At 70.1% G+C, this 57,671-nt stretch carries 50 protein-coding genes and 5 pseudogenes (1 of these 55 only partly in view); 28 read left to right on the plus strand and 27 right to left on the minus strand.

The features are described 5' to 3' along the window. Positions 1–845 carry the 5' portion of a MupA/Atu3671 family FMN-dependent luciferase-like monooxygenase gene (locus tag CC117_RS13990; RefSeq protein ID WP_071084239.1) on the minus strand. The gene continues 211 nt to the left of window position 1, outside the view, so only the first 845 of its 1,056 coding nucleotides appear in the window; its start codon is at positions 843–845; its stop codon lies beyond the left edge, outside the window. A gap of 22 nt (positions 846–867) precedes the next feature. After that, on the minus strand, positions 868–1,095 hold the full coding sequence (locus tag CC117_RS13995) for a phosphopantetheine-binding protein (RefSeq protein ID WP_157905404.1): 228 nt from the start codon (positions 1,093–1,095) through the stop codon (positions 868–870). 439 nt (positions 1,096–1,534) lie between these two features. Here CC117_RS13995 and CC117_RS36305 point away from each other — a divergent pair, with 439 nt between their 5' ends. The 12 genes and pseudogenes from CC117_RS36305 to CC117_RS40520 all read left to right on the plus strand — a co-directional run bounded on the left by CC117_RS36305 (position 1,535) and on the right by CC117_RS40520 (position 17,940). Then, a complete protein-coding gene (locus tag CC117_RS36305; RefSeq protein ID WP_198541836.1) occupies positions 1,535–1,684 on the plus strand; it encodes an LLM class flavin-dependent oxidoreductase in 150 nt (49 codons plus the stop codon). 101 nt (positions 1,685–1,785) lie between these two features. Further along, positions 1,786–2,082, plus strand: coding sequence for a hypothetical protein (locus tag CC117_RS14000; protein ID WP_131803067.1), 297 nt, complete (start codon positions 1,786–1,788; stop codon positions 2,080–2,082). A gap of 44 nt (positions 2,083–2,126) precedes the next feature. After that, on the plus strand, positions 2,127–3,248 hold the full coding sequence (locus CC117_RS14005) for an LLM class flavin-dependent oxidoreductase (RefSeq protein ID WP_157905405.1): 1,122 nt from the start codon (positions 2,127–2,129) through the stop codon (positions 3,246–3,248). Positions 3,249–3,282: 34 nt separating this feature from the next. After that, complete coding sequence (locus CC117_RS14010; protein ID WP_071084243.1) at positions 3,283–4,521, plus strand: cytochrome P450; 1,239 nt, start codon at positions 3,283–3,285, stop codon at positions 4,519–4,521. 94 nt (positions 4,522–4,615) lie between these two features. Continuing rightward, positions 4,616–6,559: an amino acid adenylation domain-containing protein gene (locus tag CC117_RS14015; protein ID WP_131803068.1), complete on the plus strand. Its 1,944-nt coding sequence runs from the start codon at positions 4,616–4,618 to the stop codon at positions 6,557–6,559. 20 nt (positions 6,560–6,579) lie between these two features. Then, complete coding sequence (locus tag CC117_RS14020) at positions 6,580–6,798, plus strand: MbtH family protein (RefSeq protein WP_071084245.1); 219 nt, start codon at positions 6,580–6,582, stop codon at positions 6,796–6,798. Positions 6,799–6,814: 16 nt separating this feature from the next. Continuing rightward, positions 6,815–12,361 (plus strand): non-ribosomal peptide synthetase, encoded by a 5,547-nt coding sequence (locus CC117_RS14025; protein ID WP_198541837.1) that lies wholly within the window; start codon positions 6,815–6,817, stop codon positions 12,359–12,361. 67 nt (positions 12,362–12,428) lie between these two features. Further along, a complete protein-coding gene (locus CC117_RS14030; RefSeq protein WP_071084247.1) occupies positions 12,429–13,754 on the plus strand; it encodes a KamA family radical SAM protein in 1,326 nt (441 codons plus the stop codon). An 8-nt stretch (positions 13,755–13,762) separates the two neighbouring features. Continuing rightward, positions 13,763–15,061, plus strand: a complete 1,299-nt coding sequence (locus CC117_RS14035; RefSeq protein ID WP_407673522.1) for a pyridoxal phosphate-dependent aminotransferase — start codon at positions 13,763–13,765, stop codon at positions 15,059–15,061. A 32-nt stretch (positions 15,062–15,093) separates the two neighbouring features. Then, positions 15,094–16,536 carry an MFS transporter gene (locus CC117_RS14040; RefSeq protein WP_071084249.1) on the plus strand — a complete coding sequence of 481 codons (1,443 nt, stop codon included), beginning with the start codon at positions 15,094–15,096 and terminating at the stop codon, positions 16,534–16,536. Between the two features lie 15 nt (positions 16,537–16,551). Continuing rightward, positions 16,552–17,469, plus strand: a pseudogene (locus CC117_RS14045) (AMP-binding protein); the annotation flags it as partial. A gap of 162 nt (positions 17,470–17,631) precedes the next feature. Beyond that, the gene (locus CC117_RS40520; protein ID WP_407673523.1) at positions 17,632–17,940 is read left to right on the plus strand and encodes an AMP-binding enzyme; all 309 of its coding nucleotides are present in this window, start codon (positions 17,632–17,634) and stop codon (positions 17,938–17,940) included. A 695-nt stretch (positions 17,941–18,635) separates the two neighbouring features. Here the strand turns inward: CC117_RS40520 and nifJ are convergent. Further along, positions 18,636–22,208, minus strand: coding sequence for a pyruvate:ferredoxin (flavodoxin) oxidoreductase (gene nifJ, locus CC117_RS14055; protein WP_071084251.1), 3,573 nt, complete (start codon positions 22,206–22,208; stop codon positions 18,636–18,638). 159 nt (positions 22,209–22,367) lie between these two features. Here nifJ and CC117_RS14060 point away from each other — a divergent pair, with 159 nt between their 5' ends. Continuing rightward, the gene (locus CC117_RS14060; protein ID WP_071084252.1) at positions 22,368–22,796 is read left to right on the plus strand and encodes a VOC family protein; all 429 of its coding nucleotides are present in this window, start codon (positions 22,368–22,370) and stop codon (positions 22,794–22,796) included. 26 nt (positions 22,797–22,822) lie between these two features. Here CC117_RS14060 and CC117_RS14065 read toward each other — a convergent pair whose 3' ends face one another. Continuing rightward, the gene (locus tag CC117_RS14065) at positions 22,823–23,584 is read right to left on the minus strand and encodes an SDR family NAD(P)-dependent oxidoreductase (RefSeq protein ID WP_071084351.1); all 762 of its coding nucleotides are present in this window, start codon (positions 23,582–23,584) and stop codon (positions 22,823–22,825) included. An 87-nt stretch (positions 23,585–23,671) separates the two neighbouring features. Continuing rightward, positions 23,672–25,612, minus strand: a complete 1,941-nt coding sequence (locus tag CC117_RS14070; protein ID WP_071084253.1) for a PhoX family protein — start codon at positions 25,610–25,612, stop codon at positions 23,672–23,674. 275 nt (positions 25,613–25,887) lie between these two features. Here CC117_RS14070 and CC117_RS14075 point away from each other — a divergent pair, with 275 nt between their 5' ends. Together CC117_RS14075 and CC117_RS14080 are read left to right on the plus strand one after the other, a co-directional pair. Next, positions 25,888–27,543: an esterase-like activity of phytase family protein gene (locus CC117_RS14075; RefSeq protein ID WP_071084254.1), complete on the plus strand. Its 1,656-nt coding sequence runs from the start codon at positions 25,888–25,890 to the stop codon at positions 27,541–27,543. Positions 27,544–27,735: 192 nt separating this feature from the next. Further along, positions 27,736–29,229 (plus strand): MFS transporter, encoded by a 1,494-nt coding sequence (locus tag CC117_RS14080; protein ID WP_084132072.1) that lies wholly within the window; start codon positions 27,736–27,738, stop codon positions 29,227–29,229. 48 nt (positions 29,230–29,277) lie between these two features. On the opposite strand, the gene CC117_RS14085 is transcribed toward CC117_RS14080, so the two are convergent. After that, positions 29,278–31,170: a toll/interleukin-1 receptor domain-containing protein gene (locus tag CC117_RS14085; protein ID WP_407673519.1), complete on the minus strand. Its 1,893-nt coding sequence runs from the start codon at positions 31,168–31,170 to the stop codon at positions 29,278–29,280. A gap of 136 nt (positions 31,171–31,306) precedes the next feature. Next, positions 31,307–31,714 (minus strand): PEP-utilizing enzyme, encoded by a 408-nt coding sequence (locus tag CC117_RS40525; protein ID WP_084132097.1) that lies wholly within the window; start codon positions 31,712–31,714, stop codon positions 31,307–31,309. On the opposite strand from CC117_RS40525, the gene CC117_RS14095 reads away from it, so the two are divergent. Beyond that, entirely contained in the window at positions 31,670–32,119 is a 450-nt protein-coding gene (locus CC117_RS14095) for a winged helix-turn-helix transcriptional regulator (protein WP_084132075.1), read from the plus strand. The two genes, CC117_RS40525 and CC117_RS14095, sit on opposite strands and share 45 nt — an antisense overlap. Here the strand turns inward: CC117_RS14095 and CC117_RS14100 are convergent. The 3 genes and pseudogenes from CC117_RS14100 to CC117_RS14110 form a co-directional block, all read right to left on the minus strand. Continuing rightward, a pseudogene (locus CC117_RS14100) lies at positions 32,110–32,758 on the minus strand (3-hydroxyacyl-CoA dehydrogenase family protein); the annotation flags it as partial. The gene CC117_RS14095 and the pseudogene CC117_RS14100 overlap by 10 nt on opposite strands. Before the next feature lie 176 nt (positions 32,759–32,934). Then, positions 32,935–33,696, minus strand: coding sequence for a thioesterase II family protein (locus tag CC117_RS14105; protein ID WP_071084257.1), 762 nt, complete (start codon positions 33,694–33,696; stop codon positions 32,935–32,937). 172 nt (positions 33,697–33,868) lie between these two features. Continuing rightward, complete coding sequence (locus tag CC117_RS14110; protein WP_071084356.1) at positions 33,869–35,131, minus strand: RNA-guided endonuclease InsQ/TnpB family protein; 1,263 nt, start codon at positions 35,129–35,131, stop codon at positions 33,869–33,871. A gap of 18 nt (positions 35,132–35,149) precedes the next feature. Between CC117_RS14110 and tnpA the strand changes: the two genes are divergently transcribed. Further along, complete coding sequence (gene tnpA / locus CC117_RS14115) at positions 35,150–35,566, plus strand: IS200/IS605 family transposase (protein WP_071084258.1); 417 nt, start codon at positions 35,150–35,152, stop codon at positions 35,564–35,566. On the opposite strand, the gene CC117_RS38025 is transcribed toward tnpA, so the two are convergent. Continuing rightward, on the minus strand, positions 35,528–35,908 hold the full coding sequence (locus tag CC117_RS38025; protein WP_206744821.1) for a KR domain-containing protein: 381 nt from the start codon (positions 35,906–35,908) through the stop codon (positions 35,528–35,530). The two genes, tnpA and CC117_RS38025, sit on opposite strands and share 39 nt — an antisense overlap. After that, positions 35,821–36,339: a beta-ketoacyl synthase N-terminal-like domain-containing protein gene (locus CC117_RS40105; RefSeq protein ID WP_321572609.1), complete on the minus strand. Its 519-nt coding sequence runs from the start codon at positions 36,337–36,339 to the stop codon at positions 35,821–35,823. Before CC117_RS40105 ends, CC117_RS38025 begins: the two co-directional genes overlap by 88 nt. A gap of 451 nt (positions 36,340–36,790) precedes the next feature. On the opposite strand from CC117_RS40105, the gene CC117_RS14125 reads away from it, so the two are divergent. The 4 genes from CC117_RS14125 to CC117_RS14140 all read left to right on the plus strand — a co-directional run bounded on the left by CC117_RS14125 (position 36,791) and on the right by CC117_RS14140 (position 40,249). After that, positions 36,791–37,792 (plus strand): heme/hemin ABC transporter substrate-binding protein, encoded by a 1,002-nt coding sequence (locus CC117_RS14125; RefSeq protein WP_241830092.1) that lies wholly within the window; start codon positions 36,791–36,793, stop codon positions 37,790–37,792. Between the two features lie 128 nt (positions 37,793–37,920). Next, the gene (locus CC117_RS14130; RefSeq protein ID WP_084132099.1) at positions 37,921–38,982 is read left to right on the plus strand and encodes a FecCD family ABC transporter permease; all 1,062 of its coding nucleotides are present in this window, start codon (positions 37,921–37,923) and stop codon (positions 38,980–38,982) included. After that, positions 38,979–39,851: a heme ABC transporter ATP-binding protein gene (locus tag CC117_RS14135; RefSeq protein WP_071084260.1), complete on the plus strand. Its 873-nt coding sequence runs from the start codon at positions 38,979–38,981 to the stop codon at positions 39,849–39,851. The genes CC117_RS14130 and CC117_RS14135 overlap by 4 nt, the downstream gene beginning before the upstream one ends. A gap of 242 nt (positions 39,852–40,093) precedes the next feature. Beyond that, positions 40,094–40,249: a hypothetical protein gene (locus CC117_RS14140; protein ID WP_321572610.1), complete on the plus strand. Its 156-nt coding sequence runs from the start codon at positions 40,094–40,096 to the stop codon at positions 40,247–40,249. A gap of 126 nt (positions 40,250–40,375) precedes the next feature. Here CC117_RS14140 and CC117_RS14145 read toward each other — a convergent pair whose 3' ends face one another. Then, positions 40,376–40,684, minus strand: a complete 309-nt coding sequence (locus CC117_RS14145) for a hypothetical protein (protein ID WP_071084262.1) — start codon at positions 40,682–40,684, stop codon at positions 40,376–40,378. A gap of 353 nt (positions 40,685–41,037) precedes the next feature. Between CC117_RS14145 and CC117_RS14150 the strand changes: the two genes are divergently transcribed. Next, the gene (locus CC117_RS14150; RefSeq protein ID WP_071084263.1) at positions 41,038–41,925 is read left to right on the plus strand and encodes an aldo/keto reductase; all 888 of its coding nucleotides are present in this window, start codon (positions 41,038–41,040) and stop codon (positions 41,923–41,925) included. Positions 41,926–41,937: 12 nt separating this feature from the next. Here the strand turns inward: CC117_RS14150 and CC117_RS14155 are convergent, their stop codons facing one another. From CC117_RS14155 to CC117_RS14190, 9 genes and pseudogenes are all read right to left on the minus strand, one after another. Then, positions 41,938–42,258, minus strand: a complete 321-nt coding sequence (locus tag CC117_RS14155; RefSeq protein WP_071084264.1) for a hypothetical protein — start codon at positions 42,256–42,258, stop codon at positions 41,938–41,940. 241 nt (positions 42,259–42,499) lie between these two features. Then, positions 42,500–42,781, minus strand: a pseudogene (locus CC117_RS40530) (cation transporter); the annotation flags it as partial. 54 nt (positions 42,782–42,835) lie between these two features. Then, positions 42,836–43,117: pseudogene (locus CC117_RS14160) on the minus strand (arsenic resistance protein); the annotation flags it as partial. Positions 43,118–43,244: 127 nt separating this feature from the next. Further along, positions 43,245–43,559, minus strand: a complete 315-nt coding sequence (locus CC117_RS14165; protein ID WP_198541843.1) for a hypothetical protein — start codon at positions 43,557–43,559, stop codon at positions 43,245–43,247. Continuing rightward, positions 43,556–44,338 (minus strand): heavy metal-responsive transcriptional regulator, encoded by a 783-nt coding sequence (locus CC117_RS14170; RefSeq protein ID WP_071084266.1) that lies wholly within the window; start codon positions 44,336–44,338, stop codon positions 43,556–43,558. Before CC117_RS14170 ends, CC117_RS14165 begins: the two co-directional genes overlap by 4 nt. Positions 44,339–44,643: 305 nt before the next feature. Beyond that, positions 44,644–45,054 carry an arsenate reductase ArsC gene (locus CC117_RS14175; RefSeq protein ID WP_071084268.1) on the minus strand — a complete coding sequence of 137 codons (411 nt, stop codon included), beginning with the start codon at positions 45,052–45,054 and terminating at the stop codon, positions 44,644–44,646. A 243-nt stretch (positions 45,055–45,297) separates the two neighbouring features. Continuing rightward, the gene (locus tag CC117_RS38985) at positions 45,298–45,996 is read right to left on the minus strand and encodes an arsenate reductase/protein-tyrosine-phosphatase family protein (protein ID WP_116287788.1); all 699 of its coding nucleotides are present in this window, start codon (positions 45,994–45,996) and stop codon (positions 45,298–45,300) included. Further along, a complete protein-coding gene (locus CC117_RS14185; RefSeq protein WP_407673525.1) occupies positions 45,993–46,709 on the minus strand; it encodes an aquaporin in 717 nt (238 codons plus the stop codon). The genes CC117_RS38985 and CC117_RS14185 overlap by 4 nt, the downstream gene beginning before the upstream one ends. A gap of 74 nt (positions 46,710–46,783) precedes the next feature. Continuing rightward, positions 46,784–47,308, minus strand: a complete 525-nt coding sequence (locus CC117_RS14190) for an ArsI/CadI family heavy metal resistance metalloenzyme (protein ID WP_071084365.1) — start codon at positions 47,306–47,308, stop codon at positions 46,784–46,786. 102 nt (positions 47,309–47,410) lie between these two features. On the opposite strand from CC117_RS14190, the gene CC117_RS14195 reads away from it, so the two are divergent. The 3 genes from CC117_RS14195 to CC117_RS40110 all read left to right on the plus strand — a co-directional run bounded on the left by CC117_RS14195 (position 47,411) and on the right by CC117_RS40110 (position 48,930). Continuing rightward, positions 47,411–47,848 (plus strand): ArsR/SmtB family transcription factor, encoded by a 438-nt coding sequence (locus tag CC117_RS14195; RefSeq protein WP_071084367.1) that lies wholly within the window; start codon positions 47,411–47,413, stop codon positions 47,846–47,848. Positions 47,849–47,917: 69 nt separating this feature from the next. Then, positions 47,918–48,487, plus strand: a complete 570-nt coding sequence (locus CC117_RS14200) for a hypothetical protein (RefSeq protein ID WP_071084272.1) — start codon at positions 47,918–47,920, stop codon at positions 48,485–48,487. After that, positions 48,487–48,930: an SDR family NAD(P)-dependent oxidoreductase gene (locus CC117_RS40110; RefSeq protein ID WP_321572612.1), complete on the plus strand. Its 444-nt coding sequence runs from the start codon at positions 48,487–48,489 to the stop codon at positions 48,928–48,930. Before CC117_RS14200 ends, CC117_RS40110 begins: the two co-directional genes overlap by 1 nt. Here the strand turns inward: CC117_RS40110 and CC117_RS40115 are convergent. Together CC117_RS40115 and CC117_RS14210 are read right to left on the minus strand one after the other, a co-directional pair. Beyond that, a pseudogene (locus CC117_RS40115) lies at positions 48,913–50,034 on the minus strand (DF family (seleno)protein); the annotation flags it as partial. The gene CC117_RS40110 and the pseudogene CC117_RS40115 overlap by 18 nt on opposite strands. A 419-nt stretch (positions 50,035–50,453) precedes the next feature. Continuing rightward, positions 50,454–50,894, minus strand: coding sequence for an acyl carrier protein (locus CC117_RS14210; RefSeq protein ID WP_071084276.1), 441 nt, complete (start codon positions 50,892–50,894; stop codon positions 50,454–50,456). A 9-nt stretch (positions 50,895–50,903) separates the two neighbouring features. Between CC117_RS14210 and CC117_RS37440 the strand changes: the two genes are divergently transcribed. Then, positions 50,904–51,065 (plus strand): hypothetical protein, encoded by a 162-nt coding sequence (locus tag CC117_RS37440; RefSeq protein WP_157905407.1) that lies wholly within the window; start codon positions 50,904–50,906, stop codon positions 51,063–51,065. Here CC117_RS37440 and CC117_RS14215 read toward each other — a convergent pair. The 3 genes from CC117_RS14215 to CC117_RS14225 all read right to left on the minus strand — a co-directional run bounded on the left by CC117_RS14215 (position 51,043) and on the right by CC117_RS14225 (position 53,602). Beyond that, complete coding sequence (locus tag CC117_RS14215; RefSeq protein WP_241830094.1) at positions 51,043–51,777, minus strand: DUF4184 family protein; 735 nt, start codon at positions 51,775–51,777, stop codon at positions 51,043–51,045. The two genes, CC117_RS37440 and CC117_RS14215, sit on opposite strands and share 23 nt — an antisense overlap. Positions 51,778–51,857: 80 nt before the next feature. Beyond that, a complete protein-coding gene (locus tag CC117_RS14220; protein WP_198541845.1) occupies positions 51,858–52,694 on the minus strand; it encodes an SMP-30/gluconolactonase/LRE family protein in 837 nt (278 codons plus the stop codon). After that, positions 52,691–53,602 carry a helix-turn-helix domain-containing protein gene (locus CC117_RS14225; protein WP_071084278.1) on the minus strand — a complete coding sequence of 304 codons (912 nt, stop codon included), beginning with the start codon at positions 53,600–53,602 and terminating at the stop codon, positions 52,691–52,693. The genes CC117_RS14220 and CC117_RS14225 overlap by 4 nt, the downstream gene beginning before the upstream one ends. Positions 53,603–53,730: 128 nt before the next feature. Here CC117_RS14225 and CC117_RS14230 point away from each other — a divergent pair, with 128 nt between their 5' ends. Then, positions 53,731–55,347 carry an MFS transporter gene (locus tag CC117_RS14230; protein ID WP_071084280.1) on the plus strand — a complete coding sequence of 539 codons (1,617 nt, stop codon included), beginning with the start codon at positions 53,731–53,733 and terminating at the stop codon, positions 55,345–55,347. Between the two features lie 297 nt (positions 55,348–55,644). Then, positions 55,645–57,591, plus strand: coding sequence for a molecular chaperone HtpG (htpG, locus tag CC117_RS14235; RefSeq protein WP_407673520.1), 1,947 nt, complete (start codon positions 55,645–55,647; stop codon positions 57,589–57,591). The last annotated feature ends 80 nt before the right edge of the window (positions 57,592–57,671 follow it).

Genomic DNA, 57,671 nt, shown 5'->3' on the forward strand with positions numbered 1-57,671 from the left:
TGGACAAGGAAGTCGAGGTCGTCCGGATCCATCTGCTCGAGCTGCTCTCCCGTGGTGAGGTCGCCGGCCGCCCGGGTCGACAGGCCGACCGAGCTGCGGAGGTACTCCGTGAAGGGCTCTTGTACRGCGGACCGTACGGTGGCCCGGTCTGGCCCGAGAAAGGTGTGCAGCATCAGTACCACGTGACCGGGCGCCGCGTGCCGGTCGGCGACCACGGCGCGGTACTCCCGGATCTTGCCGCCCAGCTCATCGAGATCCTGGCCGAGCAGGTGGGTGAGCACGCCGGCACCGAGTTCACCGGCGAGGAGGAAGGTGTCGCGGCTACCCGAGCTGGTGAGCCAGAACGGCAGCTCCGGCTGGATCGGCGCCGGGAAACTGCGCACCTTCGCGGTGCTACCCAGGCCGGTCGGTAGCTCGACCTCCTCCCGGCGCCACAGCCGCCGTACCAGGTTCAGGTTCGCGAGCATGACGTCCTTGCGACGCTTGAATTCGTCCGGCGCCAACGCGAAGTCGCCCGGGTGCCAGCCAGGGGCGAAGGCTATGCCGGCGCGGCCGCCGGACAGGTTGTCCACAATGGACCACTCCTCGGCGATCCGGACCGGATGGTGCAGCGGAGCGACCACGCTACCGGCCCTGATGTTCACCCGGGCGGTCACCGCGGCCACCGCCGCTCCGGTCACTGCCGGATTCGGGTACGGGCCGCCGAACTCATGGAAGTGGCGCTCGGGTGTCCAGACGGTGGCGAATCCGTGGGTGTCGGCAAACCGGGCCCCGTCGAGCAGCAGCCGGTAGCTCTCGACGCCGGACGCATTGTCGTTGGCGAAGTAGAACAATCCAAAGTCCACAATGTCCCCAGAGTACGGTCGGTCAGCGCTCGGCCGACGCCTGATCGATCACGAGCGCCAGATCGGCCGTCATCGGTGCCCGGAAGAGAGTCCGTATCGAGATCTTGACATTGAGCTGTGCCTGGATCTCCCGGACGAGCCGGATGGCCAACAAAGAGTGGCCGCCAACCTGGAAGAAGTCGTCTCCGGCCCGGATATCCGGCCGGTCCAACACCCGGGCCCAGATCTGGATCAGGGCCTCCTCGGTCAAGGTGCCAGCGGCCGGCCCGTCTGGGGTACTTGGCACTGCCCCAGACCGATTCGGGCAGGGCGGCGGCGTGGATTTTTCCGGTCGGTGAGAGTGGGATCGAGGGGATCATCATGAGGACGGTCGGCACAAGGAAGCTCGGTAACCGGTCCTGCGCGAATGCTCGTAGTTCGTCCAGGTCCAGGTCATCCTTCTCCGCGACCAAGTAGGCCACCAGCTCCTGGCTGCCCTGCGGACCGGGTCGGACGACCACCACCGCGGACAGCCGTTCGAACGTCCACGTGACGGCGCCGGGTAAGAACAGAGGGGGCGCCGTTAGGTATGGAAGCATCGCGATCTCTCCGTCGTCAACAGGTTTCCCACTTTTTCGATAGAGATTGACGGGCGGGACACGGCTCCCTAAGGTGGATCTCGGCGTCGAGGGGTCCACCGTGGGCAGTCCATGAGTAGCACCATCACCGGCCTCGCTTTCTTGACGCCAAGCAACATCGTCGACGAAGACCCCTATCCGGGGCTGACCGACACGTTGGAGATCTTCCAGTACGGCGAACGTCTCGGCTACGACGGCGCCTGGATCCGGCAGCGCCGGTAAAGCAGGCCCGGCATCGGGTCTCCAGCAAACGAGGAAGTGTGCAACCGACCAACGTCGGGCCACGCACTGGATGAAGCGATCCAACGAATAGGCGGTGGCAGTTGAGCACGGAAGATACACGCGACGCGTTGCGTCAGGAGATTTTCGTTCTGCTGTCGGGAGTCTCCGGCGGCGCTCTGAATCCTGACAGTATCGAGGCGAACACGGAATTCCCGGGCACCGGGATGAGCTCGATCGAGTACCTCGAATTCGTCGAGAAGGTCGAGACCAGATTCGGGGTGTTCATCGACCTGGAGGCCGACGGGCCTCTGACGAGCATCGACAACTTCCTGGAACTCCTGCTGAAGTCCGGCGCGTCAGTGACGGTGCAGCCCTTGCAGGGAGTCGCCGAGACGTAAAGTCCGCCAGCCCCTCCGCTACAGCATAGTTAGGTCTCGACATCGTGCATTTGAAGGCGTTCGGCTGCTTCCTGCCTCCGCTCCACGATCCGACGATCAACCCCTATCTTGCCCTGCAGCAGGACATCGAACTGTGCGGCCTGGCCGAGGATCTGGGCTTCGACGAAATATGGCTGGGTGAGCACCATTCCAGCGGCTGGAGCATTTTGAGCTCGCCCGACCTGATGATCGCGGCGATGGCTCGCGAGACGCGCCGGATCCGGTTCGCGACAGGTGTGATTCCACTTCCTTACCATCACCCCGTTCATGTCGCCGAACGCATTCTGCTGCTCGACCACCTGACGAATGGTCGGGCGATCCTGGGATGCGGAACCGGAACGTACGTCCACGACATGGAAATGATCGGTGTGGATCCGGGTTCCATACGTGCCCATTTCCGCGCCGCCCTGGACGTCGTGACGGCGCTGATCGCCGGGCAGACGGTCGACACCACCACGCCGTGGTTCACCGCGAAGAGAGCGGTCATGCAGCTCCGGCCCGTGYGGGGCGCCATCGAGACGGTGCTCGCCTCCTCGCTCGGCGACGAGGCGATCGATCTGCTGAGCGACACCGCGACGACGCCGGCGGTCCATGTCGTGCCGCCCTGGGGCACGATTCGACCGGGTATGGATGCCGATCCGATCTCCTCGCTGGTCCAGCGTGTGGAGACGTATCGGAACAAGGCTGGGGATGCCCGCATCCGGTGCAACGTGTTCGTCCACATATCCGACTCCGCGGCCAAGGGTGTGGACGAACTGATGCCCGGATGGTCGGCGCAGCGCCGCGACCTGTACCGGACGGTGTTGGGCATGCCGATCCCGGACTCCGAGGTCGCGCATCGCAAATCGCTCGAGAACCTCGTCGACACCGGTGCATTCATCGTCGGTGACACCGTTACATGCACACGCATGATCAGGGACCTCTTCGACCGCCTCGGCGACCCGGTGTCGGTGAACTTTTTCCTGCCCGGCTGGATGCCGCACCAACAGACCCTCGACCAGCTGACGGCGATCGCCAATGAGGTGATTCCCGCGCTCCACGGCGGATTCGACGGCACCGCCGAATCCATGAGGCTCAATTCAGAACAGGCTGGCCGTCAGATGAAGCGCCGAGCCGAGCTGCGCTGACACCGGACGGGTCGTCGGCCGAGGAAGGTCACACATGAGCATCGCCAACACACCGACCACCTTGAACTTCAGCTCCGACGAGTTTCTCTCCGACCCTTGGCCGATATACAAGGAACTCCGCCGGACCGACCCGATACACTGGGCGGAGACGTTTCGGGCTTTTCTCGTCACGAAGTTCGAAGACGTCGTTGCCCTGCTAGCCGACCGGCAGGTCGTCAGCGGGTTCCCGATGCGCAGCAGTCGCCGGTTGTTCGGCCCGACGCTGTTGGACGTCGACGGACCGAGCCACCGCGCGCTGCGCAAGATGCTGATGCCCTTGTTCGCGGGCTCGTCGGTGGAGCGGCTGCGCACCGAGATACTCGTTCCCGCCGTGGACCAGGTTCTCGACTCCATCGAGGCGAAGATGGTGTCCGCGAACAGCGCGAGCGTCGACTTCATGGACGAGGTTGCCGTCGGGGTGYCCTACGCGATGGTCACCCGCTTGTTCGGGATACCACCGGAGGATGCGGCCTGGCTGCGACCGCGGGTCCTGCCGCTCGCCGGGGCCATCGAATTCCCGGCGACCTCGCTGGATATGGCCCTCGCCGCGAAATCGGAGCTGATCGACTACTTGATCGATGCCCTGGCCAGCCGGCGCGCGGGCGGGCGGGCGACCCTGCTGGACGTCATCTTCCCGGCCGGTGAGCCGGTCGACCGGTCGATGCTGGGCACGGCGACCCTGTTCCTGCTGGCCGGAACCGAAACCAGCGTCGCGACGATCGGCAAAATCATGTACGCCGTGCTCGCCCACGAGGTCGARCTGGCGCGGTTGGCCGACACCGAGTTCCGCAATCAGGTGATCCGCGAGACCCTGCGCTGGGAACCGCCGAGCCACACCGTCCTGCGGTACGCGGCCGCCGACATGACGATCCGCGGTGTGCACGTTCCACGCCGGTCGACGATCTTGTTGTCGCTGGGCAGTGCCAGCCGGGACGAGGAGGTGTTCCCGGACCCTGACACGTGGCGTCCGGAGCGCCCGGCAGGTCGGATGCTGGCGTTCTCCGCCGGCCCGCACACGTGCCTGGGAATCCAGCTCGCCCTGGCCGAGTTCGACACGCTGTTCGAGCGAATGTCCCTCCGGTTCGGCGGCGTCCGGCGCGACGGCTCGCTGGACACCATTCGTTCAGGCTTCTGGCGTCTCCGCGAGCGGGGCCATATCTTCCGTCGACCTGATCACCTGCCCGTGCAGTTCGAGCGCAGGCGCAATTCAGGGGGCAACGAGCGTGTCGTCTGACGCGACAACCGCGCCTCCCGTGGTGCGGGGACGCGACGAACCGGATGTAGCGCAATGGCTGCCCTACGACCTGACGGCTCAGTTCGATGGCCTCGTGCCGGATCGTGCAGAACTGGTCATGGCGGCGTTGATGGTGACCCTGTGCCGTTGGACGGCCGCGAGCGAGGTCGCGCTGGCCGTCGCCGACTGGCGCGCGAACAGTTCCGATGCCCCGCAGGTGATCCGGCTTCACCTCGACGACCGAATGACCATCGGCGACTTCCTCCGGACGGTCGCCACCGCCCGCGGTGCGCAGGCAACCGATGAGGCCGTCGGCGGCCCGGTCGATCTCGTCGTCGTCTCCGACCACTCCGATCTGCGGTCGGCCAAGATCGGCTTCGTGACCGACGTGCCCGACGTCGCGCACGGGTTCGTCGCCGACCTGGCGGCGGCGGTGACCGAGCTCATGTCCGTCGACGGTGCCCTGCGAGACGTGCGCTGTATCGCGCCGGAACGCCGCCGGATCCTCGATTCGCTGGCCGGAGCCGAGGTGCCCGCGGTGGCGATCGACACCATGTTCCTCGACCAGGTGAGCCGTCACCCGCACCTGGTCGCCGTGCGCGACGCGACTGTCGAGCTGACCTACGAGCAGCTCACGCAGGCCGCGGACCAGCATGCCGACTCCCTGTGGCACGCCGGCGTCCGGCCCGGCGCCACGGTGCTCGTGGCCACCAGGCGATCGGTCGGCGAGGTCGTGGCGCTACTGGCGATCATCCGCCTCGGCGCCGCGTACTCGGGATTCGACGACGACGCGCCGCCGACTCGGGCACAACGGATCATCAACAAGCTGGCCCCCGCGGCCGCGGTGGTCGACGCTGCGTCGACCGATCATCCCGGCCTGCGCGGGCTCGCCCGCGTCGAGGTCTGGCGGCCCGGCCCCGACCTCGGCACATGCACTGGGCCGACCCGGCCGCCCGTGCCGACCGATCCAGGCCGAGCGGCGTACGTTGCGTTCACCTCCGGCTCCACCGGCGAACCGAAGGGTGTCGTCGTCCCGCACAAGGCAGTCACCCGACTCGCGCTCACCACGGACCTGCAGATGCGCCCAGGCGACCGTGTGCTGCGGATGGCGCCGCTGGCCTTCGACGCGTCGACGTACGAGATCTGGGTGACACTGCTCGCCGGGGCGACGCTCGAGGTCTACCCCGCGAAGCTTCCGTCGGTCGGCCACCTCGAGGCGTTCCTCGCCGATCGCGAGATCTCGGTGGCATGGATCCCCGCTAGCCTGTTCCGGCTGATCGCCAGGTCCCGGCCGCACGCGTTCGCCGGACTCCGCCAGATCGTGTCCGGCGGGGAGGTCGTTCCGCACGAATCGACCGCACGGATGCTCGACCTGCACCACGGCCTGGTGGTCACCAACGGGTACGGGCCCACTGAGAACACCACGTTCACGACCACCCACACGGTGCGCAGCAGCGCGGAAGTCGACGGACCTCTTCCGATCGGCCGCCCGATCGCCGGTACCCGAGTCTTCGTCCTCGACCGGAACGCCCGACTCGTGCCCCCCGGCGCGGTCGGGGAACTCTACGCGGCCGGTGTGGGTCTCGCCAACGGGTACCTCGGCGACGAGCACGAGACCACTCGCCGATTCGAGCATTTCTCGCCCGACGTGAACGAGCGCCTGTACCGCACAGGCGACCTGGTCCGCCTCGACCCGCACGGGCGCCTGCTGTTCCTGGGGCGCGCGGACGACCAGATCAAGCTGGAYGGCCACCGCATCGAAACCGGGGAGATCAGCGCCGCCCTCGGCCGTCATCCCGATGTGCGCGATGCGGTGATCGTCGTGGCCAAGCGGGAGAGCAAGAGTGTTCAGCTCGTCGCAGCCGTCGCCATGCACCCCGGCGCCGACGCCGACCCGCGGTCGCTGCGTGCGTACCTGTCACAGATCCTGCCGAGCTACATGTTACCCGCTCTGTGGGTGGTGGTCGAGGAAATCCCRCTCACCCGCAACGGAAAGGTCGACGCCCAAATTTTGATTGATTCCGCATTGTCAGCGTGACGCATTGTCAGGAGATAGCAATGTCCTCGCTGCTTGACGACCCGGCCCTCGACTACCTGGTGCTTGTGAACGACGAGCTGCAGCACAGCCTGTGGCCCGCGTCGATCGCCGCGCCCGCCGGGTGGACCATCGCCCACGGCCCGGCGGATCGGATCGCATGCCTCGGCTATGTACGGAAGAACTGGACCGACATCCGTCCAGCCAGCACCCGGACCGCCGGCCACGACGGCCATGTCTGAGGGAGTGGAGCGCAGCGTGGTCGCATATAAGCAGTCCGGGTCCACGACGGTCGACGAATCGATGCGGGTGTGGTTCGGGCAGGAGCGGCTGTGGCTGGTCCAGCAACTCGACCTGACCAGCGCCGCATACAACATTCCGATCTCGCTGCGGTTCCACGACGGCATCGACTTCGAGGTCCTCGACCGGGCGCTGCACGCGCTCGTCGAGCGCCATTCCGTACTCCGCTGGAGGTTCGTCGCGGACGGCGACGGCACGCTGGTCGCCGCGCCGGTGCCGGACTTCCGCATTCCGGTGGCCCGCCGGACCGCCGAGCCGGGCGAGCAGGACTGGCGGGTGCACGCCGACGAACTGGCTGCCGCACCATTCGACCTCGCGGCGGCACCGCCGGTGCGCGCGCTGGTCGTCGAATGCTCCGACGGATCGGCCGTGCTGTGCCTGGTGATCCACCACATCATCGTCGACGGCCGGTCCCTCCAGGTGCTGACGGAGGATCTCACCGCCTTGTACCGGTCGGACACGCTCGCGCCGCTCGCCGCGACATACGAGGACTTCATCGCCTGGCAGCGCTCCACCACCACCGACGAGTCCGTCGCGGAGCACCTCGAGTACTGGCGGCGCGAGCTCGACGGATTCGAACGACTGCGGCTGCTGACCGACCGACCCCGATCCGCAGATCCCGGTTTCATCGGCGACCACGTCGACTTCGAACTGCCGCCCGCGCTCACTGCCGCTCTGCGGGCGTTCGCCCTGCGGCACAAGTGCACGCTCACCAGCGCGGTGACGGCCGTGCTCCAGGCCCTGCTGTCGGTGTACTCCGGGCAGGAGGACATCACGATCGGGGCGGCGCTGGCCGGTCGCGAGGACCGCCGGTTCTCCAACGTCATCGGCTTCTTCGTGCACACGGTCGTGCTGCGTACCCACATCAGCCGGTCGATGTCGTTCCGCGACCTGCTCCAGCTGGCCCACCGCAAGGTGATGTCGGCCCACGCCCATCAGCAGGCACCGTTCGAGCAGGTAGTCACGGCGGTCGAGCCGGAACGGGAGAGCGGCCACAACGCGATCTTCGACGTCATGGTCCTGCACAACGGCGAGGCCGCCGCGCTCGGCGAGGGCGGGATCTCCCGCTCGTCGTGGGCCGCCCGGAACACCAGGTTCGACCTGGAGCTGAGCACCTACCTCGACAAGGACAGGCTGTGCGGCACGCTGACGTATCGGTCGAGCCTGTTCGACCGGTCCACCGCCAGTCGGCTCGTCAGCCGGTACGTCCAGCTCGTCGAGCAGGCCCTCGACCACCCCGACGAGCCGATCTCTCGACTCGAGCTGGTCTCCGCGGACGAGACGGCGCGCAGTGAGGCGAGGTGGCAGACCGCCGCCCGCCCGGTGGCGTCGGACTCCCTCGGTACGCTGTTCGAAGCCCAGGTCGCTCGGACCCCGGACGACCTCGCCGTCGTCGGGACGGATGCACGGCTGACCTACACTCAGCTCGACGCGCGCGCCAACCAGCTCGCCCACAGACTGATCGACGCCGGTGCCGGTGCCGGCGAGGTGATCGGTGTACTGGCCGAGCGTTCACCGGACGTCATCGCGGCGTTCCTCGCGATCGTCAAGATGGGCGCGGTCTATCTGCCCCTGTCGACCGACGACCCGGTCGCCCGCCAGCGGTCTTTCCTGCGCGAGGCGGGCGTCCGCCTGCTGCTGTCGGACCGGACGCCGGAGTTCGACGGCTGCGTCGCGATCGGCTTCGACGCCGACGGATTCCCAGCGCACACGCCCCGCACGGATGTGCTCCCCGACCAGCTGGCCTACATCACCTATACGTCGGGCTCGACCGGTGAGCCGAAGGGTGTGGCGACCACGCACCGGCATGTGGCGGAGCTGGCGCTGGACCGCAGCTGGACCTCGGCGACCAGGAGCGTGCTGCACCACACCCGGCCCACGTTCGACGCGACGACGTTCGAGGTCTGGGTTCCGCTGCTGACCGGTGGCCGGGTCGTGCTCGCTCCACCCGGACGGCTGGAGGTCGCCGACCTCGAACGCCTCGTGCGCGAGGAGTCGGTGACGTTGGCTTGGCTGACCGCCGGGCTGCTCCGCGTGTTCGCCGAGGAACGACCCCAGGCGTTCAACGGGCTGCGCGAGATATGGACCGGGGGAGACGTCGTCCCGCCCGACGTGGTCGCCACCTTGCTCGCACACTGCCCCGGACTGGTCGTCGTCAACGCCTACGGTCCGACCGAGATCACTGCGTTCGCGACCGCGCACCGCGTGCAGGACCTGAGCGAGACCGCGGGGCCGATTCCCATTGGGACGCCGCTGGACAACACTCGCTGCTACGTGCTCAACCGCGACCTGCGCCCGGTGCCCGAAGGTGTGATCGGCGAGCTGTTCATCGGCGGCAGCGGCGTCGCCTGCGGCTACCTCAACAGCGCCGACCTGACCGCGCAACGGTTCGTTGCCGACCCGTTCGGCCCGCCCGGCGGGCGGATGTACAACAGCGGTGACCTCGCGATGTGGCGTGCCGACGGGCTGCTGGAATTCCTCGGCCGGGCCGACAACCAGGTGAAGATCCGGGGATACCGCGTGGAGACCGGCGAGGTCGAGCACGCGCTGACCGGACTTCCCGGCGTCGGCCAGGCCGTCGTGGTGGCGCACGGCAACGGCGACGGAAAGATGCTCGTCGCCTACGTGGTACCTGCGCCGCTCGCCCGGCTCGACGAGGAGGAACTGCGCCGGTCGCTGGCTGAGACCCTGCCCGGCTACATGGTGCCGTCGGCTTTCGTGTTTTTGGACGGGTTGCCGGTCACGGCGAATGGGAAGGTGGATCGGCGGGCGTTGCCGGCGCCGGTGGCGGCGGCTGTTCGGGTGGGTGGTCGGGCGGCGTCATCGGTACAGGAGGAGGTGTTGTGCGCGGTTTTTGCCGAGTTGCTGGGTCGGGCGGCCGTCGGTGTGGATGACGATTTCTTCGAGTTGGGTGGGCATTCGTTGCTGGCGGCTCGGGTGGCTTCTCGGGCTCGGGTCGTGTTCGATGTTGATCTGTCGGTGCGGGATGTGTTCGAGAATCCGACGGCGGCGCGGTTGGCGGCGGTACTGGGTCGGGCGGGGGCGGCGCGTCCGGCATTGGTGGCGGGTGTGCGACCGGCGCGGGTTCCGCTGTCGTCGGCGCAGCGCCGGTTGTGGTTCATCGATCAGGCTTCCGGTGGTCGGGATGCTACTTACAACATTCCGTCGGCGCTGCGGCTTCGCGGGCGGTTGGATGTCGGGGCGTTGCGGTCGGCGTTGGTGGATGTGGTGGGTCGGCACGAGTCGTTGCGGACGTTGTTCCTGTCGGAGGGYGGTGAGCCTTTCCAGGTGGTGGTTCCGGTGGCGGGGGTGGATGTCGACCGGTTGTGGGAGGTGGTCGATGTCGACGAGTCGGGTTTGCAGGCGGCGTTGGACGGGGCGTCGCGGTGGGGTTTCGATCTGGGGGTCGAGCTTCCGGTTCGGGCGTGGTTGTTCCGGGTGGGGCCAGAGGATCATGTTCTGTTGGTGTTGATTCACCACATTGCTGGTGACGGTTGGTCGCTGGGTCCGTTTTACCGTGATTTGGATGCGGCGTATCGGGTGCGGTCGGCGGGTGAGATGCCGGGTTGGGTGCCGTTGCCGGTGCAGTATGCCGATTACAGCTTGTGGGAAGCGCAGGTACTGGCCGGGGAGGAGGTCGTGGACAGTATCGCGGGGGTGCAGGCACGGTATTGGCGTGAGGTCTTGGCGGGGTTGCCGGWCGAGTTGGCGTTGCCGGTCGATCGGAAGCGGGGTGCGGTTGCCGCGGGTGCGGGTGACTGGGTCCCGGTCGATATCGATGCCGGGTTGCATGAGGCGTTGCGTGGTGTGGCGGTGGCGGGCCAGGCAAGTTTGTGGATGGTGTTGCAGGCGGGGTTGGCGACCTGGTTGTCGCGGTTGGGCTGTGGGACCGATATTCCATTGGGCGGGATGGTGGCGGGTCGGTCGGACGAGGCATTGGCTGATCTGGTCGGTTTCTTCGTCAACACTCAGGTGCTGCGGTATGATCTGGGCGGCGAACCGTCTTTCAGTGATGTGATCGGCCGGGTGCGGCGGGCGAATCTGGGGGCTTTTCAGCATCAGGACCTCCCATTCGATCGAGTGGTGGAGATCGTGTCTCCGCCGCGGGCGCTGAACCGGCATCCGTTGTTCCAGGTCGCGATGACGTTCCAGGTGGGTTCGGGCGCCGGGCTGGTATTGGGTGGTCTGGATGTCGAGTCGATGTCGGCCAATACCGGCACGGCGAAGTTCGACCTTCACTTTGGGTTCGCGGAAAACACTTCCGCCGATGGTCGGGCGTTGGGCGTGCAGGGGGTGTTGCAGTACGACACCGGCCTGTTCGACCGGGTGACCGCGGAACGGATCTCGCGCGGCCTGACCGGCCTACTGCGGATCTTGACCGAGAACATGGATGTTCCGGTCGGGTCGGTGAATGTGGTCGACGAGGCCGACGTGCGGCTGCTACAGGCGAGCGTCCAGAAATTCCGCGTGGCGACCCGCGAAACTGAACACGCCCCGGTCTCGGATTCGTCCGTTCGCGGCCCAGCCAGCCCCGTCGAGGAGGTCATCTGCGGCCTGTTCGCGGAGGCGGTCGACGTCGACGCCGTCGGTGTGGATGACGATTTCTTCGAGTTGGGTGGGCATTCGTTGCTGGCGGCTCGGGTGGCTTCTCGGGCTCGGGCTGCGTTCGATGTTCGTCTGTCGGTGCGGGATGTGTTCGCGAATCCGACGGCGGCCCGGTTGGCGGCCCGGCTCAGCGAGCTGATCGAGATCGGCGACCGGCCGACCTCGCAGGACGTGCTCCTGCCGATCCGGGCGAGCGGCGAGCAACCGCCGATGTTCTTCATCCATCCCGGAATCGGACTGAGCTGGTGCTACGCGGGCTTCGCCAGGCACCTGCGCGACCACCCGATCTACGGCATGCAGGCGAGGGCGGTCTCGGACGCGAGCCTGCTCGCGCCGAGCCTGACCGACATGGCTCTGGACTACCTCGAGCGGATCCGCGAGGTGCGCCCCGACGGTCCATACGGGCTGGCCGGATGGTCGTTCGGGGGGAACGTGGCCCACACCATCGCGGCGATGCTGCGCGAGGCCGGCGAGGAGGTCGATCTGCTCGCGCTCATCGACTGCTACCCGTACGCCGGCGTGCCGACGGGCTCGGACGTCCCCCGCGAACCGCGCGAACCGCTGGACGTCGAGACGGTACGCCGCCTGTACATCGACGGCACCGCACTGGCTGACGTCGACGACGAACGGGCCGCCGAGCTGGCCGCCATCCTCACGCACAACGACGGGATCGCCGTGACGCACAAACCTCCGCTGTTCGACGGGAACGTGTTGTTCTTCAGCGCGACCGGTCACCCCGACAACGCCGAACTGAAACCCACCGCCTGGCAGCCGTTCGTCACCGGGTCGGTGCGATCGCTCACTATCGCGGCCGGGCACTACGAGATGTTGCGGCCCGCGCCGCTGGCGGAGATGGCTGAGGTGCTGGTCGCCGAGTGGGGGAGCGCGAGGCGTCGCTGACCTGCTGACGATCGTCGGCACCACCACTCGGGTTCGGTGAACCCGAGTCAGACCGGAGGAAGTCCGCATGTCCTTGCTAGCTGCCAGCTCCCCGGGCACGACGCGCTTCCGTGCCCGGGGACCGAAGGATATCGACGAGATCGCCTCCCGCTACGGGCTGCCCGGTGAGGTGGGCGAGACGGTACGGCTGGTCTCGAAGGTACTTCCCTTCCGGGTCAACGACTACGTCCTGGCCAACCTGGTCGACTGGGACCGGGTACCGGACGACCCGATGTTCCAGCTGTTCTTCCCGCAGCGCGGCATGCTCACCGAGACCGACGAGAAGCTGCTCCGGTCGGTGTACCACGAGGGCGCCTCGCCGGCGGAGATCAAAGCTGCCGTCGCGGACATCCACGCTCGGATGAACCCGCATCCGTCCGGGCAGATGCAGCTCAACGTGCCCAGCCAGGACGGCGAGGACCTGCCTGGCATGCAGCACAAGTACCGCGAGACGGTGTTGTACTTCCCCGGCAGCGGCCAGACCTGCCACGCCTATTGCACCTACTGCTTCCGGTGGGCCCAGTTCGTCGGCGATGCCGACCTGCGCTTCGCCGCGCCTGGACCCGACCGATTGGTCGCCTACCTGGCCCACCACCCGGAGGTCTCCGACGTCCTGGTGACCGGCGGAGATCCCATGATCATGTCGACCGAGCGGATGCGGGCGCACCTGGAGCCGATCCTGGCCGTCGAGTCGGTGCGCACGATCCGCATCGGCACCAAGTCCGTCGCGTACTGGCCCCAGCGGTTTGTCAGCGACGCTGACGCCGACGACCTGCTGCGGCTGATCGAGCAGGTCGTCGCCAGCGGCCGGACGATGGCGATCATGGCGCACTACAGCCACCCGGTCGAGCTGTCCACAGAGATCGCGCAGCGGGCTCTGTCGCGCATCCGGGCCACCGGTGCGGTGGTATATTGTCAGGCTCCGCTGGTCGCCCACGTCAACGACGACGCGCAGGTGTGGGCCCGGCTGTGGCGGGCCGAGCTGGCCGCAGGCGCGGTGCCCTACTACATGTTCGTCGCCCGCGACACGGGACCTCACGAGTACTTCAAGGTGCCGCTGGCCCGCATGGCGGAGATCTTCCGCGCCGGATACCAGACGCTTCCCGGCCTGGCCCGCACCGTGCGCGGCCCGGTCCTTTCCACCAGGCCCGGCAAGGTTGTCGTCGACGGCGTCGAGGAGACCCCGCAGGGCCGGTTCCTTCAGCTCCGCTTCCTGCAGGCGCGGGACGTCTCAATCGTCGGCCGGCCTTTCCGCGCCCGGTACAGCGATACCGCCGCCTGGCTGGACGAGCTGGAACTCGATGCGGCCACGCCCGCCGACATCGCGGCGGCTGTGCGAGGGGCGGCGCAATGAGCTGGTTGATCTCGCCCAACCTAGCGCTCGACGAACTCGTCGCGCAGCGCAGGGCCGCAGGGGAGTCGATCGTTCACCTCGGGTTCGGGGAATCGAGGCTCCCGGTGTTCCCCGGCCTTGTCGAACGGCTCGTCGCCGGGGCGGACCGCAACGCCTACGGACCGGTCGCCGGTGACGCCGCGGTCCGGTCCGCGGTTGCCGGGTACTTCGCCAGGCGTGGCCTGCCGACCGACCCGGAACACGTCGTGGTCGCCCCCGGCAGCAAGGCGTTGCTGCTCGCGTTGCAGGCCGCCATACCCGGCGACGTGCTGGTTCCCGAGCCGTGCTGGGTCACCTACGCGCCCCAGGCCCGGCTGGCCGGAAAGCGGGTGTTCGGCGTGCCCATCCCGGCCGAGTGCGGTGGCGTGCCCGACCCCGACCGCCTGCGCGAAACCATACGTCAGGCCCGCCAGCAGGGGTACGACCCCCGCCTGGTCGTCCTGACGTCGCCGGACAACCCGACAGGCACGCACGCGCCGCCCGACGTGGTCAAGACGCTGGCGATGATCGCTGAGGAGGAGGACCTGATCCTACTCTCCGACGAGATCTACCGCGACCTGGTGCACGACCCGGCAGCGACACCGATACTCAGCCCAGCCGAACTGGCCCGATCCCGCACCGTGGTGATCACCGGTCTGAGCAAGAGCCTCGCACTGGGCGGCTGGCGCATCGGCGCGGCCCGGTTCCCGGACACGGCGTGGGGCGCGCAACTGCGGGCGGACGTCACTGGGTACGCCAGCGAATCCTGGTCCACGCTGGCCGGCCCCATGCAGGAGGTCGCCACCTACGCGTTCGGCGAGCCCCCGGAGCTGCTCGAACGGCTCGCGCGAGACCGCGGGCTGCACCGGGCGGTGGCACGGGCAATGTACGATATCGTGATCCACGGCGGCGCCGAGTGCCGGCCTCCCACCGGCGGCTTCTACGTCTACCCGGACTTCGAGCCGCTGCGCGAGACGCTGGCCGGCAAGTCCGTCGTCGGCGGGGAGTCACTGCAGCGGCACCTGCTGGAGAACTGCGGGGTCGCGGTTCTGGCCGGCGTCCATTTCGGCGACGACGCCCGCGCGCTGCGATTCCGCGCGGCGACCAGCATGCTCTACGGCGCGACGCGGGCCGAGCAGCAGGCCGCCCTGGACGCCCCGGACCCGCTGGCGGTTGGCCACGTGCGCGCCGCGCTCGACGCCGTCGAGGCCGGATTCGCCGAACTCGCGGGCCTTAGCCCATGCCACCCGCCGCCCCGGTCACCCGCCCTGACGGGCACACCACACTGAAGGGTCAACATGTGAAACTGCAAAGAGGCTGGATGAACTTGTCCGCGTACAGAACGCTCGCGTCGATCTGCATCTTGAGCTTCGTGCTCGGGCTCRATGTCACCATCGTCAACGTCGCCCTGCCCCGAATTCAGGACGCCTTCGCCGTGTCGGCCGGGTCACTCGGCTGGGTCRCCGTCGCGTATTCGCTGACCTACGCAACGTTGATGTTGTCCGGCGGCGCCTGGTCGGACAGGTTCGGCCACGCGCGGGTCTTCATGTACGGCATCCTCGTCTTCGGCGCCGGCTCGCTGATCRACGTGGTCGCGCCGAACTTCTGGCTGCTGGTACTGGGCCGCGCGGTACAAGGCGTCGGAGCCGCGATGTGCGCACCGGCGGGCCTCGCAGTGCTGCGTTCCAGCGTTCCGCCGCAGCAACTGGGGCGCGCTATCGCCCTGTGGACCTTCTCCCAGTCGGTGGCCGTGTCCGCCGGGCCGATCCTGAGCGGTACCCTCGTCCAGTTCCTGACCTGGCGCAGCGTGTTCGTGATCAACATCGTGGTCGTTGCGCTGATCATCTGGCTGATGCTGCCAGACGTGCGAAACAAGGCGAGCGAAGCTCCAGCGGCGCAACGGAAGTGGGACGCCTACGGGCAGGCTCTCTACGCGGTGTCGTCGGGCTTGTTCGTCGGCAGCTTCATCTTCCTGCAGCACCCGTCCGGCACGTTCGAGTGGTCGCTTCTCGCCGCCCTCCTGGCGGTTTCCGGAGCTGGCCTGTACGCGTTCTTCCGGCACGAGCGGCGGTTCGTCGACCCAGTACTCCCGACCTCCTTGCTCAAGAACAAGGAATTCCAGGCGGCCGTGATCATCGGAGGCTTCATCGTCTTCGTCAACTTCGGACTGGTCTACTGCCTCGGCCTGTACTACGGAGCCGATCACGGATTCACGCCGCTCGAGGCGGGCGTCATGTTCCTGCCGATGATGCTTGCCTGCGCCGTGTCGACCACCCTCGTGGAGCGGATCCGGCGCGCGATCGGTACCCGCATGACGATCGCCGCCGGAGTCGCGTCGAACCTCGTGGGCTCGGTGTTCATCTGCGTTCGGCCCGACAACGTCGGTTGGGTCGTCGCGAACGCCGCGTTCCTGGGATTCGGAGTCGGTCTCGCGATTCCTCCGCTGGGCGCCCGCCTGCTCGGGTCGGTGGACGTGAAGATATCCGGTGTGGCCGGCGGCATGCTCAACTCCACGCGCAACTTCGCTATCGCCCTCGGGGTCGCTGTCCTGGGGATCATGGTGCAAGGTTCCGAGACATCGGTCCATGTGGAGCTCCGCGCGATCAGCGCGGTATGCGCGCTCATCATGCTCGTCGCGCTCGCCACGTACCTGGCTACCACCAGAACGGAAAGCCGGACCGAGAACCAACCGAAAGACCCCGTCACCGAGAACGAACCGAAAGACGCGGCTACCGAGATGGTGCCCGTCGGCGGCGAGAGGTAGTACGCGGTGGAGAAGGTGCTTGATCGCATCGAGGACCTGGCCGGTGAATTCCCGGACCGTACGGCAGTCCGCGGACGACACACCTGGACCTACGCCGCGCTGATGGCCCGCGTCGAGCAGGTGGCGGAACTGTTGCGGCCGGTCGCCGGCCCCGGTCTCATCGTCGCCGTCGATGTGACGCACGCCGAGCAGGCCATCGTCGCGGCACTCGCCTGCTTCAGGATGGACCTGGTCGTCATGCCGGTCGACCCGCGGATGCCGCAGGCCCGCCGATCGCTCATGACCAACGACGCCCGCCCGGTGGCCCGCCTGGTCGAGGAGGCCGTCGGCGAAGACCTCGTGGTCCACCATGAGTTCGCGCACGGGGGTGTCGCCCCAGCCGACTCGGCCTACGTGATGTACACCTCGGGCTCGACCGGAGTACCCAAGGGCGTCATCGTGTCCCACCGCGCCCTGATCGAACGGCTCGACGGCCTGGCCTCGGTACCGGGCCTGCGGGCCGGAGAGACGATGCTCGCGCTCACCGCGTTCACCTTCGACATCGCCATGGCCGAGCTGCTCCTGCCGCTGACGGTCGGAGGCACGGTGGTCTGCGCCGACCCGGCGGCGAGGTGGGACACGTCCCTGCTCACGTCGGTCGCCGCGAACGTCGACGTCATCCAGGCCACCCCGAGCTACTTCCGGCTGTGCGTCTCCGAGCGCTGGCCCGGCGCGCCGAAGGCCCGGCTGTGGTGCGGCGGCGAGGCGATGACACCGGCGCTCGCCGAGGCCCTGCTGCCCCTGTGCGACCAACTGTGGAACGTCTACGGTCCGACCGAGGCGACCATCTGGGCCACGGCGGCCCACGTGACGCAGCCGGAACAGATCGATCTCGGAATGCCGCTTCCCGGATCTGCCGTGCACCTGATCGGCCGCGATGGCAGCGAGTTGACCCTACCGGGGCGCGTGGGAGAACTGGTGATCAGCGGAGCTGGCATCGCCACCGGCTACCTCGGGCGAGACGAACTGACAGCAGCCAGATTCGGACCCGTCGAGGGCGTGCCCAGCCCCTCCTACCGCACCGGTGATCTCGCCTGCTACCGCGACGGCTCCCTCGTGTTCCGAGGTCGTGTCGACGGCCAGGTCAAGGTCAGAGGACACCGGATCGAGACGGGCGAGATCGAGGCGTTGCTCGAGCAACACCCCGCCGTCACCGAGGCGGCCGTGGTCCTGAGGAACCCTGACGATCCAATCAAGTGCCACCTGAAGGCCTACGTAGCGAGCCAGGCCACCGACCGCGAGCTGCGTCGATGGCTGGTCCAACATCTGCCGGACGTCATGGTGCCGCAGAAGATCGAGGTGGTCCCGGTGCTGCCGCGGACCACGGCGGGGAAGGTCGACCGGGTCGCGCTCGCGGAGCGCTGAGGTGCGCCACTGACGGACGCGAGTAGATGCCTGGGCAGCTCCGACGGCCGGTCGAGGACGAGCGCTCGAACCGACTGATCAGTACCCTGAACCTCCTCGGCAAGATCTGCGTTCGCCGCCGCCCGAAGCGTGTTCTCAAGGCTGTCTGAACCGCCCCGGGGTGTCCGGAGACTCGTGGACGACAACCGCGTGGATCCGTGCCGCCAGCCACCTCATCAAGTCGTAGCTCGGGGCGGTGCGCGCGAACCGGATGCAGCGAACTCGCGTCCGGCGGCGCAGGGCGGTACGCCACCGAAAACTAATACCAGCTGCGGGAAGGTCCGAAGCCGAGTCTGCGCTGCCGTTCGCCTTCGAGCGTCCGCTGTTGAAGCGGGCAGTCACCCGCCGCGATGCTGCTCATCGGCCCAGGTCAGATGCGTGCCCTGGCTCCGCGATCGTCCCAATAGGCGTGCACTGTAGCGACGGGTGTAGCAACGACCCGAATATCGCGGCGGACAGTCAGGTTTCAGCATTCATGCAGGTCAGCGGGGTTACGCGGTAGACGTCCACCGTCTCGCGTTGCTACACCCGTTGCTACATAACGATCTTCAAGGTGCTCGACAGAGCGACAAAACCCCTGGTCAGAGGTGGTGGGCAGGGGCGGGGTCGAACCGCCGACCTTCCGCTTTTCAGGCGGAAGGTCGGTCAGCCGCAGCTCAGTTCTCCGCTCGGCGGGTGGCCTCTCGCTCGTAGGTCTGCCAGCGGCCGTGGATGTCGTCCTGCGCCAGCTCTCCGAGGCGGTCGGCCTCCGCCGGGTTCGCCATGCCGAGCCGGGTGAACCGCGTCTCGGTGGCCGCGAACTCGCTGAACGGGATGGACGGCGCCCGCGAGTCGAGGCTGAACGGCGCCTCGGCGGCCGGGTCGAACCGGTAGAGCGGCCAGTAGCCGGACCGCACCGCCGCCTTCTGGTGGGCCATGCCCGCGGTCATGTCGATGCCGTGGGCGATGCAGTGGCTGTAGGCGACGATGAGGGACGGCCCCGGCCACGCTGCCGCCTCGTTGAACGCCCGTACCGTGTGCTGGTCGTTGGCACCGAGGGCGACCTGTGCGACGTACACGTCTCCGTAGGCTGCGGCGACGAGCCCGAGGTCCTTCTTCCGGGTCCGCTTGCCGCCCATCGCGAACTTCGCGACCGCGGCCCGCGGCGTCGACTTCGACGCCTGCCCGCCGGTGTTCGAGTAGCCCTCGGTGTCGAGGACGAGCACGTTGACGTCGCGCCCGGAGGCGAGCACGTGGTCGAGGCCACCGAAGCCGATGTCGTAGGCCCACCCGTCTCCGCCGACGATCCACACGCTCTTGGCGACGAGGTCGTCGAGGACGGCGTCCAGCCAGGGATCGACCCCGGAACCAGCGAGACCAGCGGCACCAGCGGGGCCGACAGAACCGACAGAACCGGTGGAGCCGGCGGCGTGGCCGAGGCGGCGGCGCAGCTCGGCGATCCGCGCGCGCTGCGCGCCGATCCCGGTCTCCGTCGACTGGTCGGCGTCGAGGATCGCGCCGACCAGGTCGTCGCCGACCACTCCCGCCACCGAGCGCAGCAGGCGGCGGGCCTCCCGGGTGCGGGCGTCGAGCGCGAGCCGCATCCCCAGTCCGAACTCGGCGTTGTCCTCGAACAGCGAGTTGGCCCAGGCCGGGCCGCGGCCTTCGGCGTTGGTCGTCCACGGTGTGGTCGGCAGGTTCCCGCCGTAGATCGACGAGCAGCCGGTGGCGTTGGCGACGACGATCCGGTCACCGAACAGCTGGGTGAGCAGCTTCAGGTAGGGCGATTCGCCGCAGCCCGCGCACGCACCGGAGAACTCGAACAGAGGCTCCCGCAGCTGTGAGCCGCGCACGTTGGTGGCCGGGGCCAGCTCCGGGCTGACCGCCGGCAGGGACTGGTGGAACGCCCAGCTCGTCCGCTCGTCGTCGAACCGGGTCGCGGCGTCGACCATGTCGAGGGCGCGGTGGTCCGGGATCTCGCGGCTTTTCGCCGGGCAGGCCTCGACGCAGATCCCGCAGCCGGTGCAGTCGTCCGGCGCGACCTGGATCGTGAGCCGGTACTGGCCGAGGCGGGCGTCCTTCGGGCGGGTGTGGCGGAACGACTCCGGCGCACCGTCGAGGCGCTCCGGCTCGAACAGTGTCATCCGGATGGCGGCGTGCGGGCAGACGATCGCGCACTTGCCGCAGGTCACGCACAGCTCCGGGTCCCAGACCGGCAGTTCGCGGGCGATGGCACGCTTCTCGTAGCGGGCCGTGCCGACCGGGAAGGTGCCGTCGGCGGGCAGCGCGCTGACCGGGATCAGGTTCCCCTCCCCCGCCGCGATCCGCGCGGTGACCTGCTGGACGAACACGGGCAGGTCGCCGACCAGGCCGCGGCGCGGGCCACCGGTGACCTCCCGGCCGCGCAGGTCGACCTCGCCGAGCGCGCCGAGTGCGGCCTCGATCGCGGCGACGTTGCGGCGCAGGACGTCCTCGCCACGCTTGGCCTGGGCTGCGCGGACCCCGTCGCGCACGGCGTCGACGGCCTCGGCGGCCGGGAACAGGCCGGACAGTGCCAGGAAGCAGGTCTGCAGCACCGGGCTGACGATGCCGGGGATGCCGGCCTCCTTCGCCACCCGGTCGGCGTCCACGACGAACAGCCGCGCGTTCTTCTCGAGCAGGTGCCGCTGGGCCTGGGCCGGCAGGTGGTCCCACACCCGCTCCGCGGGGTGCGGGCTGTTGAGCAGGATGGTGGCGCCGCGGGCGGCCACGGCGAGAACGTCGACCCGGTCGAGCAGCCCGGCCTGGTGGCAGCCCACGTACTGGGCATCGCGGATCAGCCACGGCGCGTCGATCGGCTCCGGGGACAGCCGCAGGTGCGACACCGTCATCGACCCGGACTTCTTGGAGTCGAACACGAAGTACGCCTGGGCGTGCAGGGACGTCCGGTCGTCGACCAGGCCGGCGGTGGTGCGGGTGGCGCCGACGGTGCCGTCGCTGCCCAGGCCGTAGAACACGGCCCGCAGGACGTCGTCGGGCTCCGGGAAGGCGTCGTCGTCGACCGTCAGGGACAGGTTCGTGACGTCGTCGTGGATGCCGACGGTGACCTCGCGGCGCGGCTGCTCGCGGTCCAGCTCGTCGAACACCGCCGCGGCCATCGCGGGGGTGAACTCCTTGGATGCCAGCCCGTAGCGGGCACCGATCACCCGCGGCATCCGCTCGGGACGCTCGGCGAGGGCGGCCAGCACGTCGAGGCGAAGCGGCTCACCGGCGGCGCCGGGCTCCTTCGTCCGGTCGAGGACGGCGACCGAGCGGACCGTCGGCGGCAGGCAGGCGAGGAACGCCGTCGTGTCGAACGGCCGGTACAGCCGGACCTGGACGAAGCCGACCCGTTCGCCGCGCTCGACGAGCCGGTCGACCGCGGCCCGCACCGCGGAGCGCCCCGAGCCCATGATGACCGCGACCCGCTCGGCCTCCGGGTGGCCGTGGTACTCGAACAGCCGGTAGGCGCGGCCCGTCGACGCCGCGAGCTGGTCCATCACCCGCTGCACGATGCCGGGGACGGCCGCGTAGTAGCCGTTGGCCGCCTCACGGGACTGGAAGAACGTGTCCGGGTCCTGGGTGGTGCCGCGGATCACCGGATGGTCCGGCGACAGGGCGCGGCGCCGATGGGCGTCGACGCACTCGGCGGGCAGGAGCGCGGCCAGCGTCGCGTCGTCGAGCAGGGTGACTTCGTTCAGTTCGTGCGAGGTGCGGAATCCGTCGAAGAAGTGCAGGAACGGGATGCGTGAGGCGAGCGTGGCCGCGTGCGCGACGGCCGCCAGGTCGTGTGTCTCCTGCGGCGAGGCAGCGGCGAGCATCGCGAACCCGGTCGTGCGGGCCGCCATCACGTCACTGTGGTCACCGAAGATCGACAGGGCGTGCGTCGCCAGCGTACGCGCGGCGACGTGCAGCACCATCGGCGTCAGCTCGCCGGCGATCTTGAACATGTTGGGCAGCATCAGCAGCAGGCCCTGCGAGGCGGTGAAGGTCGTCGACAGCGCCCCGGCCTGCAGCGCCCCGTGGACCGCGCCCGCGGCGCCGCCCTCGCTCTGCAGCTGCACCACCTCCGGCACCGTGCCCCACAGGTTCGGACGTCCCTTCGCCGACCAGGCGTCGGCGAGCTCGCCCATGCCCGAGGCAGGCGTGATCGGGTAGATGGCGATCACTTCACTCGCGCGGTACGCAACCGAGGTCGCCGCCTCGTTGCCATCGATCGTCTGCTGCCCCATGCACAACAGAGTCCGTGTACGGGAGGCGAACAGAACGGGACCTAGGTCCTTACCCCCACGACGGAGCTCCCCCGGCGCGGAGGGATCGATGAGCCCGTGGCTCGCGCGAAGTCCTTACCGTGACCGTCAACCGACCAGGTGCCGAGGAGGCCCAATCCCATGCCCGCGACCCCTGTCAGCCCTGTCAGCCCTGTCGTCGTCAGCCTGCCGATCGCGGACCGACCGACGTCGCACCGGTTCTACCGCGACGGGTTCGGCTTCGAGCCCGTCGGTGAACCGGCCGACGACGGCGTCCCGGAGCCGTTGCAGTTCGCGCTGAACGACGGCCTGCGCCTGATGCTCGTCCCGTCCGGAGGCTTCGGCTGGGTGATCGGTGGCCGTGGCGTCGCGCAGGCGGGGCACAGCGAGTGTCTGCTCAGTGTGGGCGCGCAGAACGAGGCGGAGGTCGACGCGATGGTCGAGCGGGCGTGCCAGGCCGGTGCCACTGTCGTGACCCGGCCGGGTCAGCAGCCCTGGGGCTACGCCGGTGTCATCGCCGACCCCGACGGCCATCTCTGGATGGTGACCTCCGAGGCGCTCCCGGGCTGACTCCCAAGGTCGCGAGGGCGCGCCCTTCAGGCGTTCAGGCCGCCGTTGATGCTGATGACCTGGCCGGTGATCTTCGTCGAGTCGGGACCGCAGAGGAAAAGTGCCGTCGGCGCGATGTCCTTCGGGCTCGGCAGCCCGAGGCCGGCCCGCTTCACCGCGGTCGCGGTGCGCCCTTTCGCGGCCCGCAGCTCGTAGATCGGCGTGTCGACAACGTAGCTGGGCGAGATGATGTTTATGCGAACACCATCCCGCGCGATCTCGGTCGAGAGGTTGCGGGCGAAGGCGATGATGCCACCGAAAGCGGCTCCGATGATCGCCTGGTGCGGGGCTGCGAAGCGCCCCGCGTCCGAGACGAAGCCGACGACGGCACCGCCCTGCCTCGCCAGGTGCGGGCGGGCAGCGAAGCAGAGCTGCTGAAAGACACCCACCATGTACTGCGCTGCCAGCCCGTACCTGGTCGGATCGGTGTGGGCGAAGAGCCCCGTGGTGCCGCCGGCGCCCGTGATCGCGCAGTGGATGACGGCGTCCAGCCGACCCCCGTCCGTCACGACCTTGGCCACCACGTCGTCGATCACGCCCTCGGTACGAAAATCCCCGGGAGCCGCGATGGTGCGAGCGTCGGGATGCAGCGCCCGAAGGCGCGTGACCGCGGCGGCGACACTGTCCGGCCGCGAGCCGTGCATACCGACGGTCGCGCCGCCGGCAGCGGCCTGAGAGGCGATCTCGAAGCCGATGCCACCCGAAGCTCCGGTGATGAGGATGACGGAGTCAGGCGCAACGTAGGGCATGAGCAGCTTCTCCTGGGGAAATCCGTGTGCCGCCACCGCCGTCCAGCCTGTCACGGGCTGGACGGCGGTGACACCCACACACGGGCGTCAGGTGCCGATCTTGCCGCCGTCGCGGCGGCGGATGACGACGGTGGCCGCACGGGGACGGCCGGCCGGGTCGAAGTCCGGCCAGTTGCTGACCGCCCGCGGGTTCTCCGGCGTCGGGGCGCCGAAGGCCGGGGTGGACTCACCGGGGTGCTGGACGTTGACGAACAGGGAGGTCCCGTCGGGCGTCGCGGTGATACCGGTGATCTCGCAGCCGCGCGGGCCGGTCAGGAACCGGCGGATCTCGCCGGTGCCCGGGTCGGCGACCAGCATCTGGTTGTTGCCGATCCGGTCATGCTTGCGGGACGCGAGGTTCTGCGAGCTGTTCGAGACGTCCGTCTGGATGAACAGCCGGCCGTCGCGGTCGACCCACAGGCCGTCGGGCGAGCCGAACAGCGGCTGGTTCGCCGGCACGTGCTCGCCTTCGGGCAGGTAGGACGGGTCGCCGGCGTAGAAGGCGATATCCCAGGTGAACGTCAGCGAGGTGCTGTCGTTGCGCTTCTCGCAGAAGCGCAGGATGTGCCCGTAGATGTTGCCCGCCCGCGGGTTCACCGGCGTCGGGCCGGAGGTGCCGTTGGTGAGGCTGACGAACACCTCGCGGCTCTTCGGGTGCACGGTGACCCACTCGGGCCGGTCCAGCTTCGTGGCGCCGACCGCGTCCGCGGCCTGGCGGGTGYGCAGCAGGACGTCGGCCTGGTCGGCGAACCCGGCCGTGGCGGTCAGTGCGCCCTTGCCGAACACCAGCGGGACCCAGGTGCCCGTCCCGTCGGCGCCGAAGGTGGCGACGTGCAGGGTGCCGTGGTCGAGGGGGCTCTTACCCTCGCGGCGCAGCTTGCGCCACGGCTGGGAGCCGACGAACTTGTAGAGGTACTCGCCGTTCTCGTCGTCGCCGGTGTAGACGACAATCCGGCCGTCCTGCTCGACGACGGTGGCGCCCTCGTGCTTGACGCGGCCGAGCGCGGTGCGCTTCACCGGCGTGGACTTCGGGTCGAACGGGTCGATCTCGACGACCCAGCCGAACCGGTTCAGCTCCTTCGGGTTCCTGGCGACGTCGAACCGGGGGTCGGCGGTGTGCCACTTGTAGCCGCCGCCCGCCGCGCTCACGCCGTAACGGCTCTGTGCCGCGGTGGGCGCCCAGGCGGCGTCAGTGGTGCCGAAGTAGCTGTTCCAGTTCTCCTCGCAGGCCAGGTAGGTGCCCCAGGGGGTGTACCCGTTCGCGCAGTTGTTCAGCGTGCCCTGCGGTGCGTTGTTCGACGCGAGCTCCGGGTGCCGGCCTGAGACCGGGCCGGAGAAGGCCACCGGGGTGGCACCGGTGACGCGCCGGTTGTGCCGGGAGTCGACATTGACCCATGTGCCGCCCTGCTGCTGCAGCGCGATGACGGTAACGCCGTGCGCGGCGAGCGCCTTCGCCACCTTCTCCGGGGTGATGGTGGCGTCGCCGTCCGGGAAGAGGAGTTTCTGGTCGACATACTCGTGGTTGACGACGAGCAGGCCCTCGCGGTTCTCGGCGGAGCCGCGCCCGGTCGGGAAGAAATGCATTCCGTCGTGGTGCATTCCCACCTGGACGGACTGGTCGGCCGCGCTGTTCGACGCGTCCTTCTTCCAGGCCGGGCCCTTCCTCGCCAGCGGCGTCCCCCAGGGGACGATCACCTGGAAGGTGTAGCCGGCGGGGACGACGAAGGTGTCCGCGGAGCTGGTCGGGACCTCGGTGAACCCGAGCAGACCCCGCCCGGGGCCACCGCGGCCACCCGGTCCACCCGGGTGGCCGCCGCCAGGGCCGTCGGCGCTGGCCGCGGTGGCGCCGGACGCTCCGAGAAAGCCTGCGGTGGCCGCGGCAATTCCGCCGCCGACGAGCGTCCGGCGGCTCACCCGGGCCGCGATGAGGTCGGAAAGTCTCGGGTTCTCGGTGGGGTTTGAACCGGCGTCCTCGGCATCGTCGCGCACATTTCCTCCGTCACGTCTGTGTGATCGCTGCGTCGGCGACGTTAACCAGCCCGGGGCTGTCACGGCGGGCCGGTGTGCGAACCCCGGGTGAACCGCGGGCCAACGTTCTGCGCTGCCCGGACTCGCCGTGGCGCAGGCCCTCCGTGCTGCGCAGGTAACCGACATGTGCGGCGCGGTTTACGGCTGGGCCATGCGCGGGACGCCATGCGTCCATCAGGGCGGCGCAGGCTCGCCGACGGCGCGCGCTACGGGGCGCGCGTGCGAAGGGGGAACGGATGAATCGTCGGAGCGTCACCAGCGTAACCGCGGGCGCACTGGCTGTCGCGCTGCTCGGTGCCGGGGCGGGCGTCGCCCAGGCCGGCGGGGGCGGTGGCGGCGGACCGCGGCCCGGGCAGGAGCTGGCGGCACGGGGCGACGCCTACCGCACGGCGGCCGGTGACACGCTGACCGTCCGCGGCGGCGGTGTGCTGCGCAACGACAGCGGCCGCCCGGTCACCCTGGTCGCGAACACCGCGCCGGCGAACGGCACGCTGCACCTCAACCCGGACGGCACCTTCAGCTACGCGCCGAAGCCCGGCTTCACCGGCACCGACACGTTCACCTACTCCGTCAGCGACGCGGTGACCCGGTACGCCACGCAGGTCGCGCCGCTGGCCACCATCGGCGGGGTCACCATCAAGGGCGGCGCCTACGGCTCGTCCATCTACCCGGTGCCCGGCTCGCGGGACGAGTTCTACGGCCTCACCGACCGCGGCCCGAACGTCGACGGCCCGAACGGGGTGAAGATCGAGCCGCTGCCGGCGTTCGCCCCGGCCATCGGCAGGTTCCGCCTCGTCGACGGCCGCGCCGTGCTGCTGCGGACCATCCCGCTGCGGGCCGCCGACGGCACCCCCTACAACGGGCGGGTCAGCACCGAGGCGAGCACCGGCGAGACCATCCTCGACATCAACGGGAACGTCCTCACCGCCGACCCGAACGGCTACGACCCCGAGGGTCTGGTCGCCCTGCGCGACGGCACGTTCTGGGTCTCCGACGAGTACGGGCCCTACATCACCCATTTCGACCGTCACGGCCGGGCGATCGAGCGGCTGTCGCCGTTCAACGGCGCGCTGCCCGCGGAGCTCGCGAACCGCATGCCGAACCGCGGCATGGAGGGCCTGACCCTCACGCCGGACGGCTCCACGCTGGTCGGGATGATGCAGTCGGCGCTGGCGCAGAAGGACCTCACCCCGCGGCCGGTGACCGTCCCCACCCTGCGCGTCGTCACCTACGACCTGCGCACCAAGGCCACCCACGAGTACGTGTACCTGCTGGACGACCCGGTCCGCAACGTGGGCGCGGTCAGTGAGATCACCGCGATCAGCAGCTCGAAGTTCCTGGTCACCGAGCGGGACGGCAACTTCGAGCCGGGCGCCTTCAAGCGGATCTTCACGATCGATCTGACCGGCGCGACCGACGTGGGCCCGAAGGCGTCCGTGCCCGGTGCGGTGTACGCGGCCAGCCAGGGCGGCCTGCTGCTCGGCACTCCGGGGAGGACCATCGAGGCTACGGTCGGCAGCACCGACACGGCGACCGCGACGGCGACCCTGGCGGCGGCCGGCATCCGCCCGGTCCGCAAGACGCTGGACGTCGACCTGGCCGGCCTGGTCAGCACGCTCGACCCGACCGGCGGCTTCTTCGGCCACGACAAGGTCGAGGGCGTCGCGACGACGGACGGCGGACGCACCCTCGTCATCAGCAACGACAACGACTTCGGCATCGCCGGTCTGACGAACACCACGCCGCCGTTCCAGCTGCGGGCCAAGATCCTGCCAAACGGGCAGCAGGACGACGGCGCCTTCCTGGTGGTCGACACCACCAGGCTCCCGGCCCACACCGGCACCGCGACCGTCACCATCACCGTGACCGCGAAGGGCGGCCCCCGGCACTGACCCGCTGACCCGCTGGTTCGCCGCGGGTGGCAGGCGCCCGAACCCTGCGCCTGCCACCCGGCACCCGGCTCCGCGGCCGGGCCGGGATGGTCACATCGCTGTGACGGAGGCACGGAAAAGTGCCTCCTTCCGCACGTTCCCCGGTGCGTCCACCGTGTCTGTTGACCGCAGACACGGTGAGGAGAACGGCTCATGACCCAGGCCATCCGAGGGGAACGCGGATCACCCGGGCTGGCGGCGCCCAGGCTGGCGCTCGCCGTGCTCTGCGCGGGCCAGATGCTGATCGTTCTCGAACAGAACATCGTGAACGTCGCGCTGCCGGACCTGCAGCGCAGCCTCGGCTTCTCGTCGGCGAACCTGGTCTGGGTCGTCAATGCCTACCTGGTGCCGTTCGGCGGCCTGCTCATGCTGGCCGGCCGGCTCGGGGACCTGGTCGGCCGCCGGACGGTGTTCTTCACCGGCGTCGCCCTGTTCAGCACCGCCTCGCTGCTGTGCGGGTTCGCGACGTCCGAGGCGGCCCTGATCGGGTTCCGGTTCGCCCAGGGTGTCGGCGGAGCCGTCGCCTCCGCCTGCATCCTGGGCATGGTCGCGACGATGGCGCCGGAGCCGCGCGCGCAGGCGCAGGCCATCGCCGCGTACAGCTTCGCCTCCGCGGGCGGCGCCGCGGTGGGCCCACCGATCGGCGGGGCGCTCACCGACCTCGTCAGCTGGAACTGGATCTTCTTCATCAACGCACCGSTCGGCGCCGCGGTGATCGTCGGGGCGCTCCGCACGCTGCCCCGGGACACCGGCCCCGGGCTGGGCCGGGGGCGCAGCGTGGATGTCCCTGGCGCTGCGCTGGTGACGGCCGGGCTGATGCTGTTCGTGTTCACCATCGTGAACGCCGGTCAGGTGGGCTGGCGAGCCGGCGAGACCCTGCTGCTCGGCCCGCTGTCGATCGTGCTGCTGGCGGGCTTCCTCGCCCGGGAGGCCACCGCCGCCGCACCCCTGCTGCCACTGGCGATGCTGCGCTCACGGACCGTCGCCGCGGCGAACCTGGTGCAGTTCCTGCTGATCGCCGGCATGTTCGGCCTGCTGTTCTACGGCACCCTCTACGTCCAGCGGGTGCTGGGCTACACCTCCCTGCAGGCCGGCCTCGCGTTCGTGCCGATCGCCGTCGTGATCGCGGCGTTCTCGCTCGGGCTGTCCGCCCGGCTGATCATGCGGTTCGGCCCCTGGGTGCTGCTCCTCGGCGGCCTGGCCCTGATCACGCTCGCCTTCGGCGGCCTGGCCCTCACTCGAGCCGACGGCACCTACCTGGTCGACGTCCTGCCCGCCACCGTGCTGATGGGTGTCGGCGTCGGGATGGCCATCCCGGCCGTGATGGGGCTGGGGATGTCCGCGGTGGAGCCGGGAGCGTCCGGGGTCGCGTCGGGACTGTTCAACACCTCCCAGCAGATCGGCGGCGCGATCGGCCTGACGGTCCTGAGCGCCGTCGTCAGCGCCCGCACCGACAGCCTCGCCGACTCGGGTGCGTCCGAGACCTCGGCCCTGCTCGGGGGCTACCACCTGGGCTTCCTGGTCGCCGCCGGCTTCACCTGCAGCGCCCTGCTGGTCACCCTCACCCTGCTGCGGACGCAGCGGAGTCCGGTCGCAGATCAACTGGACAGCGCCACCGCACCGGACAATCGCCCCGCGGTTGCCTGACGCGGCCGAGGGAGTCGGGCGCGGTCGGCGGCGTCGAGTCCGGTCGGGTCAGGGCGTTGCCCATAGCCCGATCTCGCCGTCGTTGCCGCCGGTGGCCAGGATCTTCCCGTCCGGGGAGAACGCCACCGCGTACACCGGACCGTCGTGGCCTGACAGGGGGACACCGATCCGGCTCGGAGCGGGCCGGGTGGAAACGTCCCACAACCGGATCTTGCCGTCGTTGCCGCCGGTGGCCAGGATCTTCCCGTCCGGGGAGAACGCCACCGCGTACACCGGACCGTCGTGGCCTGACAGGGGGACACCGATCCGGCTCGGAGCGGGCCGGGTGGAAACGTCCCACAACCGCGCTGTCTCACCGTCGCCGGTAGCAAGGGTCCTCCCATCCCGGGAGAACGCCACCGCGTGTATTCCGCCACCCTTGACCTGCTGTGACGTATTCGGCAACTGGCCAGGGGCCGGATTGCCGGCGTCCCACAGCCGTAGCCTGCCGTCGGTGCTGGCGGTGGCCAGAATGTTCCCTTTCGGGGAGAACGCCACCGCGTAGACGGCGCCTGTGGTGTCGCTGTGGTCCTTCAGGGGGGTGCCGATCTGGCTCGGGGYGGACGGGGTGGTGACGTTCCACAGGAGTGTCGTCCCGTCGTCACCGCCGCAGACCAGGGTCTTCCCGTCCGGGGAGAACGCCACCGCATGCACCCTCGTTTTGTCGCATCGCAGCGGCTTGCCGGGCAATGGGTTGTCCGGTTCGGCGACGTTTCGCAGCTGGACCGTGCCGCCGTTGCCGCCGCTGGCCAGGATCCCGTTCAGAGAGAACGCCACCGACGCCACCCCGTCGGAGTCGCTTTGCAAGGGGGCGCCGATGGGCTTGGGGGCGGATGGGTCCGCGAGGTCCCACAGCTGCAACGTTCCCCTGCCTTCGTGGGTGTCGTTGCCGTTGGCGAGGATGTGCCCATCACGCGAGAACGCAACCGAGGTCACGGCACCGCCCGCGCCCCGCAGAAACTGGAGTAGCGAAAAAGTGGGCTGCGTAGCCGACGAAGTATAAGCGGGAGTGGGCTGTGGTGAGTTCCCGTGGGAAGCGCCGGTCACGCCCGGACTCCCGCCCGGCGCGGCGTTGATTGCCAGTACGGTGCCGCAGGTGGCGACCACCAGCACAGCCGCGGTGATGACCAGGGCGCGACGGCGTCGCAAGCCGATACGGCTGAGCCACGCGGTGGTCAGGCTGGGCTTCGCGGGTGTGCGGGGGAAACGCCGCAGGCCCGGTGGCCGGCGGGCAGCGGGCAGCCGTCCGGCCGCAGGACGCTCGGTGGAGGGGGCAGACACCCGCGGGGCGGCGCTCGACACGCTGACGGACTCCTCTACCGCCGCGCCAGGAAAGGCTGGTTCGGTGGCCGGCGGATCCGACGGGGGGGTCGGGGTGGGGAATGCTGGTGGCGCCGAGGGTTTCGCCCGGCCGGCGAGGGTGTGGCTGATCGTGTCAAGCAGATGCTGGCGGGCGGCGTCGGCGGGACGACCGAACAGGTCGAAGGAGACGACCTCGCCGAGCAGACCGGGTCGGTCACAGTCCTCGACCCGCACCGGGATCAGTTTGCGGCGCAGCCCCCGCGGGTCGGCATGATAAGCGGCCTGCCATTCCGCCCGCCCGTACACCGAACCCAGGTAGGACCGGGAGAGGATCGCCAGGGTATGCCCGGCGCCGGCAATTCCCTCCTCCATTTGGCTGGTCCAGTGAGAGCCCGCCACGAAGTCCCACGCCTGGAACAGCACCCGGTGGCCGGCCTCCTCCAGCTGCCATGCCACCCATTCCGCCCAGGCTCCGTCCGCGGCAGTATAGGAGAGGAAGAAATCCCATCGTTGAGGATCTTCCTCCGCAGCCCCCGTACCAGACACGGAAACTGATTCTGCCACCTTCGCACTCCAACGACGGGGACCTCCGGCCGCCACGCGCCGACACTGGAACGCGCCGAGCAGATCCCGGCAGGACAGGGCCCCGCAACGCCGATCCACGAACCCGCCGCGACCGACGGTGGTACCGMCTGTCGACCAGCGTGTGACCGTGCGGYGGGCCCACGGCTTCGCGCTACTGGCGGCCTGGTTCGGCGCAGGGCCCGGCTGCCACGTCACGCGAATCAGGAAGTGCGGCCGCGTGTGCCGAGGCCCGTTGGCTGACGTGGCTGCCGCCCTCCACAATCAGGACGTTCCTTCCGTCGTTGATGCCGAGATCCTCGCAGGTGACCACTGCTGGTTTGTTGGCTTCCCGAAGGACGATCGCGAGATCGCACAGTGCCGATCCGCCGCTGGATACGAATCCTGCGACTTCGTCGATGATCAGGGAGAGGATGCGATCTGACCGGGTACCCGACCGCGCTGCCAGCCCCCATGGGGCATGATCTGTAACAGAGGCCATCCGGAGGAACCGTGGCCACCGGCCGGAGGGGCCCGTATGACGCCTGCCCGCGCACCGAGCGCCAGTGAAGTGATCACTCATGCCTGCCCGGTGCGGGAGGTGCTCGACCGGGTTGCCGGGAAGTGGAGCGTTCTGGTGATCGTCGCCGCAGCGCACGGTCCGGTGCGGTTCACCGAGCTGGAGCGGTCCATCGAGGGCATCAGCCGGCGGATGCTCACGCTGACCCTGCGCAACCTCGAACGCGACGGGCTGCTGACCCGGACGGTGTTCCCCACCGTCCCGCCCCGGGTCGACTACGCGCTGACCCCGATGGCCCAGGAGCTGCACCGCTCCCTGCTGTCGCTGACCGACTGGGCCGAGCGACACCGCACCGCCATCGCCGCCGCGCGCAGCGCCTACGACGCCGGTCGCCCGCCGCCGGCAGGAGACGGCATAGCCGTACCTCCCTCGCGAGAACCCGTCAGAGGCACGGCCCGTCAGGGGTAGGCGTAGAAGCCGCGGCCACGTTTGCGGCCCAGCAGACCGCCCTCGACCATCCGCTGCGGCAGCGGCGGGGGCGCGTAGAGCGGCTCCTTGAACTCGTCGTACAGCGCGTCGGCGATCGCCGCCGTCACGTCGAGGCCGATGAGGTCGGCGAGGCGCAGCGGCCCCATCGGGTGCGAGCAGCCGGACGTCATGCCCTGGTCGATGACCGTGGAGGTCGCCAGCCCGGACTCCACCATCCGGATCGCGGCGAGCACGTAGGGGATCAGCAGCGCGTTGACGAGGAAGCCGGCCCGGTCCGGCGAGTGGATCGGCTCCTTGCCCAGCACCGTGGCGACGAAGTGCTCGGCCCGGTCTCGGACGTCCTCACTGGTGAGCACCGAGGAGACCACCTCGACCAATGGACGACGTGTTGGACGCCAGGATCGCGTCCGGGTCCTCCACGATCCGGTCGAGGGTGGACAGGAGCTCGACCTTGGCCGCCTCGTCCTCGTGGATCGCCTCGATCACCAGCTGCCGGTCGGCCAGGTCGTCCAGGCGGGTGGTCAGCTCGATCGCGGCGAGCGCCGCGTCGCGGTCGGCGGGCGCCAGCCGTCCCCTCTGGACGCCGCGGTCGAGCGAGGCGACGATCCGCCGGCGCCCATGGTGCCGCAGCCGACGATGCCCACCCGCCGGACCGGCTCCGACCCGACGGGCGACGTGGGTGGCTGACCGGCGCCGGCGGTCGTGTCAGGGCCGTCCAGCGGCCGGTGGCTGGATAACGCGGACACGGGCGACTCCTCGGTGCTCGGCACGACTCGGGTAACGAGGTCAGGTGGTCAGGTGGTCAGGGAGAGCAGCTGGTCCGAGATCAGGTTGATGACCGCGGTCTGGTGGTTGGCCACGAAGAAGTGCCCGCCGGAGTAGGTGTGCAGTTCGAAGGGTCCGGTGGTGTGCTCGGCCCAGGCCCGGGCCTCGTCGAGGTCGACCTTCGGATCCTGGTCGCCGGTCAGCGCGACGATCGGGCAGTCCAGCCGGGGGCCGGGGGTGTACCGGTAGGTCTCGGCCGCCCGGTAGTCGCTGCGGATCGCCGGCAGGATCATGCGCAGCAGCTCAAGATCACCGAGCACGCGGGGGTCGGTGCCGCTCAGCTTCTTCAGCTCGTCGACGATGCCGTCGTCGTTGAGCAGGTGGACCGTCTCGTGCCGGTGGCGGGACGGTGCGCGGCGGCCGGAGGCGAACAGGGTCACCGGGCTGCGCCCGAGCCGCTCCTGCATCCGCAGGGAGACCTCGAAGGCGAGGGTGGCACCCATGCTGTGGCCGAAGAAGGCAACCGGCCGTTCCAACGACGGCCGCAGGGCGGCGAACGTGGCCTCCGCGAGCTCGGCGATGCTACCCAGGCCGGACTCGTGCCGCCGGTCCTGCCGGCCCGGGTACTGCAGGGCGGCGACCTGCAGAATCGGCTGCAGCGCGGCGGAGACGGGGTAGAAGAAGCTGGCCGATCCCCCGGCGTGTGGGAAGCAGACGAGGGTGACGCGGCTCTCCGGGGCGGAGTGGAACCGGCGGAGCCACAGGCTGTCGTCGGGCGGGGTGCTGGTCATCAGGCAGGGTCCGTTTCCTGAGCGGGGGCCGGCTCGGTGCATGTGCCCTCGACCACCCGCATCTCGACACTCGCGGTCTGGGCAGGCACGGTCTCGGCGGGCGGGGTCTTGTGACCAGTTTGACGTCCTCCCCGGCCTGAAGGCCCGGGGATTCCTACTACGTCGTGCGCGTTCACGCGCGATCGCCTCGGTGGGTTCCCGCTTCGACGCCGACAGCAGAGCTTCCGTCCTGACTAACACCGGCTCCACGGGCGTTTTCGGTCTCCGCCTGGCGCGGCATCCCAGCCACGCCTTTCCGCCCAGCGGCGACCTGGCGCTGACCCTCGAAGAGGAGGTTGCGCGCGGCGTTCAGGTCCCGGTCGTGGTGCGTGCCGCAGTGCGGGCAGTCCCACTCCCGGATCTTGAGAGGCTTCGGTCCGTCCCGGTGCCCGCACGCCGAGCAGATCTGCGACGACGGGAACTGGCGGGGAAGCGGGTGGAAGAGGCGGCCGTACTGGTCGGCCTTGTTCCTGACCTTGCCGAGGAACTGTCCCCACGCCGCATCGTTGACCGACTTGGCGAGACGAGTGCGGGCCAGTCCCTTGATGCCCAGCGTTTCGACGTAGACCGCTTGGTTGTCGCGGGCCAGCCGGTGGGCGAGCTTGTTCTGTGCGTCGGCCCGCCTCTCGCGGACCTTCCGGTGTTCGACGGCCATCCGGTGGCGCGCCTTCTGCCGGTTCTTCGAGCCCTTCGCCTTGCGGGACAGTGCCCGCTGCGCGCGGGCGAGCCTGCGTTCGGCGGCACGCAGGTAGCGCGGGTTCGACACCTTCTCGTCGGTGCCGTCGCTGTAGGCGATCGACGCGAACGCGCCGAGTCCCATATCGACACCGCACTCGCGGTCGGTCGTCGGGAGCGCCGTGTCGACACGCTCCACGACGAACGAGGCGTAGCACCTGCCGTCCGGCTCTTTGATCACGGACACCGACGACGGAGGCGCAGGCAGTTCCCTTGACCAGACGACGTCGACCACGCCGATCCTGGCGAGGTAGACGCCGCCGTCCCTGAGCGAGAAGCCGTTGCGGGTGAGCCGGAACGACTGCCGATGGTCCTTGCGGGACTTGCGGCGCGGGCGGCCGGCCCTGGGTCCCCTGCGCTTGCCGGACAGCGAGTTCCGCCAGTTCTGGTGCGCCTTGTGCGCGTCGCCGACCGACTGAACCAGGGCGACCGAGGCGACCTCCCCCAGCCACTCCCGCACCTTCGTCTGCTTCGCCTCCGTGATCACACGGGTCTGGACCTGCGACGCGCTCAGCTTCTCGCCGGCCTTGTACGCCTCGTCGCGACACCGGATCGCGTCGTTGTAGACGACCCGGCAGCACCCGAACGTCCGGGCGAGCATCTGCTGTTGGCCTGGCGTCGGGTTGAGGCGGTAGCGGTACCGCACGATCGGCACGACCATCATCATACACTTGGTCTCATGACGACAGACGACGGATATCGCCGTGGCAGACACGTGGTATCCGCGCTTCACGTCCACTTGGTCTTCGTGACGAAGTACCGGCGGGGCGTGTTCAACGCCGAGATGATCGAACGCTGCGAGCAGATCATGCGAGACGTCTGCGACGACTTCGGCGCCCTCCTGATCGAGTTCAACGGGGAGGACGACCACGTGCACCTGCTGATCGAGTACCCGCCCAAGGTCGCGGTGTCCACGCTCGTGAACTCGCTGAAGGGCGTCTCGGCGCGACTGCTGCGCTCCGAGTTCACCGACCGCGTGAACCGGCACAGCATGCGCGGCCACTTCTGGTCCCCGTCGTACTTCACCGTGTCGGCCAGCGGCGCGCCACTGTCCGTACTACGCGAGTACATCGAGGGGCAGCGCCACCCGGCGTGAACGCGCAAGCCCCGCCCCGAAGGACGGGGCTTGCGCGCTACGAATCTCAGTCAGCCCGGACGGTGCCGACAGGTCGGTTTCGGGCAGCTCGGTGGCAGGTACCTCGGTTTCTGGCAATCCGGTGTCGGGCAGGGTCGACAGCCAGACGGCAAACGCGGACAGCGGGCGCCTGGCGGTCGCGGCCCGCAGGTTCAGCACCGCGTCGACCTTCGGTCGCAGCACCGTGAGCAGCCGGTCGGGTATCAGGGGGATGATCAGACCGTCGTCGAGGACGCCCGCGATGTGCACCACCGCCGAGAGGTCTGCCCTGGCCGGGGTCTCGGYCGACAACCGCTCCGACAACAGCAGGCCCTCCCCCCGTCCCGTCCGCCGCCTCGGCCAACGACCTGCACCGACCGTCCGCCGCCAGACCGCCCTGCCGGCCGAACTCCGCGAGCAGGCCCGGGCTGGAGAATCACCGTCACACCGCTGGCGAGCGCCGCCTCGCGCTCTCGGCTCCGCAGCGCCCGGCAGGCCAGGTGCAGGGCGATGAACGACAACGAGCAGGCCGTGTCAACGGTGACCGCCGGCCCCTCGAAGAGGGTGTAGGCGAACCGCCCGGACAGCACCGCGGGGGCCGTGCCCGTCAGCAGGTGGCCGAGGACCTCGTCGGGGAACGCGGGAATGTCCTCGGTGTACCCGAGATAACTGCCGCCGACGAACACGCCGACGGGATGTCCGCGCAGCCCGGCCGACGGCCGCGACCTCGGCCGCCCTGGGCCGGCACGCACCATCGTGCCGTTCGGTCATCGGTGCGTTGCCGTGTGTTCACGCTGGCACATACCGTCGCACTGTCCGTCCGCAGCGGACGCCCGGCGGGCACCAGCCGACACCGGTCGTCGCCACGACTGCGCCGCCAGCGGGCCGTCCAGCCCGGCCTGCCGGAGCGGGTGGCGCCCGGCCGAAGGGGCGGCGTGGGTGGCGTCGACAGACGGAGCGGCGCGCCACATCCCGCCGAGTACTTGCTTAAGTAAGCTTCACTTAATTTAATCGGATGCGGCCGGAAGAGGCTATTCCGAACGTGTGCGGAGCGTGATGGCAGTGACCTGGTCCGACCCTGATATCGAGCACGGCGCCCGGCACCAGGAGGAACATCCGGGCCGGCGGGCGGGGGGCCGTCCACCCGATGCCCGCCGAAGGAGTCACGGCCAGCAGCGGGCCAGGGCTCTGTCGGCACGACTGCGTGTGACGGCGGTCCTCGCGGTCGCCGCGGTGGCCGGCATGCTGCTGGCCGGCTGCGGGTCGTCCGACGAGGCGGAACCGTCGACCGCACCCTCGTCGTCGACGTCCGCGACGCCATCCGCCGGGCCGACCGCCGGGCCGACCGAGGCGGCTCCCGTGCTGCCGGTGACCGTGCCTTCGGCCGGCGGTGGCGACGTGACCGTCACCGATGTCAGCCGCATCATTCCTCTCAACGGCGAGATCGCCGAGATCGTCTTCGCGCTCGGGCTCGGTGACCAGGTGGTGGCGACCGACGTCTCCGCCACCTATCCGGCCGAAGCCGCGGCCAAGCCGAAGATCGGCTACCAGCGGGCGCTCGCCGCGGAGGGCATTCTCGCCCTGCGGCCGACGGTCCTGGTGGGCACACCGGAGGCCGGTCCTCCCCCCGTCATCGAGCAGCTGCGGTCGGCGGGCGTTCCCACCGTGATCGTCGAGCGGGGCGCCGAGTCGCTGGACGGCGTCGGCGCGAAGATCCGGGCCGTCGGCGCGGCGCTCGGTGTGCCGGGCCGCGGTGCGGCGCTGGCGGCCACCACGCAGACCGAGCTGGACGAGGTCGTCGAGCGGGCCTCGGGTGCCACGAGCTCGCCGAAGGTCGCCTTCCTCTACGTGCGCGGCCAGCAGAACGTGGCCATGATCGGCGGTGCGGGCAGCGGGGCGGACCTGCTGATCGAGGCCGCCCACGGCGTCGACGCCGGCAGTGCGGCGGGGCTGGGTGAGTTCACGCCGCTGACGGCCGAGGCGCTGGTCGCCGCTGATCCCGATCATCTGCTGCTGCTGCTCAGCGATGGTCTGGAGTCGGTCGGTGGGATCGACGGGCTGCTCCGGCTGCCGGGAGTCGCCCAGACCACCGCCGGCGAGAACCGGGCTGTCATCGACCTCGACGACCTGGAACTGCTCGGCCTGGGCCCGCGCACCCCCGCCGCGCTCGACGAGCTGGTGGACGCGCTCCACCCGGGACTGCGGTGACCCGGCCCCGGGCCGAGGGCGCCCCGGCGCCGACGCCCGGGGACCCGGCGGGAACGGACGGCTCTGCCCCGCCGGCCGTCCCCTCGATCGTGCGACGTCGCAGCCTGCCGTCCGCGGGTGGCCTGACCGTGGACGGACCGCGCCCCCGCAGGTCGGGGCGCGGCCGCGCGGCGTCGGCCCTCGTCCTCCTGAGCATCGCGGTCGCGGCGGCCGCGGTGCTCAGCGCCGCGACCGGCGCCGTCGGTGTCCCACCGTTGTCCGTGATCGGCGCCCTCGCCGACCACCTCGGTCTGGGCACCCTCGGTGTGGACGTCAGCGCGAGGCACGACGCGGTGATCTGGAACATCCGGCTGCCCCGCGTCCTGCTCGGGCTGCTGGTCGGCGCGTGCCTCGGCTGCGCCGGCGCGATCCTGCAGGGGTTGTCCGGCAACCCGCTGGCCGATCCGGCCCTGGTCGGAGTCTCCGGTGGGGCGGCCGCCGGCGCCGCGGCCGCCATCGTCGCCGCACCCGCCCTGCTCGGCCAGTGGACCGTGCCCACGGCAGCCTTCCTCGGCGGGCTGCTCGCCACCTCCGTGGTCTACCTCGCGGCCCGCCGGGACGGCCGGACGGAGATCATCACGTTGATGCTCGCCGGTGTCGCGGTCGGCGCTGTCGCCAACGCCCTCGTCGGCCTGGCGATCTTCACCGCGAACGACCAGGAGCTGCGCGACATCACCTTCTGGAGCCTCGGCAGCATCGGCGGCGCGACCTGGACGGCGCTCGCGGCGGTGGCTCCGCCCGGTCTGGTCGGGCTGGTACTGGCCCTGCGCCTGGCCCGCCCGCTGGACCTGCTGGCCCTCGGGGAACGGGAGGCGGCGCATCTCGGACTGCCGGTCGAGCGCACCCACCGGCAGGCGGTCGCGCTGGTCGCGCTGCTCACCGCCGCCGCCGTCGCGTTCACCGGGATCATCTGGTTCATCGGCCTGGTCGCCCCGCATCTGGTGCGTCTCGTCGGCGGCCCGCGGCACGCGATGCTGCTGCCCGCCTCGGCACTGGTCGGTGCCGGCACCGTGGTGCTCGCCGACCTGGCCGCGCGCACGATCGCCGTACCGGCGGAGGTTCCGCTGGGCGTGGTGACGGCCCTGGTCGGCGGGCCGGTGTTCGTCCTGCTGCTGCGCCGCACCCGCAACGCCCACGGCGGGTGGGCATGACCGTGGACCCGGCCGGGGACACGACCGGGGGCACGCCCGGGGGCACGCCCGGTGAACCGGTCCTGACCGCAGCCGGCCTGTCCGTCCACACTCCGGCGGCCCGGCTGCTCGACGACATCACGCTGACCGTGCGCGCCGGGGAGCTGCTGGCGATCGTCGGCCCCAACGGAGCAGGCAAGTCGACCCTGCTCGCCGCGCTGGCCGGTGACCGCCCCGCCCCCCGCACCCGCACGACCGGCGAGGTCAGCCTGTTCGGGCGCCCGGTCGGCAGCTACCGGCCGGGCGCGCTCGCCCGCCTGCGCGCGGTGCTCCCGCAGAGCGGCACGCCACGCTTCCCGTTCACCGTCGAGGACGTGGTCCGGCTGGGCCGGGCGCCCTGGCCACCGGACCGCGACCGGGACGACGCGGCCGTCGGCACGGCGCTGGCCATCGCTGACGTCGCCCACCTCACCGCCCGCCGCTGCACCGACCTGTCCGGCGGGGAGCAGGCCCGGGTCAGTCTCGCCCGGGTCCTCGCCCAGGACACCCCGGTCCTGCTGCTGGACGAGCCGACCGCCGCCCTGGACCTGCGGCACACCGAGAACGTCCTGATGACGGCACGCCGGATGGCGGACGCGGGGCGCGCCGTGGTCGTCGTGGTCCACGACCTCAACCTCGCCGCGACGCACGCCACCACCGTCGCTGTCCTCGCCGGCGGGCGGCTACGCGCCCTGGGTTCGCCGGCCGAGGCCCTGACCAGCACCATCCTGACCGAGACCTACGACCATCCGGTCACCGTGATCGACCATCCGCTACGCCCGGTCAGGCTGGTCCTCCCCGCCGGGCTGCCCGCCGGCCAGCCCCTCCCGCCGCAGAGCCCGGGAGCGTAGATCCCGACACGGCGACGGGGCAACAGAGAACGTGGCCGGAATCACGAGGGAATCACCCGTCGAACGCATCGTAATGGTTCTGCTTGCCAGCAAAAAGTAACAGGCTGATACCTCGGCCGTAACAACCCCCACATCGTCCCGGACAACACTTGTGCAGCATTGGGCGTCCGACCGAACAGAAGACGCCCCTGACCCTGACTGGCGGGTGTTCCGTGGACGATGTCCTGTCAATGGTGATGTCCATGGACAGCATTCCGACATTGCCGGAGACCGACGTGATACTTGCGGAGCTCCGCCGGCTGCCCCAGACCGCCGAGACCGCGGCCCTGATCGACGACCTGCTGGAGTTCCGGACGCAGCTCGCGGCGCGGTCGACGGATACGGATCAGGCCCACTGACGCCGTCCTCGGAGGCGGTGGGCCTGGAGGAACCGACACCGGGCAGACGCAGGTCAGGCGGCGACGCCGGCCACGTGCACCGGCGGTTCGGTCTCCCGCCGCGTCTGCCCGGTGCGGTCACGTCGGCTACCGGGAACCGAAGGGCTGCCCCTGGCCGCCGCTCTGCTCCCCGCCGAAACGCTCGTTGAACTGGCCGCCCTGGCCCTGGCCGGCCCCCGCGTTGACCAGCTCCCGCAGGCGGTTCTCGACGTACCCCTCGCTGTGGTGCGTCCGGTCGGCAATCCGCGCGATCAGGTCGTTGATGCCGTTCGCCGCGTCCAGGTCGGCGGCGCTGACCTGACCGAACTGGTCGAGCAGCGGGTAACGAAGCTGCCGCCAGTTCTGGCGCAGCTGCTGCTCGACCTGCTGGCGCTGCTGCTGCTCCTGCTGAGCCATCAGATATACCCTTTCGTCAGGTTCGGTTTCATGTCGCGGTAGCGCGGGGGAAACGCTACCCAGGCGGTCTGCGGAACGCCGTGCGACTGCCGACTCGGCGTGGATACCGACCAGACAGCCCATTGTTCCCAAGTGGGGATCAGAAACTGCTGTGCGGATTCTCGACAAAGGTCGATCCCGCCGGCAGAAGGTGTTCGTCGCCGGGCCTGTCGTCTCCGCGCTCGCCTCACCGCTGATCGGGCTGGCGCCGGCCGACCAGCAGGATGGATGATCGAGGCGCGCCGCGTCCCGGCTGGCGAGGGGGGTACTGACCCGACCTCCCTGGACGGTGTGCGGGTACCTAGCGTGGAGGCATGAGCACCGATCTGAGCTTGAACAACGGCGTCAGGCTGCCCGCCCTCGGCTTCGGCGTCTTCCAGACTCCGCCCGAGGAGACCGCGGTCGCGGTCGAGGACGCGCTGCGGGTCGGCTACCGGCTGATCGACACCGCCGCCGCCTACGGCAACGAGCGCGGCGTCGGCGAGGGGATCCGCCGGTCAGGCCTCGCCCGCGACGACATCTTCATCGAGACCAAGGTCTGGATCAGCGACTACGGCTACAACGAGACCCTGCACGCGTTCGAGAAGGCGGTCGGCAAGCTCGGCGTCGACCAGCTCGACCTGCTGATCCTGCACCAGCCGCTGCCGAGCGAGTTCGACCTCACCATCGACGCCTACCGGGCCCTCGAGACGCTCCTGGCCGACGGGAAGGTGCGCGCCATCGGCGTCAGCAACTTCCTGCCCGACCACCTCGACCGGCTCCTCGACGCCACCACCGTGGTGCCCGCGGTCAACCAGATCGAGGTCCACCCCTACTTCCGCAACACCGACCTGCTGGAGAAGGACGACAAGCTCGGCATCCTGTCCCAGGCGTGGTCCCCGATCGGCGGGATCACCTTCTACCCCGGCTGGGGCGACGACCGCCGCAGCACCCTGGAGGACCCGACGCTCGTCGAGATCGGCAAAGCGCACGGGAAGACCACCGCTCAGGTGATGCTGCGCTGGCACCTCCAGCAGGGCCGGCAGGCGATCCCGAAGTCGGTGTCACCGACCCGGATCGCCGAGAACTTCGCCATCTTCGACTTCACGCTCACCGACACCGAGCTCGCGGCGATCGACACACTGGACACCGGGGCACGCGGCGGGCCCGAGCCGGAAGCGATCACGCGGGCCGCCTGGGGACGGGAGATTCCCGAGGCCTGATCGCCCGAAGTGTCACGACCCCGGTCTGGACGTCTCGACATCCAGACCGGGGTGAGTCGGGGAGCCGTTGGTGAGCGCCGCCCAGCGGGCCCGCCAGGACAGCACCGACCAGCGGGAGGCGGCGCTGTGGATCGAGCCGATGCTGGCGAAGGATCCGATGCTGAAGATCGACGCGTAGCAGCCCACACCGAGGACGGACACGGCCGAGCCGACGGACCCGATCGACAGCACCGAGCCGACCGACCCGATCGACAGCACGGACCCCTTCGACCACAGACAGAGGACGGAGTCCTCGGAGCCGATCGACAACCGGGAGCCTTTGGGCTTGTGCATGACGCCATCCTCCCGGAAGCGGCCCGGCCGCGCCCAGCCTTTCCGCACCCCGCCGGGAGCACGCACAGGCATCCACGCGGCGCCGAGATCGCGGGACTGCTGCGCACGGTTCCCCAGACGCTGGCGGCCATGCCTGGCCTGCGCGGGCAGCCAGGCCGAGTACTGCCGCAGTGGCGGCGAGTGCCGCTCCGCCGGGTATAGGCGGCCTCTGACTGTGGGTGATTGAGGTTGCTTGCCGGGTTCAGCAGCAGGTGCAGCCGGGTCCGCATCCGCAGGTGTCCATATCCGCCGGGAGGGGCCTGTCGAGTGGGATGGGGCAGCATGGGTCGCCTCGCCAGGCGTCGCGGCCTTCTTTCAGTGCGATGGCGGCGATGACGAGCGCGGCGATCGGATCGGCCCAGGACCAGCCGAGGGTGGCGTTGAGGAGTAGGCCAGTGAGCAGGACGGCGGACAGGTAGGTGCAGAGCAGGGTCTGCTTGGAGTCGGCGACATGCGTCGGCCGGCCCGAAGGCCGGTGACGTCGAGAAGGTCGCCGGAGTCAGACGGTGGGGTGGGGTGCGGGGAGTAGTCGTGGCACGAGGCGGACGGCCTGATCGTTCGGCAGGAACGGGAACATCGCGGCGACCACAAGCGGCACGACGGCGAAGTTCACGACCAGGGCGGCGATGAGGAAGCGGCCATCGCGCAGGGAGCGGACCAGGTCTGCGGCGGGGACCTGGAGGAACGTCACGTAGAGAAGCGCCCCGAGCAGCGGATTGATCGCGTGTTCCAGACCCGGTCCGAGGCCGGGTGCAGTATGGCCGAGGACGGCACCGACGGTCATGGCGGTGAGGTAGACGCCGATCTGATGCGCGTCCATCCAGGCGACCATGCCAGACGGTTTCTGCGTCGGCGTCGGACTCCTTGATGGTTGCCTGCCTGGTTTTGTCCCGGTCATCTTCGCAGGTCACCGGCGTTGCACCGCCCGAAGGTGTGGTGGTGACCGGTCAGCGTGACGTGGGCGTCGCCGGGTCTCGGTGGTTGCGGAGGGTGGGCAGGTTCAGGTCGACCGGTCCGACGACTGTCTGGCAGGCGGCCCGGCGGCGACGGCGGATTACGACAGCGCCGAGCAGCGCGGCGACCGCCACGAAGGCCAGGGCGGGAACCCAGACGGCGGCGACGGTCGCCGCGGCGCCGATGGCGCCAAGCACGGCGATCAGTGGGGCGGCGCAGCAGACCGCGCAGGCGGCGACCGCCGCCGCGGCGGTCCCGATCGTCGACCACGGACGCGAACGACGGGTCGCAGACGTGGACGGATTCATGCGGACGCTCCGAACAGGTCGGCCAGCAGGGCGGTGGCGGTCTCGGGAGCGCGGATGGTGAGGACCAGGCCGGTGGGGGTGAGGTGAAGAGTGAAGGCGAAGAAGGCGCAGCAGTCCTGCTCGGCTGCGGCAAGTGCGGCGATCCGCGCGGCGAGGTCAGGGCCGGATGGGAACGTCAGCCGCAGCCCGTCGGTGATCTCCTCCCGGCTGTCTGCTTCCTGGAGCAGCTGGTGCCATTGGGCGGCCCGTTCGGTCTGTTCGCCGCTGCTGAGGGTGCAGGCCACCGGCGCGGTCTGCCATGCCTGATCGTCGGCGGGGATGTCGGGTTGCCCCGAGGTGAGCGTGAGCGGCACCGGACCCGGCTTCGCCGTGGGGGTGGTGGTCAGGCAGCCGCAGTCCGGACCGCAGCCACCCGCCGGTGCCGGTTCGGCGAGCTCGGTGTGGAACATGGCCAGACGCGCCGAGAAGGCCGACAGTTCCGCGGCCCGCCGGTCGGCGTCAGCGATCCGGGCGGCGACGAGCGGCAGCATCCGTTCCCGGACCGCCGCGCACACCCCCCGCTCCCACACCGTCAGCAGATCACCGATCTCGTCCAGTGCCAGGCCGAGGAGCTTCGCGGAGGAGATGAACGCCAGCCGTTGCACCGCTTCGTCGTCGTAGACGCGGTACCCCGACGGGGTGCGCTCGGCGGGCAGCAGCCCCGCGGTCTCGTAGAACCGCAGCGTGCTGGCCGGAACACCGGAGCGTTCCGCCAGCTGCGAGATGCGATAGGTCCCCATGACCTGGACGGTAAACCTTCGACCCGGCTCGAAGGTCAAGTCGCAGGCTGGCTTCCCCGAAGGCTGGTCCTGAGCTGGTCCTGCGAGGGGTCAGCTCCGGTCGAGGGCGGTTCTGTGCATCGTCGTGCTCGGCCGCCACCGGTTGGTTTCATGGCTGGAGGACGGTGGACGATCTAGGCCAGCATCCTTGGAAGCCGCCGTGGCGGGCGCTGGTGTTCAGCACGTGCTGTAGGTGAAGACGAGTGCTGTGACCTGCCAGGTGGTGTCGTGTGGGGTGCGGTCGGGGCGATGGCGCGCTGGGAAGGTCAGGATGGCAGAGGGAGCAGTTCACCGAGGAGCTGTTCTATGCGGCTACGGATCTCGTCGCGGATGGGGCGGACGGCGTCGATGCCCTGGCCGGCGGGGTCGTCGAGTTTCCAGTCCTCGTAGCGCTTGCCGGGGAAGATCGGGCAGGCGTCGCCACAGCCCATAGTGATAACGACGTCGGAGGCTTCGACGGCGTCAACGGTGAGGATCTTCGGGGTCTGACCGGTGATGTCGATGCCGACCTCGGCCATGGCGGCGACGGCAGTGGGGTTGATCTGGTCGGCAGGAGCGGAGCCGGCGGAGCGGACCTCGACGCGGTCGCCGGCGAGGTGGGTGAGCCAGCCAGCGGCCATCTGGGAACGGCCGGCGTTGTGAACGCAGACGAACAGCACCGAGGGTTTCGTGGTCATGGACGCGTGATCCTTCCGTGGGAGGGTGGTTCCGGATGGTGGCTGGTTCGCCGGCTCGCCGTCGTGGCAAGCGGACGAGGCAGCCGACCCGATGGGGCTCAGGCGGTCGTGGGCAGGGGGTTCCGCGGCCGGTGTCGAGTTCGCGGGCGCGTGGCGAGGCGGAGATCCCCGCCTCGCCGCCGCCGATCGCGACCAGATCCCTTCACAGCTCGGCGCGGTGGGGGGTGGTCAGGAGCGGGGTGCTCAGGAGTGGGCGGTGCGGGTGGGCGGTAGAACCTGGTCGGGCAGCAGGCTGGCGACCAGGGCGCGGACCCGGCGGTCGATGTCGTCCCGGACGAGGGCGACCTGCTCGGCCGGGGCGTCGTCGGGGTCGTCGATCGGCCAGTCCTCGTACCGTTTCCCCGGCACATACGGGCAGCGGTCCCCGCAGCCCATCGTGATGACGACGTCGGCGGCAGCGAGGATGTCGTCGGTCAGCGGCTTGGGGAACTCCTCCTCCAGGCTGAGCCCGACGTCTTTCATCGCGGCGATCACTTCGGGGTGGATGTGCTCGCCGGGGTCGGAGCCGCCGGTGCGGATGTGCAGGGCGGCACCGGCGTAGTGGCGGGTGAACGCGGCGGCGATCTGCGAGCGGCCAGCGTTATGGACGCAGACGAACAGCACCTCCGGCACCCTCTTCGCGATCAGCCCGCGGGTGGCGCCGAGAGCTTCGAGGCGTTCCCGGGTCAGCCGTTCGGCCAGGGTCGGCAGGTAGAGGGTGACCCGGGCGGTACGGGCCAGCTGGGTGTAGGAGTCAACGAACACCTCCTCCACCTCGTCGGCGCCGAAGGTGGTGTCGTAGCTGTAGGCGAGCCGGTCGACACTGGCCCGCAGCGCACGGGCAGTCGCCGGGTCCACCGCTGTCAAGGCGTCCAGCCGGAGGGGAGTTGCGGGATCGGTCACGACACACCTCGGGGTGCATGCGGCTGCGTACCGTTCACGGTCGCCGCCGGGTCGGAATGGGGCAGCACGATCTGCGCGGCCTGGCCGCGGGCCGCGGCGGTGGGGGGATAGAACAGCCGGACCAGCCCGTAGCCGACCGCGCCGCCGGCCACCTGGACGGCGATGAACGCCGGGGCGGAGGCGGGTGCGATCCCGGCGAAGCTGTCGGAGAACATCCGCCCGACGGTGATCGCCGGGTTCGCGAAACTCGTCGAGCTGGTGAACCAGTACGCCGCCCCGATGTAGGCACCGACCGCCGCCGGCGCCCGCTCGGCCCGATCGGACCGGGCCAGCGCGAAGATCAGCAGGATGAGTCCGGCGGTCGCGACGACCTCGGCGAGCAGGTGTCCCCCCGACGCGCGATGGTGCGTCGCGATCGACACCGCGGACTGGTCGAACATCAGGTTTGCCAGCACCGCCCCCGCGACACAGCCGACGACCTGGGCAGGCAGGTAAGCGGCGGCGTCGCGCCACGACAACCCGCCGAACGCGGCGTCGACCAGGCTGACGACCGGGTTGAAATGCGCCCCGCTCACCGGGCCGACCATCAGGATGATCGCGAACAGGCCGGCCGCGGTCGCCGCGGCATTCTCCACCAGTTGCAACCCGACCTGCCCGGGGCTGAGCTGGACCGCGGCGATCCCCGATCCGATGACCAGGGCAGCGAGCAGCATGCTGCCCACCGCCTCGGCGGCCAGCCGCCGCGCCAGCGGCGGCTGGCCGCCGAGCTCGATGTCCGCCACGGAGTTCAGCGGGTACCGGCGGGCGCCGGTTCGATGGCGACGTCGGTGGTGTCGGCGGCCGGGCCGCAGTCCACCCCCGGTCCGCAGGCGCAGGCCGATCCCGGCCCGCTGCCCGGCTCCACCGTCCGCAGCGTCGGCATCGACCCGTCGACGACGTCGGAGAGCACCGTGTAGACCTCCCACGGCGCACCGTCGGGGTCGTCGACCCAGACCTTGTCCTGCACCGCGTAGCAGCAGGCGGTGTTCTCCTCAACCGCGGTCTCCAGGCCGGTGCCCGCCAGCCGCGTCGTTGCGGCGGTGACCTCCTCGGTGGACTCGACCTCGACACCGAGATGGTTCAACGCTCCCGCGACCCCGCTACCGCGCACCTCCGGGTTCTCGATCAGCACCAGCTTCAGCGGCGGCACGTCGACCGCGAAGTTCGCATACCCCGGCCGCCGCTTCGCCGGCTCCACCCCGAACAGCTTCGAGTAGAACTCCACCGCCGCGTCCACATCGGACACGTTCAACGCCAAMTGCACCCGCGCCATCCCGATCACCTCACACACATTGACCGATGTCTATGTCCTGACGTCACGGAGCATGCCCGCGGACATAGACCGCTGTCAATCCCCCGTGRCATGCTGGTCCCCATGGCCACGACCTCGATGCCCGCGCCACCATCCATCGACCGGCCGGACAGCGCCGGCGGCGATTTGGTTGGCGCACTCGCGGCCTGCTGCACCCCGCTGGCCGCAGCACCCCTGTCCGCCCACGACGCCGACCAGCTCGCCGCCGTACTCAAGGCCATCGCCGTCCCCACCCGGCTACGGCTCCTGTCGATGATCTACGCCCGCGGCGGCGACGAAGCCTGCGTCTGCGAACTCACCGAACCCCTCGGGCTGACCCAGCCGACCATCAGCCACCACCTCAAGGTCCTCGTCGACGCCGGCCTCATCAGCCGCGAGAAACGCGGCGTCTGGGCCTACTACCGGCCGGTGCCCGGCGCCCTCACCGCCCTGCGCACCCTGTTCAGCCCTCGACCCGCCGACGGAGGCAGCGCGCCACCCCAGGACCACTCGCGGGACTGAGCTGCGGCGCATCTCGACTGGTAAAGAAATCGCGAAGCCGACGGAACGCCACGGCACGGCCGCGGACACTTGCGCCGGCGGTGCAGCCAGTGGGCAGGCAGATCCGGGCGGTTCCAGCCCGGCCGACAGCTCGACCTCCCGCCGGTACATCGACCCGGGTACGCCGAGCGGCCCGGCCGCCACCCGGCCGCGGCCAGCATCTTCTCCTTTGACTACCCCTACCTGCCGTTCTACGCCGGCACGTCCTACACGGCGCTCGGCCGGCCCGAGAAGGCACGGACCTTCGCCCAGCAGGCAGTGACGTTGTGCGACGCGGCAGCGGCGAACTGGCCGGTCGCACGGGCTTTGGCCCGGGTGGATCTCGCGCTCGCCGCGGTGCGGCAGAAGGAACCGGACAGGGCGTGTGCCGTGACCGTCGAAGCGCTGGAGATCTGCGCGACCGAGCGGCCGTTGGATCTGATCGTTCGCCGCACCGGTGAAGTCGTGCAGGAGATGCGCTCCTACCAGGCGCTGCCGTCTGTCCGAGACCTGCGGGAGCGCCAGACAAGCCTTGCCCGCATGCTCCGTGGCGCACAGAAGGCCCGTCCCGAAACCAGTGCCGGTTCGGCGGCGCGTGATCGACAGGCGGACACACTCTAGTGGATCTTCATCTGAACGGTAGGGTCGCGCTCGTCACCGGGGGTTCCCGCGGCATCGGACGGGCGATCGCGTCCCGCCTGGCGGCCGAGGGCGCCCGGATCGGGATCTGCGGACGCGACTCCGAAGCCCTCACCCAGGCCACGGCGGACCTCCACCTGGCCGACTCCGACGTCTTCAGCCTGAAGACCGACGTGACCAGACCTGGCGACGTCGAGCGTTTCGTCGATGCGGCTGCCGAGTACTTCGGGGGCGTCGACCTGCTGGTCGCGAATGTCGGTGGCACCGTCGGAGGAGACCTTGTGGCCGCCGTGGCAGGCGCCCCAAAAGCTGCTGGTGATGTCTTCGGCGGTCGGCTGGCTGGTGTTGAGATGTTGTTGAACTTCAGCGACGAGTCCGAGGGCGGCGGCGGCGAAGAGGTTGGTGTCAGCGCCGCGTTCGAGTAGGCGGCGGGCCGCGTGCCATTGACCGAAGGCGGTGGCGTCGGCCATGGGGGTGCCGCCAGCGATGACGGCGCCGGGTGCGTTGATGTCGGCGCCATTGTCGAGCAGGGCGTCGATGGCAGCGACGTCGTCGCTGCTTGCCGCCCAGTGCAGCGGTGTCTCGGGGTGCTCGCCGAGGACGCCGGTGTTCGGGTCGGCTCCGGCAGCAACGAGTGCGGTGATGGTGGCCGCGACGTTCGGGAAGTGCCCGGGCCAGTCGGTGGCGACGTGCAGCAACGTGCGGCCCCCGTGCCGGTGCAAACGAATCGAGGCGAGGCGAGGGTGCTCGGTCAGGAGTCGTTGCAGGACGGACAAGTCGCCGCTGTGAATCGCATTGACAGCGGCGTCGTGGGCGGGGTTGTCGATCAGCGCTTCGATGATCCATTCATCCGGCGGGGTGCCGGCGGTGCCATCGGGAGTGGAGTAAAGACGGCACTGCATCCCGTAGCGACTGGCCGCGTCCCGCGTCACGTGGACCTGCCGCTCGGCGGCGGGGTCGACGTCCTGGCCGTTGATGCGGACGGTGGGTGAGCCCAGGAAGTGATGGGTCTGGGCGTGCTCATCGTTCTGGATGCGGATCAGGGTGACCGGGGCGGCGATGTGGTGTTCGGCGAGCAGTGCGGTCAGGTGCGGCAGGAACGCCTCGAGGTTTGGGCAGCCGTCGAAGTAGAGCACCTCGATGGTTGCCGGTTGGTCGAGTTCGCGGATGTCGGCGATCAGACCGTCGCGCAGTGTGAGCCGGATGGTCATCTGCGGCGGGAAATCGTCGCGGTCCGGTGACTGGATCTGCAGGCGGACGGTGAGCTGCTCGGCCTCGCCGGTGGGGGCGGTCTGCTGCAGCTCGGCGAGCTGGAGGGTGATGCCGGCGGCGAGGAGGCCTGCGTAGTGGTCCCCGGCCTGGTCACGGCTGGTGCATTCGTTGCCGCCGTGTTCGCCGCCCCAGTGGACGTCCTCGGTCAGCAGCGCGGTGAACGCCTCGCGGGTGCCGGCACTCAGGGCCGCGGTCAACGTCGTACTCAAATCCGCGAGCGGATCGCCGGCAGCGCCACTGCTCGGTGGTGCAGACATGGCGGACTCCTTCTGGGGTCGAGGGCGCCAGTATCGGCCCTGCGGCTCACCGGCCCGGGACTACACCACCGGACACCTCCGATCCCTCACACGGCGACTCCACTCACTCTGTGCGACCTCGTGTCGCACGACGTTGCCGAACCCGAAAGCGAACGTCAGACCGACAACCACAACCATGATCACCGTGACGAGGGTGACTGCCGCGCCACCTCCCGCCGCCGACCGCACCCCAGCCGGACTGCCCATCACAGCGGCACCATCCGCGGCGATCAGGCGCCGTCCCCGGCAAGCACCCGCGCCGCTACCGGCCGGGACCCGTCGCTGGACGTGATAGGCGCAGGTACACGAACCGACACGACCAGGCTCGTCTTCGCCCGGTTATGCGTGGACGCTGTGCGAGCCTCCCCGGGGGCGCAGGCTCAGCGCAGTTGGGTGTCGATGAATCTCAGCAGTTCGTCGTCGGAGGCCGCGCCGAGGGAGTCCAGGCCGAGATCCGGGCCGGTCCCGGCGGGTACCGGGGAGCCGGTTCCGTCCAGGCTGGCCAGCAGGGACTGCAACCTGATCCGGATCTTCGTGCGGGCGATGGCCTCGTGCTCGCGACCGGTCACCGCCTGCTCCAGACGGTCCAGTTCCTCGAAGACCGACATCTCCGCCCGCACCGACTCCGGCAGGATCTCCCCCCGCAGATACCGCGCCAGCGCCAGCGGTGTCGGATGGTCGAAGACCAGCGTCGCCGGAGAACTCAGCCCGGTCACCCGGTTCAGCCGGTTGCGCAGCTGCACCGCGGTGACCGAGTCGAAGCCGACGTCCCGGAACGCACGTTCGGCGGGAACGCTCTCCACCCCCGGGAAGCCCAGCACCGCGCTGCTGTGCGCGCGGACGAGGTCCGCCAGCTCCCGATCCGCCTCGTCGGTGGGCAGCGCGGCGAGCCGGGCACGCAGCTGCGCGACGGCACCGCCCGCACCGCAAAGGTCAGCCGCACCGCAAAGGTCAGCCGGGGCAGCGCGGTCAGCCGGGGCGGCGCGTCGTGATCCGCCAGCCGCCGGCGACGAGCGTCAGCGAGGCTGCTATCGCTGTCACAGAGACGACGGCACCGTGGAAGACGGCGGCGTGCAACCCGCGCGGCGCGTACGCCAGGGTTGCGGCGATGCCCGCGGCAGCGGCGACCGCGAGGGCGGCCGGGAGGACCGCCACCGCGAGCGGATGCCGCCGTGGCCGCCGCGGACCGGCCGGCTGCGCGCGAAGGTGGACCGCCACGGCGGCAGTGAGGATCACCAGACCGAGGACGCTGGAGCCGTACTGCAGCCACCTGTAGCCGGGCAGGGGCCCGTGCTGGGCGCTCAGCCAGGACACCTGGCGGACACCCCACCTGTTCCAGTGCGTGAAGGCGTCCCACCCGACGTGTGTCAACGCGCCCAGGGCCGCGCCGGCGGGGGCCAGCAGCCACTGACGGCCCGTCAGCCGTGCCCGGGCCGCCAGCCGCCGCCGGACCGGGTCCGGGGCCAGGTCGACCAGGGCGTCACGGGCCAGGAACGACCACACCGCGAGCACAACCAGGGTGAAGGCGGGTGCGGCGGTCACGATGCCGAGCGCGCTGTGCGTGAACCGGTACAGGCTCGGGTCCGCGCTGAACACCGGTATGTCAGGGACCATCGACCCGGTCACCATCGCGCTCATCGGAAGGCCGAGGCGCCGCAGCGGCAGCACCGCGGCCGGATGGCTCAGCGTGAAGGGCACCGCCACGCCCTCCCCCGGGCCCGTGGCCGCGTGGCCCTGACCATGTCGACCGAAATGTGATCGTACTGCCGGCCGTCAGCCGCCGGTCAGGGCCTGCCCGCGCCGGGAGCCGGCGCGGGGAACGCCACGATCTGCCCGGTGGGCCGCGCCGATGCGGGACCGCCCCAGCTCTGCCCGACCACGTACAGACGCGGGTCGGGCCCGCGGCTGAGCGTGCAGGAGAACGCACCACGGTCCAGGCCGACCACGGCCAGGACCTCGCCTCCCTCGCGCACCCGCACGCAGCGCCGGTTGCCGACGTCGGCGTACCAGACCGCGCCTTCGGCATCGATGCAGATCCCGTCCGGGTGGTCGCCTGGTGTCTCCGCCCAGCTGCGGCGGTCACGCAGCCCACCGTCCGCGGCGATGCGGTAGGCGGTGAGCCGGTTCGCGTACGACTCCGCGACGATCAGCTCGGTGCCGTCATCGCTGATCGCCATGCCGTTCGGGAAGGCGAGGCCGTCGGCGACCGTGGTGACGACGCCGTCCGGCGTGACCCGCACGACGAGGCCGGGCGCGAACTCACCGTCCGGGAAGTCGAAGCCGATCGTGTTGACGTAGGCACTGCCCTGGCCGTCGACCACGATCTCGTTCCACGGCCGGCGGGAGACGCCGGCAAGATCCGCGTGCTCGACGAGTGTGCCGTCGGCCTCGCGGCGCAGCACCCGGCCGCGCGCCGAGTCCACGACGAGCAGCCGCCCGTCGGGCAGGAAGTCGATGCACATCGGGAACGACGGAACGGTCGCCACCACGGTGTGCCCACCGTCGGCGTCGAGCACCACCACCTGGTTCGCTCCCCAGTCGGAGAACCAGAGCCGCCCCTCATGCCAGCGCATCGACTCGCCGAAGACGATGCCGTCCATGACGATCGTGGGAGTGCTCACGACGCCCGCCCGTCAGAGGGCTCACATGCCGCAGGCTCGCGTGGAACCGGCAGGTTCTGGGGGCGGGCGGGCGGTGCGCCGAGGCTCGCGAGCAGTGCGAGCCGCTCGGCCGTGGGTGACTGCGGCTCAGCCGACAGGACGACGACGCGCTGGCCCGGGTCGTCAGGCAGGCGCAGTGTCTCCTCGTGCAACGTCAGGTCACCGACCAGCGGATGGCGGTAGGCCCGCACGGAGYTGGTGCAGTCGCGGACGGGATGGCGGGCCCAGCCCGACGCGAACTCCTCGGACTTCACGCACAGTTCGCCGATCAGGGTGGTGAGCTGCTCGTCCTCCGGATACTGGCCGGACGCCAGCCGCAGGTAGCCGACGAGATCCTCGACCTTGCGGCGCCAGTGCACGTACAGGTCGCGGGTATGCGCGTCGAGCATGATCAGCCGGGCCATGTTCGGGCGGGCGGCGCACCGGTCCGGCGCGTCGAAGGCCAGGTGCGGGGCGAACAACGCATGCCCGAGCTGGTTCCAGGCGAGGACGTCGGTGCGGCGGCCGACGACGAGGGCCGGCGAGTCGCGCACCGACTCGAGCAGCAACCGGACGCCGTGGCGCACCCGCTCGGGCCGGCGGCTGCGGCGGGCCGACCGCTCCGGGCGGGCAAGGCTGCGCAGGTGGGCGTGCTCGTCGTCACTGAGCCGGAGCACGCGGGCGAGTGAGTCGAGCACCGCGTCGGAGGCGTTGCGGCTCTGCCCCTGCTCGAGGCGGGCGTAGTAGGTCACGCTCACGCCGGCGAGCTGGGCGAGCTCCTCCCGGCGCAGGCCGGGCACCCGCCGCCGCTCACCAGGCCGGACGAGCCCGGCGTCGGAGGGCGCAAGCCGGTCGCGGCGCGAACGGAGGAACTCGCCAAGCTCGGTCATGGCAGCATTCTCATGCCGGCCACCGACATTTCCGCGCGGCGAAGGTAACCCTGCCAGGGCTACCCCCGCGGTGGAGGGCATCGGCAGGGCGGTGGCTACCTGGCGCGCGCCCCCCGATCGTCAGGCGCATGACCGACACCACCGCCGCATCCGATCCCGTCGCCGTACCGGCGCAGGCCGGGCGCGGCACTGCGCAGCCGCGCCCCCAGACGCATCCGGGCGATGCCGCCGACCCGCCCAGGGGCCCGTCCCGCGCTGCGCCCGGCAGCTCGGCCGACGGGCGGCCCCCCGTCGGCCCCGGCGGTTTCACCGGCCGGGAACGCCTCGGGCTCCTGCTCCTGCTCGGGACCCAGTTCATGCTCGCGGTCGACTTCTCGATCCTGAACGTCGCGCTGCCGTCCATCGGGTCCGGCGTCGGGATCTCCGAGGGCCACCTGCAGTGGATCGTCACCGCCTTCGCGCTGCCGTCCGCCGGTTTCACGCTGCTGTTCGCCCGGGTGGCCGACATCGCCGGCCGGCGCCGGATGTTCCTGGCCGGGCTGGCCCTGCTGATCGTCGCCTCGCTGGTCGGTGGCCTCGCCACGACGCCGGCGGTGCTGCTCGCCGCCCGCGTGGGCCAGGGGATGGCCGCCGCGATCGCCACGCCGGCCGCGTTGTCCCTGCTGGTGACCATGTTCCCGGAGGGACCGACCCGCCAACGGGCGCTCGGGCTCAACGGCGCCCTCCTGCCGGCCGGGTTCACCGTCGGTGCCCTCATCGGTGGCCTGCTGACGGAGTTCCTCAGCTGGCGCTGGTCGTTCCTGCTGAACGTGCCGATCGCGGTCGCGATCCTGGTCACCGCCCCGAGGATCGTCCCCGGCGGGCGCGGTGAGCGGGGCGGGCGGCTGGACGTCCCGGGGGCGCTGACCGTCACCGCCGGCCTGGTGGCCTTCATCTACGGGATCTCCACCGGCGGCGAGGACGGCTGGGGCCGGCCCGTCGTGTGGATCACGCTCGTGCTGGGCGCGGCGCTGCTTGTCGCGTTCTGGCGCATCGAGGCGACCAGCTCGCACCCGCTGGCGTCCCTCGCCGTGCTGCGCCGACGCACGGTCGCGGGCGCGAACGCCGGCGGGTTCGTCATCTTCGCGATGGGCAGCTCGCTCGTCTTCCTGCTGACGCTCTACCTGCAGCAGCTCCTCGGCTACTCCGCGCTGACCACCGGACTGATCTTCGGACTGCCGGGAGCCGCGGCGTTCACCGCCGGCCTGGTCGCCCCGCGGATCCTGAGCCGGATCAGCCCACCGACGGCGCTCGTCGCCGCCCTGCTCCTCCAGGGCTCGTCGGCCGCGGCGCTGGCGTTCGTCGACCTCGGTCGCTCCTCGCTCACCCTGGTGCTGATCGCCTCGGTCATCGGCTTCTTCGGGCACGCTCTGGGCATCGTCGGCTACCTGGTGACGGGGACGACTGGCCTGCCCGACGACGAGCAGGGCCTGGCCACCGGCCTCGCGACCATGACGCAGCAGGTCGCCCTCACGGTCGGCATCCCGGTGGTCAGCGCGATCGTGAACGCGGTCGTCACCGCCGACGGCACCGGGTCACCCGGCACCGCCGCCGCCGACGGGGCGATGCTCGACGGCATCCGGATCGCCCTGTGTGCCGACGGCGCGGCCACCGTCGTGGCCGGGCTGGTCGTCGCCGTGGTCCTCCTCGGACGGACGGCACGCTCCGCGGCCGGTGCCGGCGCGGGTGCCGGCTCTCCGGTCTGACCGACCTCGTCGACGCCCGCGCGCCGGCCGCTCACCTGGCGGCCGGCGCGCGGGCCTCGCTGTGGAATCCTCCGGGCGCGGCCCCGATGTGTCGGTGCGGACCCCTATGATTTCCGGCATGTACCCAGTGACCGTGAGCCGCCGCGAGCCCTGTCGGTCACGGCATTAGTTCGTGGTCACCGGGCAGCGCAGCCGCCCGGCGCGTCCCGGCGCGTTCACGAGCCGGCAGGCGGCGGCGCAGCGCCGGTCCGGCGCGGGCCCGGGCCGTGTCATCACCCCCCGACGTCGTGTCGGCGTATGCCCCTTTCCGATGGAGGAGCTTTCGTGAGCAACCGGATCGAGACGCTGGAGTTCCAGGCCGAGGCGCGCCAGCTTCTACAGCTGATGGTCCACTCGATCTACTCCGACAAGGATGTCTTTCTCCGCGAGCTGATCTCCAACGCCTCGGACGCCCTCGACAAGGCGCGGCTCGAGTCGTTGGTCGACGGTGATCTCGACCTCGACACGTCCGATCTGCACATCGCGATCGAGGTCGACCGGGAGAAGCGCACCCTGACCGTGCGGGACAACGGCATCGGCATGTCCCGGGACGACGTCGTCAGCCTCATCGGCACGATCGCCAAGTCGGGCACGGCGGAGCTGCTGCGCAAGCTGCGGGAGTCGAAGGAGGCAACGCCCGCGAACGAGCTCATCGGGCAGTTCGGGGTCGGTTTCTACGCCACCTTCATGGTGGCCGACACCGTCACGCTGCTCACCCGCCGCGCCGGGCAGACCGGCGGCACCCGCTGGGAGTCGGCCGGCGAGGGCACCTATGTCATCGAGACGGTCGACGACGCCCCGCAGGGCACCTCGGTCACCGTGCACCTCAAGCCGGTGGACGACGAGGACCACCTCTTCGACTACACCGACGAGCGCAAGATCCGCGAGATCGTCAAGCGGTACTCCGACTTCATCGCCTGGCCGATCCGCATGGCCGTCGAGACCACCGGCGAGGACGGTGCGACCAGCACCGACGTCCAGACCCTGAACTCGATGAAGGCGCTGTGGGCCCGTCCGCGCAACGAGGTCGACAAGGTCGAGTACCACGAGCTCTACCGGCACCTCAGCCACGACTGGACCGACCCGCTCGAGATCATCCACATGAAGGGCGAAGGGGTCTTCGAGTACGAGGCCCTGCTCTTCCTGCCGGCCCACGCCCCGTTCGACCTGTTCACGCAGGGTGCCCGCCGTGGGATCCAGCTCTACGTCAAGCGCGTGTTCATCATGGACGACTGCCAGGCGCTCATGCCGAACTACCTGCGTTTCGTCAAGGGCGTGGTTGACGCACACGATCTGTCGCTGAACATCTCGCGGGAGATCCTGCAGCGGGACCGCCAGATCCAGCTCGTCCGCCGCCGCCTCGTCAAGAAGGTGCTCAGCACGCTGAGCACCCTGCAGGAGAACGACGCCGAGCGTTACCGGACGTTCTGGAAGGAGTTCGGTTCGGTCATCAAGGAGGGGCTCCTCGACGATGCCGACAACCAGGAGTCGATCCTGGACCTGCTCTCCCTCGCCTCCACGCACGACGCCGCCGAGCCGACGACCCTGCGCCAGTACGTCGAGCGCATGAAGGACGGCCAGAGCGACATCTACTACATGACCGGCGAGTCGCGGTCGCTGGTCGAGAACTCCCCGCACATCGAGGCGTTCCAGGCCAGGGGCTACGAGGTGCTGATCCTGACCGACCCGGTCGACGAGGTCTGGGTCGAGCGGGTCGCCCGCTACGACGGCCGGGCGCTGCAGTCGATCGCCAAGGGCCAGGTCGACCTCGGGGGCGAGGAGGAGGAGCAGAGCACCGACGCCGAGCGGGAGCAGCGGGAGCAGGACTTCAGCGCCCTGCTGTCCTGGATGGCCGAGAGCCTGCGCGAGGAGGTCCGCGAGGTCCGCCTGTCCACCCGCCTGACGACCTCCCCCGCCTGCGTCGTCGGGGACACCCATGACATGACGCCGACCCTGGAGAAGATGTACCGCGCCATGGGGCAGGACGTTCCGCGGCAGAAGCGCATCCTGGAGCTCAACCCGACGCACCCCCTGGTCAGCGGGCTGCGCAAGGCGCACGAGCAGGGCGCCGAGGCCGACGCCGACGTGCTCGCCGGCACGGCGGAGCTGTTGTACGGCATGGCGGTGCTCGCCGAGGGCGGCGAGCTGCGCGACCCGTCCCGCTTCACCCGCCTGCTCGCCGACCGACTGGCCAACGCGCTGTAGCCGCGGCGACGGGCCCGCGTCGGCTCTTCGGGCCACCAGAACAGGAGAGCAGGTAAAGCGGGCCGTCGTCGCCACCGCCC

Origin of the sequence: Parafrankia colletiae, assembly GCF_001854655.1 — a bacterium.
Classification (GTDB): Bacteria; Actinomycetota; Actinomycetes; order Frankiales; family Frankiaceae; genus Parafrankia; species Parafrankia colletiae.

Excerpts from the sequence above, each read along its gene's own strand:
- CC117_RS36305 (WP_198541836.1), top strand. The coding sequence starts at position 1,535 with ATGAGTAGCACCATCACCGGCCTCGCTTTCTTGACGCCAAGCAACATC.
- CC117_RS14020 (WP_071084245.1), top strand. The coding sequence starts at position 6,580 with ATGTCCTCGCTGCTTGACGACCCGGCCCTCGACTACCTGGTGCTTGTG.
- CC117_RS14030 (WP_071084247.1), top strand. The coding sequence starts at position 12,429 with ATGTCCTTGCTAGCTGCCAGCTCCCCGGGCACGACGCGCTTCCGTGCC.
- nifJ (WP_071084251.1), bottom strand. The coding sequence starts at position 22,208 with ATGGGGCAGCAGACGATCGATGGCAACGAGGCGGCGACCTCGGTTGCG.
- CC117_RS14060 (WP_071084252.1), top strand. The coding sequence starts at position 22,368 with ATGCCCGCGACCCCTGTCAGCCCTGTCAGCCCTGTCGTCGTCAGCCTG.
- CC117_RS14065 (WP_071084351.1), bottom strand. The coding sequence starts at position 23,584 with ATGCCCTACGTTGCGCCTGACTCCGTCATCCTCATCACCGGAGCTTCG.
- CC117_RS14075 (WP_071084254.1), top strand. The coding sequence starts at position 25,888 with ATGAATCGTCGGAGCGTCACCAGCGTAACCGCGGGCGCACTGGCTGTC.
- CC117_RS14095 (WP_084132075.1), top strand. The coding sequence starts at position 31,670 with ATGACGCCTGCCCGCGCACCGAGCGCCAGTGAAGTGATCACTCATGCC.
- CC117_RS40525 (WP_084132097.1), bottom strand. The coding sequence starts at position 31,714 with ATGAGTGATCACTTCACTGGCGCTCGGTGCGCGGGCAGGCGTCATACG.
- CC117_RS14105 (WP_071084257.1), bottom strand. The coding sequence starts at position 33,696 with ATGACCAGCACCCCGCCCGACGACAGCCTGTGGCTCCGCCGGTTCCAC.
- CC117_RS14110 (WP_071084356.1), bottom strand. The coding sequence starts at position 35,131 with ATGGTCGTGCCGATCGTGCGGTACCGCTACCGCCTCAACCCGACGCCA.
- tnpA (WP_071084258.1), top strand. The coding sequence starts at position 35,150 with ATGACGACAGACGACGGATATCGCCGTGGCAGACACGTGGTATCCGCG.
- CC117_RS14135 (WP_071084260.1), top strand. The coding sequence starts at position 38,979 with ATGACCGTGGACCCGGCCGGGGACACGACCGGGGGCACGCCCGGGGGC.
- CC117_RS14140 (WP_321572610.1), top strand. The coding sequence starts at position 40,094 with ATGGACAGCATTCCGACATTGCCGGAGACCGACGTGATACTTGCGGAG.
- CC117_RS14145 (WP_071084262.1), bottom strand. The coding sequence starts at position 40,684 with ATGGCTCAGCAGGAGCAGCAGCAGCGCCAGCAGGTCGAGCAGCAGCTG.
- CC117_RS14150 (WP_071084263.1), top strand. The coding sequence starts at position 41,038 with ATGAGCACCGATCTGAGCTTGAACAACGGCGTCAGGCTGCCCGCCCTC.
- CC117_RS14155 (WP_071084264.1), bottom strand. The coding sequence starts at position 42,258 with ATGCACAAGCCCAAAGGCTCCCGGTTGTCGATCGGCTCCGAGGACTCC.
- CC117_RS14165 (WP_198541843.1), bottom strand. The coding sequence starts at position 43,559 with ATGAATCCGTCCACGTCTGCGACCCGTCGTTCGCGTCCGTGGTCGACG.
- CC117_RS14170 (WP_071084266.1), bottom strand. The coding sequence starts at position 44,338 with ATGGGGACCTATCGCATCTCGCAGCTGGCGGAACGCTCCGGTGTTCCG.
- CC117_RS14175 (WP_071084268.1), bottom strand. The coding sequence starts at position 45,054 with ATGACCACGAAACCCTCGGTGCTGTTCGTCTGCGTTCACAACGCCGGC.
- CC117_RS14185 (WP_407673525.1), bottom strand. The coding sequence starts at position 46,709 with ATGCTGCTCGCTGCCCTGGTCATCGGATCGGGGATCGCCGCGGTCCAG.
- CC117_RS14195 (WP_071084367.1), top strand. The coding sequence starts at position 47,411 with ATGGCCACGACCTCGATGCCCGCGCCACCATCCATCGACCGGCCGGAC.
- CC117_RS14230 (WP_071084280.1), top strand. The coding sequence starts at position 53,731 with ATGACCGACACCACCGCCGCATCCGATCCCGTCGCCGTACCGGCGCAG.
- htpG (WP_407673520.1), top strand. The coding sequence starts at position 55,645 with ATGCCCCTTTCCGATGGAGGAGCTTTCGTGAGCAACCGGATCGAGACG.